Annotated in this window: 48 protein-coding genes and 1 pseudogene (1 of these 49 running past the window's edge); 10 read left to right on the forward strand and 39 right to left on the reverse strand. The window is 47.2% G+C overall.

Annotated elements, in window-relative coordinates; translation table 11 throughout:
• The 6 genes in view from AN618_RS01640 to AN618_RS01665 are tightly spaced (at most 46 nt apart) and all read right to left on the reverse strand, a layout consistent with a single transcriptional unit that may run on beyond the window.
• Window positions 1–1264, reverse strand: partial view of a DRTGG domain-containing protein gene (locus tag AN618_RS01640; RefSeq protein ID WP_066351253.1) — the 5' portion only. 35 nt of this gene lie to the left of the window's left edge; 1264 of the gene's 1299 nt are visible here — the first part of the coding sequence; its start codon is at window positions 1262–1264; its stop codon lies beyond the left edge, outside the window.
• A 46-nt stretch (window positions 1265–1310) separates the two neighbouring features.
• Window positions 1311–1577 (reverse strand): HPr family phosphocarrier protein, encoded by a 267-nt coding sequence (locus AN618_RS01645; RefSeq protein WP_066351259.1) that lies wholly within the window; start codon window positions 1575–1577, stop codon window positions 1311–1313.
• Window positions 1577–2539, reverse strand: coding sequence for a DNA-binding protein WhiA (gene whiA / locus AN618_RS01650; protein ID WP_245628339.1), 963 nt, complete (start codon window positions 2537–2539; stop codon window positions 1577–1579). Before whiA ends, AN618_RS01645 begins: the two co-directional genes overlap by 1 nt.
• Before the next feature lie 27 nt (window positions 2540–2566).
• On the reverse strand, window positions 2567–3505 hold the full coding sequence (locus AN618_RS01655; protein WP_066351265.1) for a gluconeogenesis factor YvcK family protein: 939 nt from the start codon (window positions 3503–3505) through the stop codon (window positions 2567–2569).
• Entirely contained in the window at window positions 3495–4367 is an 873-nt protein-coding gene (gene rapZ, locus AN618_RS01660; protein WP_066351380.1) for an RNase adapter RapZ, read from the reverse strand. Before rapZ ends, AN618_RS01655 begins: the two co-directional genes overlap by 11 nt.
• On the reverse strand, window positions 4364–5125 hold the full coding sequence (locus tag AN618_RS01665) for a PHP domain-containing protein (RefSeq protein WP_066351267.1): 762 nt from the start codon (window positions 5123–5125) through the stop codon (window positions 4364–4366). Before AN618_RS01665 ends, rapZ begins: the two co-directional genes overlap by 4 nt.
• An 84-nt stretch (window positions 5126–5209) precedes the next feature.
• Here AN618_RS01665 and AN618_RS01670 point away from each other — a divergent pair, with 84 nt between their 5' ends.
• The 3 genes from AN618_RS01670 to AN618_RS01680 are packed head-to-tail and all read left to right on the forward strand — an operon-like array spanning window position 5210 to window position 7441.
• Window positions 5210–5926, forward strand: a complete 717-nt coding sequence (locus tag AN618_RS01670; RefSeq protein WP_066351269.1) for an HAD family hydrolase — start codon at window positions 5210–5212, stop codon at window positions 5924–5926.
• Window positions 5923–6261 carry a YlbF/YmcA family competence regulator gene (locus tag AN618_RS01675; RefSeq protein WP_066351271.1) on the forward strand — a complete coding sequence of 113 codons (339 nt, stop codon included), beginning with the start codon at window positions 5923–5925 and terminating at the stop codon, window positions 6259–6261. The genes AN618_RS01670 and AN618_RS01675 overlap by 4 nt, the downstream gene beginning before the upstream one ends.
• Window positions 6262–6265: 4 nt before the next feature.
• On the forward strand, window positions 6266–7441 hold the full coding sequence (locus AN618_RS01680) for a class I SAM-dependent rRNA methyltransferase (RefSeq protein ID WP_066351273.1): 1176 nt from the start codon (window positions 6266–6268) through the stop codon (window positions 7439–7441).
• A gap of 30 nt (window positions 7442–7471) precedes the next feature.
• On the opposite strand, the gene mgtE (AN618_RS01685) is transcribed toward AN618_RS01680, so the two are convergent.
• From mgtE (AN618_RS01685) to hprK, 13 genes are all read right to left on the reverse strand, one after another.
• Window positions 7472–8815 carry a magnesium transporter gene (gene mgtE / locus AN618_RS01685; RefSeq protein WP_157081592.1) on the reverse strand — a complete coding sequence of 448 codons (1344 nt, stop codon included), beginning with the start codon at window positions 8813–8815 and terminating at the stop codon, window positions 7472–7474.
• Window positions 8816–8817: 2 nt separating this feature from the next.
• Complete coding sequence (gene mgtE, locus AN618_RS01690) at window positions 8818–10191, reverse strand: magnesium transporter (RefSeq protein WP_066351275.1); 1374 nt, start codon at window positions 10189–10191, stop codon at window positions 8818–8820.
• Between the two features lie 257 nt (window positions 10192–10448).
• Window positions 10449–10931: a hypothetical protein gene (locus AN618_RS01695; RefSeq protein ID WP_066351281.1), complete on the reverse strand. Its 483-nt coding sequence runs from the start codon at window positions 10929–10931 to the stop codon at window positions 10449–10451.
• A gap of 73 nt (window positions 10932–11004) precedes the next feature.
• Window positions 11005–11583 carry a hypothetical protein gene (locus AN618_RS01700; protein ID WP_066351283.1) on the reverse strand — a complete coding sequence of 193 codons (579 nt, stop codon included), beginning with the start codon at window positions 11581–11583 and terminating at the stop codon, window positions 11005–11007.
• A gap of 76 nt (window positions 11584–11659) precedes the next feature.
• A complete protein-coding gene (locus AN618_RS01705) occupies window positions 11660–12973 on the reverse strand; it encodes a histone deacetylase family protein (protein ID WP_066351286.1) in 1314 nt (437 codons plus the stop codon).
• An 11-nt stretch (window positions 12974–12984) separates the two neighbouring features.
• Complete coding sequence (locus tag AN618_RS01710; RefSeq protein WP_066351291.1) at window positions 12985–14646, reverse strand: hydantoinase/oxoprolinase family protein; 1662 nt, start codon at window positions 14644–14646, stop codon at window positions 12985–12987.
• Between the two features lie 12 nt (window positions 14647–14658).
• On the reverse strand, window positions 14659–15573 hold the full coding sequence (gene murB, locus AN618_RS01715; protein ID WP_066351294.1) for a UDP-N-acetylmuramate dehydrogenase: 915 nt from the start codon (window positions 15571–15573) through the stop codon (window positions 14659–14661).
• A gap of 122 nt (window positions 15574–15695) precedes the next feature.
• Window positions 15696–15899 carry a hypothetical protein gene (locus tag AN618_RS01720; protein WP_066351296.1) on the reverse strand — a complete coding sequence of 68 codons (204 nt, stop codon included), beginning with the start codon at window positions 15897–15899 and terminating at the stop codon, window positions 15696–15698.
• A 38-nt stretch (window positions 15900–15937) separates the two neighbouring features.
• A complete protein-coding gene (locus AN618_RS01725; RefSeq protein WP_066351299.1) occupies window positions 15938–17287 on the reverse strand; it encodes an ABC transporter substrate-binding protein in 1350 nt (449 codons plus the stop codon).
• A gap of 61 nt (window positions 17288–17348) precedes the next feature.
• Complete coding sequence (gene dat, locus AN618_RS01730) at window positions 17349–18197, reverse strand: D-amino-acid transaminase (RefSeq protein ID WP_245628340.1); 849 nt, start codon at window positions 18195–18197, stop codon at window positions 17349–17351.
• A 17-nt stretch (window positions 18198–18214) separates the two neighbouring features.
• Complete coding sequence (locus AN618_RS01735) at window positions 18215–18967, reverse strand: phosphatase (RefSeq protein WP_066351303.1); 753 nt, start codon at window positions 18965–18967, stop codon at window positions 18215–18217.
• 23 nt (window positions 18968–18990) lie between these two features.
• Window positions 18991–20046 (reverse strand): bifunctional phosphoglucose/phosphomannose isomerase, encoded by a 1056-nt coding sequence (locus AN618_RS01740; protein WP_066351305.1) that lies wholly within the window; start codon window positions 20044–20046, stop codon window positions 18991–18993.
• Between the two features lie 22 nt (window positions 20047–20068).
• A complete protein-coding gene (gene hprK, locus AN618_RS01745) occupies window positions 20069–20995 on the reverse strand; it encodes an HPr(Ser) kinase/phosphatase (RefSeq protein WP_066351308.1) in 927 nt (308 codons plus the stop codon).
• A gap of 97 nt (window positions 20996–21092) precedes the next feature.
• On the opposite strand from hprK, the gene AN618_RS01750 reads away from it, so the two are divergent.
• The 3 genes from AN618_RS01750 (at window position 21093) to AN618_RS01760 (ending at window position 22548) form a co-directional block, all read left to right on the forward strand.
• Window positions 21093–21290 carry a DUF1540 domain-containing protein gene (locus AN618_RS01750; RefSeq protein WP_066351310.1) on the forward strand — a complete coding sequence of 66 codons (198 nt, stop codon included), beginning with the start codon at window positions 21093–21095 and terminating at the stop codon, window positions 21288–21290.
• Between the two features lie 122 nt (window positions 21291–21412).
• Complete coding sequence (locus AN618_RS01755) at window positions 21413–22294, forward strand: ComEC/Rec2 family competence protein (RefSeq protein WP_083514985.1); 882 nt, start codon at window positions 21413–21415, stop codon at window positions 22292–22294.
• Window positions 22295–22332: 38 nt separating this feature from the next.
• On the forward strand, window positions 22333–22548 hold the full coding sequence (locus AN618_RS01760; protein ID WP_066351312.1) for a DUF3006 domain-containing protein: 216 nt from the start codon (window positions 22333–22335) through the stop codon (window positions 22546–22548).
• On the opposite strand, the gene AN618_RS01765 is transcribed toward AN618_RS01760, so the two are convergent.
• The 12 genes from AN618_RS01765 to AN618_RS01820 all read right to left on the reverse strand — a co-directional run bounded on the left by AN618_RS01765 (window position 22545) and on the right by AN618_RS01820 (window position 33744).
• Entirely contained in the window at window positions 22545–23660 is a 1116-nt protein-coding gene (locus AN618_RS01765; RefSeq protein WP_066351314.1) for an aminopeptidase, read from the reverse strand. The two genes, AN618_RS01760 and AN618_RS01765, sit on opposite strands and share 4 nt — an antisense overlap.
• Window positions 23661–23688: 28 nt before the next feature.
• A complete protein-coding gene (locus AN618_RS01770; RefSeq protein WP_187694858.1) occupies window positions 23689–24594 on the reverse strand; it encodes a radical SAM protein in 906 nt (301 codons plus the stop codon).
• 254 nt (window positions 24595–24848) lie between these two features.
• On the reverse strand, window positions 24849–25388 hold the full coding sequence (locus AN618_RS01775) for a 2-oxoacid:ferredoxin oxidoreductase subunit gamma family protein (protein ID WP_066351316.1): 540 nt from the start codon (window positions 25386–25388) through the stop codon (window positions 24849–24851).
• Window positions 25389–25392: 4 nt separating this feature from the next.
• The gene (locus AN618_RS01780; RefSeq protein WP_066351318.1) at window positions 25393–26136 is read right to left on the reverse strand and encodes a thiamine pyrophosphate-dependent enzyme; all 744 of its coding nucleotides are present in this window, start codon (window positions 26134–26136) and stop codon (window positions 25393–25395) included.
• Window positions 26136–27194: a 3-methyl-2-oxobutanoate dehydrogenase subunit VorB gene (locus tag AN618_RS01785; RefSeq protein ID WP_066351323.1), complete on the reverse strand. Its 1059-nt coding sequence runs from the start codon at window positions 27192–27194 to the stop codon at window positions 26136–26138. Before AN618_RS01785 ends, AN618_RS01780 begins: the two co-directional genes overlap by 1 nt.
• A gap of 2 nt (window positions 27195–27196) precedes the next feature.
• On the reverse strand, window positions 27197–27421 hold the full coding sequence (locus tag AN618_RS01790; RefSeq protein ID WP_245628341.1) for a 4Fe-4S dicluster domain-containing protein: 225 nt from the start codon (window positions 27419–27421) through the stop codon (window positions 27197–27199).
• Window positions 27422–27443: 22 nt separating this feature from the next.
• Window positions 27444–28517, reverse strand: coding sequence for a butyrate kinase (gene buk, locus AN618_RS01795; protein WP_157081594.1), 1074 nt, complete (start codon window positions 28515–28517; stop codon window positions 27444–27446).
• 24 nt (window positions 28518–28541) lie between these two features.
• Window positions 28542–29594: a Glu/Leu/Phe/Val family dehydrogenase gene (locus AN618_RS01800; RefSeq protein WP_066351327.1), complete on the reverse strand. Its 1053-nt coding sequence runs from the start codon at window positions 29592–29594 to the stop codon at window positions 28542–28544.
• Window positions 29595–29635: 41 nt separating this feature from the next.
• Entirely contained in the window at window positions 29636–30526 is an 891-nt protein-coding gene (locus AN618_RS01805) for a bifunctional enoyl-CoA hydratase/phosphate acetyltransferase (protein WP_066351329.1), read from the reverse strand.
• Between the two features lie 152 nt (window positions 30527–30678).
• Entirely contained in the window at window positions 30679–32388 is a 1710-nt protein-coding gene (locus tag AN618_RS01810) for a sigma-54 interaction domain-containing protein (protein WP_066351330.1), read from the reverse strand.
• Window positions 32389–32435: 47 nt separating this feature from the next.
• On the reverse strand, window positions 32436–33074 hold the full coding sequence (locus AN618_RS01815; RefSeq protein WP_066351331.1) for a thiamine diphosphokinase: 639 nt from the start codon (window positions 33072–33074) through the stop codon (window positions 32436–32438).
• 76 nt (window positions 33075–33150) lie between these two features.
• A complete protein-coding gene (locus tag AN618_RS01820) occupies window positions 33151–33744 on the reverse strand; it encodes a 4Fe-4S binding protein (RefSeq protein ID WP_157081595.1) in 594 nt (197 codons plus the stop codon).
• A gap of 273 nt (window positions 33745–34017) precedes the next feature.
• Here AN618_RS01820 and AN618_RS01825 point away from each other — a divergent pair, with 273 nt between their 5' ends.
• Both AN618_RS01825 and AN618_RS01830 read left to right on the forward strand, forming a co-directional pair.
• A complete protein-coding gene (locus AN618_RS01825; protein WP_066351334.1) occupies window positions 34018–34845 on the forward strand; it encodes an RMD1 family protein in 828 nt (275 codons plus the stop codon).
• Between the two features lie 20 nt (window positions 34846–34865).
• The gene (locus tag AN618_RS01830; RefSeq protein ID WP_066351337.1) at window positions 34866–36224 is read left to right on the forward strand and encodes a phosphomannomutase/phosphoglucomutase; all 1359 of its coding nucleotides are present in this window, start codon (window positions 34866–34868) and stop codon (window positions 36222–36224) included.
• Between the two features lie 30 nt (window positions 36225–36254).
• On the opposite strand, the gene AN618_RS01835 is transcribed toward AN618_RS01830, so the two are convergent.
• The 6 genes from AN618_RS01835 to AN618_RS01860 form a co-directional block, all read right to left on the reverse strand.
• On the reverse strand, window positions 36255–36665 hold the full coding sequence (locus tag AN618_RS01835; protein ID WP_157081596.1) for a hypothetical protein: 411 nt from the start codon (window positions 36663–36665) through the stop codon (window positions 36255–36257).
• Window positions 36666–36729: 64 nt separating this feature from the next.
• A complete protein-coding gene (locus tag AN618_RS01840; protein ID WP_066351343.1) occupies window positions 36730–38112 on the reverse strand; it encodes a glycine--tRNA ligase in 1383 nt (460 codons plus the stop codon).
• Window positions 38113–38460: 348 nt separating this feature from the next.
• Window positions 38461–38982: a ferredoxin domain-containing protein gene (locus tag AN618_RS01845; protein ID WP_066351344.1), complete on the reverse strand. Its 522-nt coding sequence runs from the start codon at window positions 38980–38982 to the stop codon at window positions 38461–38463.
• Between the two features lie 36 nt (window positions 38983–39018).
• Entirely contained in the window at window positions 39019–40281 is a 1263-nt protein-coding gene (locus AN618_RS01850; protein WP_066351346.1) for a ribonuclease H-like domain-containing protein, read from the reverse strand.
• Window positions 40278–42539, reverse strand: a complete 2262-nt coding sequence (locus tag AN618_RS01855) for a DEAD/DEAH box helicase (protein ID WP_066351390.1) — start codon at window positions 42537–42539, stop codon at window positions 40278–40280. Before AN618_RS01855 ends, AN618_RS01850 begins: the two co-directional genes overlap by 4 nt.
• 68 nt (window positions 42540–42607) lie before the next feature.
• Entirely contained in the window at window positions 42608–42817 is a 210-nt protein-coding gene (locus tag AN618_RS01860) for an FmdB family zinc ribbon protein (RefSeq protein WP_066351347.1), read from the reverse strand.
• A 102-nt stretch (window positions 42818–42919) separates the two neighbouring features.
• Here AN618_RS01860 and AN618_RS01865 point away from each other — a divergent pair, with 102 nt between their 5' ends.
• A complete protein-coding gene (locus AN618_RS01865; RefSeq protein WP_066351348.1) occupies window positions 42920–43111 on the forward strand; it encodes a hypothetical protein in 192 nt (63 codons plus the stop codon).
• 12 nt (window positions 43112–43123) lie between these two features.
• A complete protein-coding gene (locus tag AN618_RS01870; RefSeq protein ID WP_066351349.1) occupies window positions 43124–43312 on the forward strand; it encodes a hypothetical protein in 189 nt (62 codons plus the stop codon).
• Between the two features lie 54 nt (window positions 43313–43366).
• Here the strand turns inward: AN618_RS01870 and gcvH are convergent, their stop codons facing one another.
• Both gcvH and AN618_RS01880 read right to left on the reverse strand, forming a co-directional pair.
• The gene (gcvH, locus tag AN618_RS01875) at window positions 43367–43744 is read right to left on the reverse strand and encodes a glycine cleavage system protein GcvH (protein ID WP_066351351.1); all 378 of its coding nucleotides are present in this window, start codon (window positions 43742–43744) and stop codon (window positions 43367–43369) included.
• Between the two features lie 24 nt (window positions 43745–43768).
• Window positions 43769–43995, reverse strand: a pseudogene (locus AN618_RS01880) (dihydrolipoyl dehydrogenase); the annotation flags it as partial.

The raw sequence follows: 43995 nt of genomic DNA on the forward strand, positions 1-43995 counted from the left end.
TTGCAATCAAATCCCCGCCGCCGATGAGGCTGACTTCCACCTTCCCGGACCTTCTTCCTATCTCGATAATATCCGCGTTTATTTCTATCTCTTCATCCAGCTGTACCGAACCCGAAAAGTAAACCGTAAAGCTGTCGGGGATAACCTCGGGCCGCCTTTTGCTCCTGAATGCATTGATACCGGCATTTACCAAGGCGTTAATCAAAGAGCTGTGACTTGGTACTCCGTAAGGACTCAACATCACCGGCCCCGTCTTCCCCTGAAGTCGCACTCCCCTTTCAGTTTTAAACACATTGAAGTGGTCCATAATCAGGCTGTCAACCGTTTCTGCAATCTGTGGCTGAAGGCTTAAACTGCGAAAAGCCTTGATGGCATCCTGACGGCTTATAACTCCGAGAAGCTTTTTGTCCTCCACTACGGGAATGAGTTCGATTCCTTCCCAGACCATGAGATGGGCCGCATGAGCCACCGGTGTTTCGGGACCGACCGTTATGGGGTCTTTGGTCATAACTTCCCTTATCGACACTTCGTCCTTTAAATCCGCCACGTCGTTGGTCGTAACTATGCCTATTACCTCACCGTCGCCGTTAACTACCGGAAACCTGCTGTGACGGGTAGCCCTGACCAATTTCCTCCAATCGCCCACCGTCGCCCTTTCGTCCAGATAATAAGGGTTTTTAACCATTACGTCCCTTACCCTCACCACATCCTTCCTCAGCAGCCTGGTAAAGATGGCCCTGTTTATTATGGTGGCCACCGTAAAAGTATCGTAAGGCGATGTGATGAGAGGCATCCCCTTTTCGTCCGCCAGCCTCACCACATCGTCGTCGGCTTTAAATCCACCCGTAACGAGAACCGCAGCCCCCATAGTGAGCGAAAGAAGCTGGGCTTCCTTTCTATTCCCGACGATGAGCAAATCTCCAGGCTCGATGTATTGTCGCATTTCGTTCACTTCCATAGCCCCTATGAGAAATTTTTTGAGAGGCTTGTGAAGGCCTGCGGTTCCTCCCATCACGCTGCCATCCACTATGTTGACCACTTCTGCATACGTCAGCTTCTCTATATTTTCTCCATCAGTCTGCTCTATTCGTATAGTTCCTATCCTCGGTATGGTCGACACCAGGCCTTTCAGCTGGGCATCTTTTATGGCCCGGTATGCCGTGCCCTCGCTGACGTTCAGCTCCTGGGCAAGCTGCCTTACCGATATTTTCGAGCCTACTTTCAGATTTTTAATGTATTTTATTATCTTATCGTGTTTTGTCATAAATATCCCCCGCCGGAGTTTTTGACTCGGCCCCGGCCTTTATGAATTATTCTTCCCCGAATTTGCTTTCCACAAGTTCCACCAAAGCCTCTACCGCATCCTTTTCGTCTTCACCCTGAGCCGAAATCGTTATGGTTGTCCCCTGACTTACCGCCAGCGACATCACGCCCATGATGCTCTTGGCATTTACCTTTTTGCCTTCTTTTTCAATGAAAATCTCCGACTTGAATTTATTGGCAGTCTGGACAAACATGGCTGCCGGCCTTGCATGCAAACCTGTCTTGTTTTTTACAACTACCGTTTTTTCGTACATTATAATTCTTCCTCCCTTTTAGATTTGATTTTTTCTGCAAATTCCTCCAATTTTTTTAAGCGGTGGTTTACACCCGACTTGCCTAAAGGCGGCGTCATCAACTGCCCCAGCTCCTTAAGGCTTAAATCGGGGTGTTTTACCCTCAGCTCAGCTACTTGCTTGAGCCCGGGCGGCAGGTGTTCGTAAACCCCAATTTGTTTTAAAAAATTTATCATTTCAATCTGGCGGATGGCTGCGTCAACAGTTTTGTTCAGGTTAGCGGTTTCGCAGTTGACGAGTCGGTTTACGCTATTTCGCATCTCTTTTAAAACCCTGATATCCTCGAATTTCAAAAGGCTTTCGCTGGCGCCTATCAATCCCAGCAGGTCCCGGATATCGTCGCCGTTTTTGAGGTACACAACAAAAGTACCCTTTCTCGCCGCCACCCGGGCGCTTAATCCAAAACCGTTTATAAGTTTTGCCAGAGATTCGGCCTGTTCCCTGCTGGCGGCCACGAATTCCATGTGATACGGTCCCTTAGGGTCGCTAATTGACCCGCTGCCCAAAAAAGCGCCCCGCAGGTACGCCTTTCTGCAGCACCGCTTTCTTATGAGATCCGGTTTAATGTTATCTTTTATATAAAACCTTTCCTTTTTAAAGAGTATACCGATTTTTTCTAAAAAGTTCCCCATATCGGGTGCGCTGGCGGTCACTTCGTACAAATTGTGCTTTTTCATTTTTTCTTTTGTAACGACTATCTCCACTTCGGCCTCGAGGAACTTTTTTAAAAGCTGTATAAACCTCCTTGCGGTAGAAGCACTCTCGGTGATCACCTTTATGTTGATGGTACTACCTCCGCCGGTTATCTGGATACTGCCGCTCATCCTTATAATTGCGGCCAGTTCTGCCAGTTCGCAGTCCCTTTCCGCCGATATTCGCGAAAGTTCATCCTTCACTTCCGAAGAAAAGGACAACGCGGCCACCCGCCTCATGATTTTATGCTTTGTTCTCTATTTTATTATATCCATTATCACTTTGGCAAGCTTTATCGGGTCATGTCTTACCACGTCCGCAAAACCTAAAAGTTCTCCGTAAATCACCTTGCAGCCCAATTTCTTTATATTTTCTTCATCGCATGCCACGGGGCAAGCTCCGTCTGCCAAGTATTTCAAAAGTAAATGATCCGGAATTTTTTCCGCATTAACGATCACATACTCTATCAAATTTCCCCCTGCGTGTTCCATTATCGTTTTTACGTGGTCGAAAGCGGTATAGCCGTCGGTTTCGCCGGGTTGCGTCATCACGTTGACGACGAATATTTTCTTCGCCCTCGAATTTCTAACGGCATCAGCCAGATCTTTTATCAGAAGGTTTGGCAGTATACTTGTATAAAGGCTTCCGGGGCCTAAGATGACGGCATCCGCCCTCTCTATCGCCTCTAAGGCTTCCGGCAGCGGTTTTGCATCCTCCGGAACGATTCTTATTCTTTTGATTTTTCGCCCCATCCTCGGAATCTGCGATTCCCCCTTTATTACGGTGCCGTCTTCGAATTCGGCCGCCAGTATTACGTCGCTTAGAGTGGAAGGTAAAACCTGCCCGCTTACAGCCAGCACCTTGCTTGATTCCTTTATCGCCAGCTCAAAATCCCCAAGTATTTCCGTCATCGCCGCCAAAAACAAATTGCCGAAGCTGTGCCCTTTGAGCGAACCCGCATTGAATCGGTACTGAAAAAGTTTTTCCATAAGGGGTTCCGTATTCGCCAGGGCCAAAAGGCAGTTCCTTATGTCGCCAGGCGGCAGTATCTTTAGTTCGTCCCTCAAAATCCCCGAGCTTCCTCCATCGTCGGCAACGGTTACTATCGCCGTAATGTTTTTGGTGTATCGTTTCAATCCCCGGAGCAAATTGGGAAGGCCCGTTCCACCTCCTATGGCGACGATCTTATAGCTCATCCTTCTCACCCCCGCCACTGTTTTCGTCTCTGTGTTCTACTATTACTTTATGACCTTCTTTTCTCAAAAGACTCGCCAGTTCATTGACTATGGCCACTGACCTGTGCCTTCCACCGGTACATCCTACGGCGATCACGAGCTGAGATTTCCCTTCCCGGATATAGCACGGGATGAGAAACTTTAAAAGGTCGGTAAGTTTTTCCAGAAACTTTTGGCTCTCGGGACAGTTCATTACGAATTCCCTTACCCTGGGATCATTTCCGGAGAGCATCCTGAGTTCATCCACGTAGAATGGGTTAGGCAAAAACCTCACGTCAAAAACCAGGTCCGCATCCAGGGGTAAGCCCTGTTTAAACCCGAAAGAAACCAGGTTAATTAAAAGACCCGTTTCCTTTTCTGTCTCGATAAATCTCCTCACTATCTCTTCCTTGAGCTGGGCGGGAGTTTTATAGGAGGTGTCAATGATTACGTTGGAAGCGGCTTTCAGGGGCTCAAGCTTTTTCCTTTCCAGATTTATCCCATCAATTATCCTTCTTTCAGGCGCCAGTGGGTGACGGCGGCGGCTTTCCTTGTAGCGTTTTATCAAAACTTCATCAGAAGCATCGAGGAATAAAATCTCATACGAATAACCCATGTTTTTTAAGCTTTTCAAACTCTCGAAAAGATGGTCGAAAAAATCGCCCCCTCTTATGTCTATGACAAGAGCTATTTTATTTTTTCTCGTCTGGCGGCACAGTTCCGCAAATTTGGGTATTAGCGCAGGGGGCAGGTTATCAACGCAAAAATATCCGTGGTCCTCGAATATCCGAAGGGCCAGGGTTCTGCCCGCCCCCGAGAGCCCTGTTATAATTATAAATCTCATCTCTTCCTCCATAAACTCTCCTCCCAATTTGTACCCGCGTTTATGATATCTTCCTCGGTAAGTCCCCCCTTAACGGCAATCTCTATTCCTCTTTCCAGCTCCCCTACCTTTTCAGGAGTGTGGGCGTCGCTGCCAATGGCAAACTTAACGCCCAAGCTTTTTGCAATCCTTACATATTCCTCGGTCATATACCCGTGGCCGGCGTTTATCTCCATGGCGGTGCCGCAAGATGCTGCGGCCTCAGCTAAAGCAGCCGTGTCTATCGGCACGTGAAGGCCCGGATGGGTAACTATGTGCACCCTGTAATTTTTCAGCGCATTTATCAAAGCCCGGGTGTTCTGCTCCATCACCTTCGGCCTTAATTGAATTATCCTTTTGGCGGCTAAATTTTCAAAAAAAATATGGTAGAAGTCCTTTAAAGTCACACCCCACACCATCGGATGAAGTCCCACCATAACGTAATCCAACTCTTCCAGCAATTTTTCGGGCAGGTCAAGTTTTCCGTCAACGCTTATTATGTTGGCTTCGCAACCAAAAAGTATTTTGATGCCTCTGTACTTCCCCCGCAAGTTTTCTATTTCCTCTTTCATTCTTTTAAAATCGTCAAGAGTCGGGCCGATGCCGATATTGGCAGGGCCGTGTTCGGATATTCCCACGGCCTTCAGGCCTTTTTTTATCGCCGCTTCCACGTTATCCCTTATAGTTCCGCGTCCGTGGCTGTAGCGAGTGTGGGTATGGAAATCGGCCCATATTTTCATCGACTTTTCCTCCTTTGAAATAGTATAATATAATTTGTAGTTGTCTTCAATTTAAGTTTTTGCAAAGTTCGGGGAGATGATTTTATGAAGGCGATACTTTTTGATTTAGACGGCACCCTGCTTCCGCTGGACACCGACGAATTCATAGAAAATTATATGAAAATGCTCTCTTGGGAAATGAAAGCCCTGATACCCCCAGACCTTTTCGTAAAGAAGCTTTGGGATTCGACCTATGCCATGATTAACAACACGGACCCTGGAAAGACCAACAAGGAAGTCTTCTGGGAGAATTTTTTCGAAGGCATTGAATGTGAAAGAGAACCGGTGCTCTCCAAAATAGAGGATTTTTATAAGAATAAATTTCCCGAACTTAAGAAAGTGATGAAGCAAAATCCCGTATCCTACAGCATCCTAAAGGAAGCCGAAAGTCTGGGCTTCGAACTTGTTATAGCCACTAACCCCATCTTCCCCGAAATAGCCATTCGCGAAAGGCTTCGCTGGATAAATGCCGAAAACTTCAGCTATAAACTCATCACTACATACGAGAACATGCATTTTACAAAGCCTCGCTTGGAATACTATGAAGAGATTTTAAACATAATCGGCACAAATCCCGAAGAATGCCTGATGGTGGGAAACGACGTGGAAGAAGACCTGGTGGCATCCAAATTAGGCATAAAAACCTTTCTTGTCACCGATTACATAATAAATAGAAAGGGCATAGAACCGAAGCCGGATTATGCCGGCTCTTTGAAAGATCTGCTTCATTTCATAAAAAATACGGGAGGGAGGCCGCATTGAACGTATACGATGCAGCCCACGAACTTGCAAGGGCTCTTTCCCGCTCTCAGGAATATCTGGAACTTAAAGCAGCAACTGAAGAACTGAAAAAAGACTCTAAGGCGGAAGAAATGCTAAGGGACCTTAAGGCGAAGCAACTTGAAGTGGAAGCCTTAAAGCTTTCAGGCCGGCCCACTGAAGAAGCAGAAAGGCAACTTCAAAACCTTTACGACATAGTTTCGCACCATTCGCTGATAAAGAAATATCTCGAGGCAGAGCAGAGGTTTTTCATCCTAATGTCCGACATTCAGAAAATCATCGCAAAAGCTGTAGACCTGGATTTAGACGGGAGGTAAAAAATTGGCCAAAGTAATTTTGACCCCTCACCGAAAAAAGCGAATAGAAAAGGGACATCCCTGGGTTTTCAAAACCGAGATAGAAAAAATCGAGGGAAATTACAGCCCCGGCGACCTAGTAGAAGTATACGACTTTAAAGGTAAATTTCTGGGCAGGGGCTACATAAATCCCCTGTCGCAAATAACTGTGAGAATTTTGACGAGGAACAAAGATGAGGAGATCGACAGAAATTTTTTCAAAAAAAGGATAGAGGACGCCTTCGAATACCGGCAAAAATTGGGATTTAACGGGAGTTTCAGGCTGGTTTACGGGGAAGCTGATTTCCTGCCGGCCCTCATAGTCGACAAATTCGAAGACGTATTCGTAATTCAAACACTGGCTCTGGGTATGGAGCGGTTCAAAGATGTCATCGTGGATATCCTCCGGAAAATGTTCCAACCCCGTGGAATTTACGAGAGAAACGACGTTCCCGTCCGTGAATTGGAGGGGCTGCCTCTCACGAAAGGTTGTCTGTATGGAAACGTCCCGGAAAAAATCCTCATAGAAGAAAACGGCCTAAAACTTTACGTCGACGTCATAAACGGCCAGAAAACCGGCTACTTTTTCGACCAAAAGGAGAACCGCCTCGCCATAGGGCCATTCGTAAAAGGCGCCGAAGTTTTGGAATGTTTCTGCTACACAGGTTCTTTTGCCTTATCTGCCGCCCGTTTCGGTGCTAAAAAAGTTATCGCCTTTGATTCATCCAGGGAAGCCGTAGAACTTGCCAGGGAAAACGCCGCCTTGAACGGCTTTGAAGGCATCATAGAATTTCACGAAGGGAACGCTTTTGACGTTTTGAGGCACTTTTACAAGAGCGGAAAAAAGTTCGATGTGGTCATACTGGACCCCCCTGCTTTTGCCAAAAATAAACAAGCCTTAGAAGGCGCAATAAGGGGCTATAAGGAAATAAATTTGAGAGGTCTAAAAATTTTAAAACCCGGAGGGTTTCTTATCACCTCGTCATGTTCCCACCATGTGGATGAAGACCTGTTCTGGGAAATAATAGAGTCAGCTGCCTGGGACGCACACGTCACTTTAAGGGTTATAGAAAGAAGAACCCAGGCAAAAGACCACCCGATTCTTGCCGCCTCGGACGAAACGAGGTACCTGAAATTTTTCATTCTTCAGGTCATAAAGTGACCCCTGCCTTTTTAAGGCAGGGGTTTTATTCTATAATTTCAAAATGAGGTTGGCTGTACTGAAATATACAAGAAGGCCTATAACATCGAGGAGCGTCGTTACGAAAGGCCCCGAAGTCACTGCAGGGTCGCGTCCGAGTCTATTCCACATCAAAGGTATGAAAGTGCCCAAAAAAGCCGCGATGGTGAGATTCAGAGCCATGGACAACCCGATTACCAGCCCCAAAGCGGGAGCACCCTGCCACAAATATGCTATGGCAGCCACAATCGCACCGTTAACCAGTCCCAATATTGCCCCCACGCCACTTTCCCTCAGTACATTTTTCCATATTAAAAGAGGCTCGATTTGTCCTGTGGCAAGACCTCTTACCACTATTGCTGCCGATTGGGTGCCCACGTTACCACCCATATCCATCAAGAGCGGAATGAAAAACGACAATGCTACCACTGCCTGCAGTGTTTCTGAAAAATTTTTTATAACGTTTCCTGATACAATTTCCCCGAAAAGGGCGACCAATATCCATGGCAACCTCCTGCTGGCCCTAAAAAGTGGCGAACTTTTTTCCGGAGCTATTTCTTCCGATGCCCCCGCCATTTTGAGAATGTCCTCGGTAGCCTCTTCCTGGGCTGCATCCATAACATCATCGAAAGTTACAATGCCTAAAAGAATGTTATTTTCATCCACCACCGGCAGGGCCAGAAACCCGTACTTCGCCATAAGTCTTATTACTTCTTCCTGGTCCTGAGTTGCAAAGACCTTTTTTACATCGGTATACATTATTTCCGAAAGAGGCGTATCTGGTTCGGAAAGCACTAGGTCCCTAAGTGAGAGGACTCCCAGTAATTTGCCGCCGTCATCCACGACGTAGACGTAATATATCATTTCAGCATCCGGAGCGATTTCTGCCAATTTGTCCAAGGCTTCCTTTGCCTTCATATCTTTCGGAAAAGCTATGAACTCGGTGGTCATTCTACCGCCGGCAGTGTTTTCATCGTATAAAAGCAGGGACCTTATCTCGTTTTGTTCCTGCTGGTGCATAATATGCAAGAATTTCTGGCGAGCGCTTTCGGGCAGCATCCCCAGATAATCGGCCACATCATCGGTCGACATCTCTTTCAGCAAAAGAGCAGCTTCTTCCGGTGCTATGTGAGTTAGAATGAAAGTTACTTTTTCGGGCTCTAGTTCTTCCAGTACATCCCTGGCGGTTCCGAATTCCAATTTTTTGAAAAGCTCGAGACATTCCCGGGGCTCGAGGTCGGAAAAAAGCTCGGCTATGTCGACGGGGTGGCTATCCTTTAAAAATTCCGCTGCTTTTATAAAATTACCTTCTTTTAAAAGCTGTTTGATTTCGTTCGAATTCAAGCCGGAGCCCATCTTTAAAACCTCCCGAAACCCACTGTTTTTTGAATCCCCAGGAACGTCACCGTAAGGGCAAAATAAATCAGCAGTGCTGTCACGTCGATAATGGTGGTTATGAACGGCCCGGAAGCGACGGCGGGGTCAACTTTCATCTTATAGAAAATCAGGGGAATCAAAACACCGATGAATGCTGAAATCACTATTGCAATGCTCATCGAAGCACCAACAACCAAGCTAAGGTGAAAATCCTTCTGCCATAAAGCAGCAACAGCAGCAATTATGGCGCCGCAAGAAATACCAACGAACATCCCAGCGAAAGTTTCGCCGATTAAAAATCTCATCACGTTCTTTATGGAAATTTCCCCTGTGGCAAGCCCCCTTACGGATAATGCCAGGGACTGGGTGCCCACGTTGCCGGCTGTGGCCATGAGCACGGGAATGAAGAAGGCCACTGCCATCACGCTTTCCAGAACGGCTGAATATCCATCTATAACAACCCCGGAGACCAGGTCTCCAAAAAGGCAAACCACCAGCCACGGAAGCCTCTTTTTTACAGCCCCCAATATATTGGTGGTAAGGAGTATATCGTCTTCCGGCGTTATTCCCGCCAGTTTATGGATGTCTTCCGTGGTTTCCTCTTCTAGCACTTCTAAAGCATCGTCCACCGTAACTATTCCCAGAATGCGATTTTCCGCGTCCACCACCGGTATTGCCAAAAGCGAATATTTGGAAATGAGCTTGGCCACCTTTTCCTGATCTTCATCCACTCTAACGGAAACCACTTTTTTATGCATTATTTCAGCAATCCTTTTATTTCTCGGAGCGGCGATGAGTTCCCTTAGGGACAAAACTCCAAGAAGGTGTTTTTCTTTGTCCACAACGTAAAGGTAGTATATGGTTTCAGCTTCTCTTCCAAACTTCCTTACATCTTCGATGGCCTCTTCCACGGTTATGTTGTCGTAAAGGTAAACATAGTCGGTGGTCATTATGCCGCCGGCAGAATCTTGAGCTAGTTTTATGAGGGATTTTAGCTCCTGTTGATGCTCCTGTGGCAATTTTGCCATCAATTTCTCAACTTTTTCATCGGGCAGTTTCTGGAGCAGGTCTATTATTTCGTCCACCGACATATTTTCTAAAATTTTTACGAGATGCATTTCGGGAATCGATTCAATGTAAGGAATTCTCTCTTCGGGCTCGAGCTCTTCGAGCACTTCGGTGGCTTTTTCCAGGTCGAGCAGTTCAAAAAAAACCTTTTTATTTTCGCCTTTTACTTCTTCCAAAATCTCCGCTATGTCTGCTGGATGCAATCTAGACAGTATCCTTTTTATCTCGTCGGTTTTTCTAGACAGGATTAACTGTTTTAAAAGAGCGACCTCCCTTTCATTTTTCATCCACTTCCCTCCCCGAAAAACTCGGGGCTACATCCTGCCGCCGGAGAGCGGCAAGAGGGCCCCGGCAAATTTTAAATTGTTTCGCTTATTACTAGGATCGGCGTCCACCTTGCCGCTCCCCCCTTTTAATAAAAAATTCCCTTCATAATGCGAAGGGTAAAAGTTCACACCGACTCGCATCCGCACTTACATTATATTCTACCGATTTTATATGTCAAGAGCAAACCAAAAGAGAGGTTGAAAAACAACCTCTCTTTTTACTGGAGCTGCTGGCTGATTTGATGCTGCTGTTGCTGCAGCTGTTGCAATTGCTGTTGAAGCTGTCCTAACTGCTGCTGGCCCTGCTGCCCGAAGGTTTGATTTTGCTGACCGAAAAACTGCTGATTCAACTGCTGGAGCTGCCTATTGAACTGGTCTAAAAGCTGGTTCATCTGGTAAAAGACCTGGTTTGCGTGAATGCTCTGCTGAGCCTGATTCAGGGCGTTTATCGCCTGCTGTATGGCCTGGCTAACCTGATTGTCGGTCTGTTGCTGCTGGGTCTGTGCCTGGTTCTTTAATTGATTGAGCAATTGTTGAAACTGGTTGGCCGTTTGTTGTCCGCTCAACTGCTGTTGCTGCTGCTGTTGCTGCTGATATTGCTGAAGCTGGGATTGCCTTAGCCTCTCTGCCATCTCATTAGAAAATTCTACATCTTTTTTCCTTTCTTGAATCGTCGCTTCCAGGTCCTTTTTTTCAGTCATAATTATCCCCCTTTATTGTTTTTCTCTTTTTTAATATACCCGGGGGAATTTGATTTAAACAAAAAAAATATGGTTATTGCAGCATATTATCGAGCGAATTGCTGAACTGACTGAGGACCCGGTTTCTCAGTATGTTTTCCTGCGCAGCGTTTAACGTCGATAGAACCTGCTGAATGGTCTGTTGAATCGACATCACGGGATTTACATTCGCCTCCGGATATGCACCAGAAGGTTGGTACAGGCCGTTTTTTAGTTGATTTTCTATATTTTTTAAGTCAAGGATGAGTTTTTGGGCGGAGGAATTAAAGTTTTCCACCCGGCTTTCAAAGACGCCTGTAAATTGGTCCAAAGCGTTTTCTACTTCAGCAATTTTCTCCAGTATGTTTATTCTCTGCTGCCCCACCTGTTTTTGCAGCAACTTTGTGTTGGACCCGGCCAGCCACTTTGAAAGCAGGCTCTGGTTTTGTTCAAGGCCCGCTTCCAGGTCCTTCAGGCTGGTTTCGACGTAACTTTTTACCTGTTTCAAACTATCCTGGATATTTTTTAAATTTCTAACATCATTTGTCATATTCGATTTAATCTGGTTGCAAAGGGATTCCAGTTTCTGATTGCTTTCCGAAAAAGCTTCAGCCATTCCCTGGATTGAATTCAAAAAAATTCACCTCCTGCGCTCTATCAGTAAATATTTTTACCAGGCAGGAGGTCTTTTCTTCATCCATATTTTTCCATTATTTTTTTACTTTAAATTCGTCGTTTACCCTATCCTGAAGGTATATGCCGGTGTAGTCACCAGGGTCCGCAACTTCGTAAATTTTTCGAGCTTCCTCAACACACCTTGGGCATGCTCCGGGAGGTATTACAATTGCGAGGATAAAATACCCGAGGTCGCATTTCGACTTTATCATAGTGTACCCCGAACACGACCTGCACACCTTTATGGTCTCTTCCTGATTTTCCATTATTCCTATGGTATCGTAATATATCCTTTTGTTCCTCCGGACAAAGTCCTTTCCATCGAACATCTTTCTTGCAATTTCTTCCTTGCGAAGCCACCGCCCGTATATATCGTTACACAGGCGCTTTATGTAATCGGAAATCCACCCCGGCTGTCTCATTTTATCCGGGTCATAGTCGGGTTCCTTCACATGCGAATAGTCAAGGCCGGCCAAAGCCAAAATTATGCCCAGGTTTACGTAAGGCAGCGCCCCTTCTATGGAATATCCTCCCTCTAAAACCGCTATATCGGGGTCTAAAAGTTCGGTCAGTTTAGCATAACCTTGCGCTGTAAAATTCATATTGGTTATGGGGTCTGTATAATGGTTGTCCTGACCGGCCGAATTGACTACGAGGTCGGGTTTGTATTCCTTTATTATCGGCATGACCAGGTTTTCAATAACATAAAGAAAACCTTCTTCACCGGTCTGTGGGGGAAGGGGTACATTTACCGTATATCCATAAGCGCCCGGTCCTCCCATTTCGTCCGGGAAACCGCTGCCCGGATAAAGCGTTCTGCCGTCCTGGTGAAGGGAAATAAAAAGGGTGTTCCTGTCGTTCCAGTATATATCCTGGGTACCGTCGCCATGGTGGCAATCGGTGTCGACTATGGCCACTTTCTTCGGTCCAAAGGATTGCCTTATGTGCTCCAGCATTATCGCTTCGATGTTTATTATGCAAAACCCCCGGTCTCCGTACACCACCCTGTGGGCGTGATGTCCCGGCGGCCTGACCACGGCAAAAGCCTTATCTACCTTCCCTTCGAACAGCGCCCTTGCAGCCGCTATGGCCCCGCCCGCCGAAATCACGTGGGATTTGGTCACCACCGAATCCACATCTGGCACGCAAAAATGCACCCTCTTTATATCTTCCTCCTTTGCCAACACGGGATTAAAAAACTTGATGCCTTCGATATCCTCCACACCTTCCTCGCTGACCTGATCCAGGGTATAAAGCAACCTTTCTTCTCTTTCGGGATGGGTAGGGCTTATAGCCCAATCAAAAGCCGGGAAAAAAACCAATCCCAGCCTGTTTTTTGCCTTAAGCATCCTCATCCCCCTCAATCCATTTCAAAACTGCTAACGCCGGGTTTTATCTGAGCTTTGACCCTTATGTTCCTGCCGACGGTGTAAAAGCCCCTCACCATGTTAAAGCACGATTCCTCAACTATTTCCGCCTCCGCATCCTCGGAAAGCGACCCCAGCGCTGACGCCCTTTCCTTTATCAACTCCATCGCTTGCTTTCGGGCTTTCTCCAGATTGAAATCCCTGCCTATTTTTTCCCTTATTCCAAGTTCCGGCACCGTCAGGTAACCCTGTGCCGTATCGGCAATTAAGTTTATTTCGGCCGTTATCCTGCTCAAAGCGGCCCCGATGGCATTAGCCACTTCGAAGTTTTCGGGAACAACGCACGGAATTTTTAACTTTCGTTCCAGCATCAAAGACAGCGCCTTTGCGGGCCCGCCGATTATGACGGCTCTCTTAGGAGTTATCTTTTCCCCGTATAAAAGCTCCCGAATGGTATAAACCGGCCTGCTATTCAAATCCTTAAGGAGTTCATACACCCGTTCCTTTATCAAATCTCCCATCCTGTCAAGAATTAAATGCGCTGTTTCCTCTGGCGATATCCCCATGACCTCCCCTAACTCTTTCATGGCAATATAGGCCTTTTCCTTTTTTCCGAGGTTTAAAAGCTCTAGTAATATCATCGCATCGGTGGGTGTAGGCATCGGCCCTCCTAAAGCTTTAGGCGGTCCTTCCCTTCGGGGGCCTATAACCAGTTTATCCCCTTCGAACCTCACGGCACTATCGCCGCCGATAGCAACCGAGTGAGAGTAAATAGCCCTCACAAGGGTGGGATAAGCTCCGATCTTAATCCCCCTGGGTTCGAGCAGAGGAATTCCTCCTGCAAAAAAAGAAATATCGGTCGTAGTCCCACCTATATCCAGAATTACCGCATCTTCGTGGTTATCGGAAAGCACCCAGCATCCCATAACGCTGGCGGACGGCCCTGATAAAACGGTATACACCGGGAAAGACACTGCTTTTTTAAGGTTCATCGTTCCACCGTCAGCTTTGAGCACATTTACGGGGGCTCTTATCCCTCTTTCTTCAAAAGCTTTATCTATGGCCGAAGCGAAAAAACGAAAGCGTTCGTACACGGCCGCATTCAGATAAGTAGTGTAAACTCTTCTCGGAAAATTTAGTTTCCCGGAGAGGGCATGTCCCATCGTGACCGGACAGAAATCCCCTCCCAGCAATTCTTTCGCTTTTAGCTCGTGAACGGGGTTACGGACGGAAAACTTGGTCGCAATACCGACGCTTAAAATCCCCTTCTCTTTGAAGTGCACGGAAGCATCACGAACTATGTTCTCATTAAAAGGCTTCACTTCCTGACCGCGGTGGTCTATGTAACCGTCCAGAAAAACGTTTTCTTCGCCGCACGCCAAAAATGAAGCATCAAGCCCGGGGCCGCTTTCCAATATCATGCCTACGGGCGATGTCTTTCCCTCAAGCACTGCGTTGGTGCAAATGGTGGTGCTCAAATTAACCCTGTTTATCTTCCCGGGGTCGACATCCTCCGTCAGTTCATCAATTGCACTACAAATACCTTCAACTATGGAACCGGAAGAATAGGGCACTTTTGCCGTTCTGAGGACCTTTCCATTGCTTAAAAGCACAGCGTCAATATGAGTGCCGCCGACATCGAGGCCTATTATCACTTTTCTTCCCCCCTATCCCTCTCCGACCACTTTTATTTCGGGTTCAAGCAAAATGCCAAACTTTTCTTTTACCCTGTTTTGAATAATTTCTATTAAACTAAGCACGTCTTTGGCAGTGGCATTGCCGGTATTCACTATGAACCCGGCGTGAAGCTCTGAAACCATTGCATCTCCCACTTTAAAACCCTTCAACCCCGCCTTTTCAATCAAAAAACCCGCATAATTCCCCGGCGGTCTTTTGAAGGTGCTGCCTGCGCTGGGCATATTTAGAGGTTGTTTCATTTTTCTCCTTTTCGAAAATTCCTCCATCTTTCTCTTAATATCTTCGTATGCTCCGGCCTCTAGCTCAAGCTTCGCTTCCAGGACGATTTTTCCACCGGTTTGAAGCTTGCACCACCGATAAGAAAAATCCAGTTCTTCGTTTTTCATGGAAGATATTTCTCCCTTTAAATCCATCACCACCACTTCTCTTACCACTTTGGCCATTTCGCCATCGTACGCACCTGCATTCATTATTATCGCCCCGCCGAGGGTACCCGGAATACCGCTTGCGAACTCCAAGCCGGTAAGACCGTTTTCTAAAGCCGCTTTGGCGACCAAAGACAAAAGCGCACCAGCCCTGGCTTTTATTATATTGCCCTCTACTTTAACATCGTTGAAATTCTGGGCAATTTTAATTACAACTCCTCTTATCCCCTTGTCCCGCACCAGCAGGTTCGTGCCATTTCCCATCACGAAAAAGGGGATGCTGTTTTGGTTGCAATAATTTACCACCTTCCTTATTTCGTCGACGTCTTGAGGCAGCACCATCACGTCTGCAGGTCCGCCTATCCGGAAAGAAGTGTGATATTTCATTGGCTCGTCTATTTTCACCCTGTCAGAAGGTATTACCTTACAAAGGTCGTTGTAAATAGAAATTTTGTCCACGGCTATCTCCCTTTCGCTAGAACTTTATTAGAATCATTATTACATCTCAAAAATCACACTCCTAACATAAATTATACATTAATTCTACAAACTATTTCTCAGAGTCGAAGAAAATTTTATCCCTAAGTTTTCGAAGAATAAGCTTCCAATATGTTTTCATCATATAAAATTACAAGGGTGTGCGGTACAAGGTCTGCAAAAAAAATAAAACCGCCGTTTAAAGCAAATCCGCTCATGTCCACACGGATAACCGTTATAATGGTATAACTACCGCATCGTACCGGGTAAATCCCCATATAAAAGCTTTCGGTCATTGCTTTCGACATGCAGATCCCCCCGGATTTCCGGCTAAATTTTTATTCCGCTATTTAGAATTTCCATCAACAGGAAAATCTTGCGCGAAAGCTTCCCGAACTTTCTTTATTTCCGCTTCCGCGTCTATTAAAGCCTGCTCGGGGGTTTTCTTGCCGAGGATGGCTTGGCGTATCTGGGTCGTGATTATCTCTTCAACCATGGCAAAATTCGGGATTTTTGGGAGTATCTCTGAATCATCGAGTATCTCTTTCATCCGCCTCATAAAAGTATCCTTTGTCATTTTGTCTTGAAGGTCCTTTATGGCGGGAAACACACCGTATCCAGATAATGCTTCCTGTTCCTTTTCAGAAGTTATAAACTTCAAAAATTCGGCGCACAAGGCCTTCTTTTTGGGGTCTTCTTGCTTAAAGATGGAGTATCCGGCTACGGTGGCAATCGGTTTTGCCTTTCCGCTTCCGGAAGGATAGTGGGCTATTTCAAAATTAAAGCCGTTTCCTTTTTTTAGATTCTCTTTTAGAATGTTAATGGCCCAGGGACCTGCGGGATACACAGCTATTTTCCTCTTTTCAGCAAAATCGCCCCACACCTTTTTTTCATCGCTCGTGCCAAAATCTTCGGGAACCACCTTGTACTTGGCCGAAAGGTCCACAAGTTTGCCGAGGGCGGATATGCCTTCGGGACTGTTGAGCGCAAAATTGCCATCCTCGTCGAAAATTTTGGCTCCATCCATGGTGAGGAAATTCCAGAGCTGGTAACTTCCCGCAGCAAGCAAGGCGCTGAACCCGAAACACTCGGGCTTTCCGTCCCGATTTTTATCAACAGTCAATTTTTGGAGGGATTCCACGAACTCTTGATAACTCCACCTTCCATCCGGTGGGATCTTTACATTTCTTTCCCGAAACATATCGGCGTTCAAAAACAACGCGTTCGTCGTTATGAACCACGGAAAGCCGTACAGTTTGCCTCCGTAGCTCAAAGAATCCAAAGTTCTCCGGTCGTACTTTTCGAGCTCTTCTTGTGTGAAGAATTCATCCACCGGCTCTAGATAACCTTTGAGGATGAAGTCGATATCTCCGGCCACCGGTGCTATATCTGGGTTGGTGCCGGTTGCAGCGGCTGCTTTAAGCTCAATCGGGCCGTACTCCCACTTCATTTTTCTAAGATGCACGAATACCCCCGGGTGGGATTTTTCGAATTCGGCGATCTTCTTTTCTATCCATCCGAAGCTGTTCCCTTTTTCATCTTTCCAGCGCGGAAAATCCCAGAGGGTTATCACTACCGGGACTTCTTTTTCTTCATTTCTTCTCGCATCATGTCTTCCTTCGCACCCTGTAAGGGACAAGGAAATCAGTATGGTCACAAGAAAGCAAAAAAAACGGGTAAAAGGTATCAAGCGCATGACTTTGCCCTCCCAATACCTTTTACCCTATCTATATTACCGTGCGAGGAAAATTATACGCCTACTGGTTAACGGTCTTTGTCAATTTTCGGAATTCCTCGATTATACTTCTTGTCAAATCCCCGGGAACACCGTCTCCTATTATCTTCCCGTCCACTTTTACTATCGGCATGACCTCGGTCATCGTGCCGGTCAGGAATACTTCGTCCGCATCGAAGAGCTGGTCTAAAGAGAAGGTCTCTTCCTCGAGCTCCAAACCCAATTTTTCGGCGATTTCGAGCACAACCCCCCTTGTAATCCCGTGCAAGATGAGATTGTTGGCCGGATGGGTAAGGAGCTTTTTGTTTTTTACTATGAACACATTGCTGCTCGAAGCTTCGGTGACTATATCGCCCCTGTGAAATATGGCTTCGTAGGCGCCCGCCTTCTTTGCCTTTTCCTTGGCGATGCAGTTCGGGATGAGCTGCACGGTTTTTACATTGCAGCGCATCCACCGCTCGTCTGGGACTGTGATGGCGCTCACGCCGTTTTCATAGTACTCTTCCGGCTGGGGTTTGGCCTCGCGCGCAATAACCACCCAGGTGCATGTGCTTTTCTCCGGGAAATTGTGCTGGCGCGGCGCCGCACCGCGGGTGACCTGGATGTAAACCGAAGCATCCTTAAATTCTCCATCCGCCACCGCCTTTTTGCAAACTTCTTTCAAATCTTCGATGTCAAAATCGAAATTCAAGTATATCTCCTGGGCGCCTTTCTTCAGTCTTTCTAAGTGCCTATCCAGATAAAAGAACCTGCCTTCGTAAACCCTTACGACTTCATAAAGGCCATCACCGAATTGAAATCCCCTGTCCTCCACCGATACCTTTGCATCACTGTAGTCCACTCTCTTTCCGTTCAAATAAACAACGGTCATCACAAAAACCCCCCAAATTAAATTTTTGCTCCAGGCTCCCGCCTTACCGCCGGTATTTCCCTTCCCTTCGACTTTAAATAAGAGATTACCTTTTCGACCGAGGTATTGAGTATATTTTCCTCGGGAAGGCCGGCTTCCTCTATCACGCTCAGGGCCTTTTCAAAATTGCCCACGTCGAAACATATATGGGCGTCGCTGCCAACTACAATCTTCGCGCCGAGTTTTGCCGCCTTTTTTGCTATCAGCAGGCAGTTTTCCTCGCTGCCGCGCCGGCTTACGGTAAAAGAACTGTTGTTGATTTCAAGATGCACGCCGAACTCTATAGCAGCTTCAACAACTTTATCTATATCAATCGGGAATTCCGGATTCCCTGGATGCACAAGCACATCCACATGAGGATTTTTCATGGCGTTGATGGCCGCCCGGGTGTTTTCTTCCACTGTGCCACCGGGGTAACAGTAAGTGTGAAAGCCCGCAAGTACTATGTCCAGATTCCTCAAATAATTTTCCGGCAGGTCTAAAGTCCCGTCGTAATCCAGAATATTGGCCTCTACCCCGCGAAGGATGAAGACACCCTCAATTTCTCTTGGCAAAACCTTCAGGTTGCCGAAATGATAAGGATGGGGGCCGCCCGGCATCGAAGGCCCGTGGTCGGTTATGGCTATCATTTTGAGACCTTTAGTCGCGGCGGCCTTAGCATTTTCGATGACGGTGCTATAGGCGTGGCCGCTTGCCACCGTATGACAGTGAGTATCCACTTCCAGTTTCAAAAAAATCACTCGCCTTCATACTTTTAGTCTTTCATGCGGCTTTTCAGGGTGTTTATAAAATCTATTTCGGTCGGGTCTTTTTCATTTAATACGGCAAGATAGGCGCTCACGTAATCACCGAAGATCACGTGGTACATAATTCTCTCCAATCTGGTTTCTCCAAGCGGCCATACCTCATTTACGCCCGAGACCATTTCCTTTATCAGAGCCGAAGTAATTTCGATTCTCTTTTTGACGCGTTCGTTTTCTTCAGGCGACCTTAAAATCACAATTTCCATCATTTCAAGGAGTTTAGGATCACCTTCGAAGCCCATTATCTCGTTGTGATTGAGCTCGGGGAAAACATTGAAGAATGCCGGATGCTTGCCGTTTTCATTCATTTGTCCCTTCCAGCGCACCGCCAGGGCGTCGGTTACCCCCTGGGAGCCGTATATGACGGGAATTTTGCCGTAAAGCCTCCTTGCAAGGGTCTTAGCCGGGTTTTTACCTTCCGGAACTTCGGGCGCCAAATCCTGCCTTACTTTTTTCATAAGTCCAATGGCACCCGAAATCTGCTTTGCACAATTATGAACGATTCCCACTTCTTCCAAAAGTACCAAAAGCGGCATGAAAGAATATCCTATGGCCGCGCGCGGCGGCATCCCGGCCGGTATAGTAATCACCGGCACTTCATCCGCCATAGCTTTATTTTTAAGCTCTCCTCCTGTTGTTATGGCCACAATCTGGGCTTTCTTCTCCTTTGCTTCATCATAAGCCGCAAGGGTCTCCTCGGTATTCCCTGAATAACTGGATGCTATTACCAAGGTCCTCTCGTCCACAAATGAAGGCAGGTGGTAATCCCTGTTCACGAAAATAGGCAGATAGCATGAATCCTGGGCCATCATTCTGGTGAGGTCGCCGCCTATGGCCGACCCTCCCATTCCGCATATAACGACGTTGACGATATTGTGAAACTTCAGGCCCTTTACCGCACTGTCTGCGATCTTTACTGCCTCCTCGCATTGTTCCGGCAGTCTGTAAATGAGGTCGAACATCCTTTCTTTGTCTAGCTGCTTTATTTTTTCTAGCTCATCTAACATTGATCATACCTCCTTTGTATGGTTATTTACTCCCTTCTTCCTGGATTTTGTCCATAACCCTGCGGGCAAAAATGAACGCGGCATTATAGCCCATCGCCTTCAACCTGCGGTCCATTGCCGCCACTTCTATAATGGCGGCGAGATTTCTCCCCGGTCTTATCGGAATGGTCTTTTTCGGAATCGAAGATTCCAAAATCGTTATCATTTCCTCCTCCAGGCCAAGCCGGTCTTTTTCTGTATATTTTTCCCACTCTACCATTTCTATCACCAAATCTATTCTCATGTCATCTCTTACGGCTCCTGCGCCAAATACGGTCTTCACATCTATGATGCCAAGGCCCCTCACTTCCAGGTAATGGCGAACCACTTCGGGAGCCGAACCTATCAATACATTTTTGGCGACCTGCTTTATTTCCACCACATCGTCGGCCACCAGACGGTGACCTCTTTTTATGAGTTCTACCGCAGTCTCGCTCTTTCCTATCCCGCTTTCACCGACCAGCAAGATTCCCACACCGTAAACATCCATAAGAACCCCATGAACGGTAGTCCTGGGAGCCATTTCGCTTTCAAGAAAGTCCGTCAATCTGCTCATGAGCCTGGTAGTGGCTTCCGGGCTCCTTAGCACCCACCTGCCGTGCTTTTTCGCAAGGTTCAAAAATTCCTCGGAAGGTTCCAGGTTCCTGGTTATTATAACGCATGGAATTTGGTACGAGAAAAGTTTTTCCAGGCGCTCGTATCTCACTTCAGGAGGCAAGCTTTTTAAAAAAGTGATTTCCGTCATGCCGAGTATCTGGATTCTTTCATAGGCAAAATAATCGAAAAACCCAGCGAGCTCAAGGCCCGGCCGGTTGAGGTCGATGACGGAAATTTCCGGCAAACTTTTTGATTTTACGAGAACCTCCAGGTTAAATTTATCGATGACCCGTTGCAAATTTAACCTATTCAAAATTTACACCCCGTAAAATTAATTCTACAAAAAAGAGTTAATTCCTCCCATGTGGAAATACTAGTTAGTAGAAAACTTTTACCGCGGAGGTGTGACCATGCCCAATCTAAAGTGCAACGTCACCACCTGCAAATACAACAGGAACTTAGAGTGCTGCGCCGAAAACGTTATGGTCAATGCCATAAGGCCCAACTGCACTTCTAAAGAAGGCACCTATTGTGACGCCTATAAGAGAAAAGATGCCACTGATGGCGGAACCTGCGCCGGCGGCGACAATAGGTTTTGCTGGGATTAACCGGTCCGGGCTAGGGGCATAAACCCCCTGGCTTTTTTAGACCTTGCTATAAACCATTAAAATCTGTTAAAATATCATCATCCCGGTATATCTCAACATCTCGCAATGAAAGGAAAAGGCCCATGAAAAACATCAAATTTGCTTTCATCTTATATCTTTTGCTTACAATACTCACCGCTATACTTCTTGCCGGTTGCTCGGTAGAAGTTCAACTAGAACAGGAAAACAAAGATGTCCCTCCCGGAACACTCAAGGTTAGCTTTTTAGACGTCGGCCAGGCCGACAGCATTTTTCTCGTCTTTCCCGGAGGTAGTACCATGCTGGTGGATGCCGGAAACAACGACGATTCAGAAACGATAATCAATTACATAAAGGGTCTAGGAATAAAGAGAATCGACGCCGTTGTCGTCACCCACCCTCATGAAGACCATATAGGTTCCATGGACGAAGTGATACGCTTTTTTGAGATAGGGAAAATCTACATGCCCAGGGTTACCACCACCACCAGGACTTTCGAAAATTTTCTAAATGCTGTATCCGAAAAAAACCTAAGGATTACCCCATTAAAAGGCGGTATGAATATACCCCTGGAGGAAGATGTCGATATTCGGGTGCTTGCCCCCAACAGCGCCCGCTACGATGAATTGAACAACTACAGTGCCGTGCTTAAAATAACTTATAAAAATACTTCCTTTCTTTTAACCGGCGATGCCGAAAAGCTCTCGGAGGAGGAAATGCTTAAGAAAGGCTACGACTTGAAGGCCGACGTGCTCAAAGTGGGGCACCACGGCAGCAGTTCAAGTACCTCCATAGGATTTTTGAAGGCGGTATCGCCGAAGTATGCCGTAATAAGTTACGGAAGAAATAACGACTACGGCCATCCCCACCGGGAAACCCTGCAAAATCTAAATAAGTTCGGGGTAAAAATATACGCGACGGCTGAAGATGGCCATGTAGTAATGGAAAGCGACGGCACAAAGATAAAAGTCACGACTTCAAAGTAAAGAAATATAAGTAATAGGTAGCAGCGGGAGGGGAAATAATGGGTAAAAAAGGCATAATAGACCGTTTCGAGGGGGACTTTGCCGTCATCGAAACAGTTGACGGAAGGATGATAAATATAAAAAAGCATCTCCTTCCCGAAAATGCCCGGGAAGGAGATGTGATAGACTTAGAGCATCTCTCGATAGACGAAACTTCGACCCGACTGCGGAAGGAAAAAATCGAAAGACTCGCTGAAAGGCTTTTTGAAGATTAAGCCAGATTTTCGGGATTTAGCCCCTGGAGCTCTTCAGGCACAAAGCGCCCGTCCTTCCTTACCAGCACATCGTCGAACCATATCTCTCCGCCGCCGTACTCGGGCCTCTGGATGTACACCAGGTCCCAGTGAATGGCCGAGTCGTTGCCGTTGTCGCACTCCTTGTAAGCCCTTCCGGGAGTGAGGTGTATACTTCCCGATATTTTCTCATCGAAAAGCGTATCCTTCATGGGTTTTAATATGTAGGGGTTGACCCCGATGGCAAACTCGCCGATGTACCTCGCACCTTCATCGGTGTCCAAAATTTTGTTGAGCCTTTCTGTATCATTGGCGGTGGCCTTAACTATTTTGCCGTCCTTGAACTCAAACCTTATATTTTCGAAGGTATATCCCTGGTAGAGCGCCGGTGTATTATATGTTATGTAGCCGTTAACCGAATTTCTGACGGGTGCCGTGTAAATTTCGCCGTCGGGAATATTTTTTTTGCCGTCGCACTTTACCGCGTTGATGCCTTCTATGGAAAATTCTAATTCGGTGCCCGGGCCTGTTATCCTTACCTTTTTGGTCTTATTCATGAGGTCCACCAAAGGATCCATGGCCTTCGACATCTTTTCGTAATCAAGACAGCAGACCTTAAAGTAAAAATCCTCGAAGGCCTCCGTGCTGGTGTCGGCCAGCTGGGCCATCGAAGCGTTGGGGTATCTTAAAACGCACCATTTGGTGCGGGGGACCCTTATGTCGCCGTGAACGGGTTTGGTGTAAAACTGCATGTAAATCGATTTTTTCTCGTCGGGCACATCGGAAAGCTCCGCCGCATTGTCCCCGCCTCGGATTCCTATATAGGCGTCCATGTCCTTCATCCGCTCCGCATCATAGCGGGCCATCATGCTTGCAATTTCCTCGTTTAAGTTCATCATTATCTCCCGCTGGATCTCCTGCATTCCTAGGGAAACGAAGGGCTTTGCCCCGGTTCTGTAGGCCTCCCGCACCAGTTCCTTTATAAGCGGCGCTTCTCCAGGCCCCCCTTCGATCAGTATCTTTTCACCTTCCTTAAGCTCCACCGAATAGTGAATAAGGATTTTGGCCAGTTTCTCAAGCCTAGGGTCTTTCACAATAATCCCTCCCATTTTTAAACAAAAATTATACTCCTTCTAAATCGAAATCCGGCACGTACTTTGGGGAATCGGCCCCCTCTTCCTGAGCAAAACCATTTTCAAGCCCCAATTCAAAAAAATACTCTATTACCTCCTCATATTCCTCCTTGGACAGCGGGCGATTTATTTCCGGAAATTCACCGGTCCTGAAACACGGCATGTACTGGCCCATGAGGCTTACGTATACGCCGGAAGGCAAATTAGATTTTATAAAACCGAGGACTTTTTTAGAATCTTCCTTTAATCCGGGCAATACCAGGTGCCTTATAATTAGCCCCCTTTTTATGATGCCCTTTTCGTCGAAAACCGGTTCTCCCACCTGGCGGTACATCTCCAAAATGGCCTTTGTGGCGCACCTGAAATAGTCAGGTGCGTTTGAATATTTCCTGGCCGGGGTTTCGTCGCAATACTTGAGGTCCGGAAGGTATACGTCCACCAGGCCTTCCAGCATTTGGAGCATTTCAGGGTTTTCATAGGCGTTGGAATTCCATACCACGGGAACGGTAAGCCCTTTATCTTTTGCCTTTTCCAGCGCCGATGCAAGCTGGGGCGTATAAATCGTCGGCGTTACCAGGTTTATGTTGTGCACCCCCTTTGCCTGGAGGTTTAAAAAAATTTCCACAAGATCCTTTTCTTCGACAGCCTTGCCGAACCATTCCTGACTTATCCTGTAATTCTGGCAAAAGACGCACTTCAAGTTGCAACCTGAAAAAAACACGGTCCCTGAACCTTTATGGCCGCTTATACACGGTTCTTCCCAGCGATGGGCAAAGGCTTTTGCCACCACTATTTTATCAAGAGCACCGCAAAACCCCTTCTCACCTTTTAACCGGTTGACACCGCACCGCCTCGGGCAAATCCGGCAATTTTCGAGCAATTCTTTTGACTCCAACCCCCTCACCCCCGGTGGATTTAACCCCCTATATCCTTTTTAGGTATTTTGTCTATTTTATTCGCTTCATAATATCAGTTTGTTATTTTAACACTTTTTCTTTAAACATAAAACACCACTCCAAATCCGGATACCTGCAATAAGCAACAATACTTATTGAAAAATTCGTGATAAAAAACACCTATATAAAAAACACCCGGTGATACCGGGTATCCCGGTAAAACCGGGCTTCAAGGCATTATATCCTCTGTATATTACTTTTGTACTTCCGCGATTCCCCTTTTCAGGGCCTTCTCGTTTATCTCCATCATGTTTTTCCGGTGGGCGGGGAGGAAATAGTCTATGGACTTTATCACGGTTTCCGGTTTTACTATTCCCGTTTCGCCGATGAGCACTCCCAAGGCCACCATGTTGGCGACTCTCATGTTTCCAAGCTCATCGGCTATGCCGGTGGCATCGACTTCGATCACCTTTATATTGTCCCTTGCGGGCCTTTCGTCGATTAAGGCTTTATTTAAAATCACTATCCCCCCGGATTTAACCATCGGTGTGAACTTTTCCATGGAGGGCTTGTTCATCGCCACAAGCACATCGGGCGAAGATATGATTGGCGACGGAATCCTTTTGTCCGAAATCACCACCATGCAGTTTGCCGTTCCGCCCCTCATTTCCGGACCGTACGAAGGAATCCAGGAAACTTCTCGCCCCTCCAGCATCGCGCTGTGGGCCAAAATCTCGCCCATCAACATTATCCCCTGACCGCCGAAACCTGCCATAATGATTTCCATCTTCATTTTTCTATCCCTCCTTCGGCTCTTTAAAAACGCCCGGCGGAAATACCTTTACCATTTCGTTCTTTACCCAATCTACCGCATCTTTGGGCTTCATTCCCCAGTTGGTCGGGCAGGGGGATAAAATTTCCACTAAAGAAAATCCTTTTCCTGAAAGCTGCATTTCGAAGGCCTTTTTTATATAGCTTTTCGCCTTATTTATATTCTTGACATCCGTGAGTTCGGCCCTGGCCAAAAACGAAGGCCCGTCCAGGGTCGCCAGCATTTCGCACACCCTAATCGGGTATCCTGCCATTTGCGGATCTCGCCCGTAAGGGCTGGTTTCGGTTTTCTGCCCTACCAGCGTGGTGGGCGCCATCTGCCCGCCGGTCATTCCGTATATGGCATTATTCACGAAAATCACCGTTATATTCTCACCCCTTGCAGCTGCGTGGACGATTTCCGCGGTTCCTATGGCTGCCAGGTCCCCGTCGCCCTGATAGGTAAACACCACTCGGTCGGGTAGGGCCCTTTTAATTCCTGTAGCTACGGCTGGAGCCCTTCCGTGAGCCGCCTGCTGCATATCGCAATCAAAGTAGTTATAAGCCAAAACGGCACACCCTACGGGAGCGACGCCTATGGTTTTGTCCTGGATGCCAAGTTCATCCATTACCTCGGCCACCAGCCGGTGTATAACACCGTGACCGCATCCGGGACAATAATGGGTTTTGGTCGGCTGTAAGGATTTCGGCCTTTCAAAAACCACTTTCATCAGGAAAGCCCCCTCATTTTCTTTATTTCTTCGAATATCTCTTCGGCGGTCGGCACCATACCACCCGTTCTTCCGTAGAAGTACACCGGAGCGCGCCCTTCTACCGAGAGTTTCACATCTTCCACCATCTGCCCCAAGGACAGTTCCACAGTCAGGAATGCTTTGGCCTTTGGTAAAACTTCTTCGAAGGCCTTTTTGGGATACGGCCACAGCGTTATGGGCCTTATAAGCCCCACTTTTATGCCATCTTCCCGAGCCATTTCCACAGCCGCATGGGCTATTCGGGCGCAGATACCGTAAGCCACCACGAAGTACTCGGCGTCATCGCCGTTTAATATTTCGTATCTTTGTTCTTTTGCTTCAATTTCCTGGTATTTTTTAAAAAGCTTTAAGTTGTGCTCTTCGAGCTTTACGGGGTCGAGGTAAAGGGAATTTATAACGTTGGTCTTTTGCCTTCCCATCTTGCCCGTGGTGGCCCAATCCTTTGGCGGAAGCTGTCTTGCAGGTCTTTCTTTAAACACCACCGGCTCCATCATCTGTCCTAAGATTCCATCGCCGAGGATGAGCACCGGGTTTCTATACATATCCGCCAGGTCAAAGGCATCGTACACCAAATCCACCAGTTCCTGCACGGATGAAGGTGCGAGGACTATCGTCCTGTAATCGCCGTGGCCCCCGCCGCGGGTTGCCTGGAAATAGTCCGACTGAGCGGGCTGAATGTCTCCGAGGCCCGGCCCTCCCCTCATGATATTCACTATCACACATGGCAGCTCGGCGCCGCAAAGATACGATATTCCCTCCTGCTTGAGGCTTATGCCGGGGCTGGAGGAAGATGTCATGACCCTAACCCCCGCTCCCGCGGCTCCGTACACCATGTTTATGGCCGCCACTTCGCTTTCGGCTTGCAGGAAAACCCCGCCCCTTTTCGGCATTTCCCTTGCGAGGTATGCAGGAAGTTCGCTCTGTGGCGTTATGGGATATCCGAAAAAGCACTTGCATCCCGCCCTAATGGCCGCTTCAGCCAGGGCTTCATTACCTTTCATAAGAACCTTTTCCAATTTTACTTTCCCCCTTTTTCCTCGCGGTAAATCGTAAATACTACATCAGGGCACATGGTGGCGCAAAAGCCGCAAGCTATACACCCTTCTTTCGCGGCAACGGGATGATAACCTAGAACGTTTACCGAATCATTGTCAAAAAAGAGCACCTTTTTGGGACAAACTTCGATGCAAAGGCCGCAGCCCTTGCACCTGTCTTTATCTATGATAATCTTGCTCAATTTCATGCCTCCCATCTTCTAAAAAGTTTTAAACGTACTCTTTCGGCCTTTCTTCGCCGGCAAGCACCCTTAAGGCTCCTTCCGCAAGGGCTTTGAGCTCGTCCTCACCAGGGAAAACGTATACCGGCGCTATGAAGGATACCCTTTCTTTTATCCATTCCACCAGCATTTCGTCGTGGGCAAGCCCCCCGGTAAGGATGACTGCGTCGACTTTTCCGCAGAGTACCGCAGCACAGGCGCCTATTTCCCTGGCCACCTGATACGCCATGGCTTCGTACACCAGCTTTGCCTCCTCGTTGCCTTCCTGTATCATCTTTTTTATTTCTCTCGCGTCGTTGGTCCCAAAATAGGCCACAAGTCCGCCCTTGCCCGCCAGCATTTTCTTTATCTCATTTATGGTCAAATTCTTCGTGAGAACCAATTTTGCAAAATCCATCAACGGCAAACGGCCCGCCCTCTCGGGTGAAAAAGGTCCTTCGCCGTCCAGGCCGTTGTTTACTTCTACTACTCGACCTCTTTTATGAGCCCCTACCGTAATGCCCCCGCCCAGGTGGGCCACGATTAAATTCAGCTCATCGTACCTTTTCCCCATATTCCTCGCAAGGCGCCTTGCCACGGCTTTCTGGTTTAAAGCGTGGAACACACTGCGACGTCTTATCTCGGGAATACCCGTAACTTTTGCAACAGGTTCCAATTCATCCACCACCACCGGGTCCACTATGAAGGCAGGTATTCCCAGTTCCCGGCCTATTTCGTGGGCCAAAATTCCTCCTAAATTGGAAGCATGCTCTCCGTACACACCATTTTTCAGGTCTTCTAGCATCCTTTGATTTACGGCGTACGTTCCTCCTTCTAAAGGCTTTAAAAGTCCTCCGCGCCCTACTACGGCTTTGAGGTTACTCAGATTATAACCCCTGGATTTTATTACATCAAGGATTAACTTTTTCCTGAAAGGATATTGAGCTACTATGCTATCGAACTTCGAAAGCTCTTCGGATGAATGGGCGATTTTTTCTTCGAAAACGAGATTTTCGCTTTCAAATACGGCAATTTTGGTAGAGGTCGAACCGGGATTTATAGCCAGGATTCCCAAGGCCACCAGCGCTTTCCTCCATTCTTTGAAGATTTAGCTGATTTGATTAAATTTTTTCATGAATATCCTTTCGGCTATCATGTCAGCCGCCCTGGCAGTGGTAACCTTTTCTTTTTCTGCAAACTCGAAAACTTCCTTTAACCTCTTGGGGATTATCTTAAGCTTTTCGTTGACCAGTTCGCGGCTGTAAATTTCCCCTGACACTTCGATTGAAACGTTGATTACCCCTCCGCCGTTTATCACGTAATCGGGAGCATAAAGGATTCCTCTTTTTGCTAGCCTTTCCGCAAAACTCTCGTCCTTCAGCTGGTTATTGGCAGCACCGGCCACTATTTTGCACCTTAGTCTGTCCACGGTATTTTCGTTTATGACCGCGCCGAGTGCGCACGGAGCAAATATATCGCATGCTACATCGAATATTTTGTCGGGGTCTACCGCCTCAACACCGTATTTTTCTTTTGCTTCGTCTATCCTGTCGGAGTATATGTCTGTGACCACCAGCTTTGCCCCGGCTTCCGTCAAAAGCCTCACGAGTTCCATACCCACATGACCAAGGCCCTGTATAGCCACAACCTTTCCTTTCAGGTCATCGTTGCCGTACACCCACTCGCAGCAAGCTTTGATGCCCAGGAAAACGCCAAAGGCTGTGATGGGCGATGGGTCTCCGCTCTTTCCATCAAGACCCGCGACGTAAGAGGTTTCCTGCGCCACGTATCTCATATCCTCCGGACAGGTTCCGACGTCTTCGGCGGTGATATACTTGCCACCCAGGCTGTTGACGAATTTGCCGAATGCTCTGAAAAGTTTCTCAGACTTGTCCTTCCGCGGGTCGCCTATTATTACCGATTTCCCACCGCCAAGGGGCAGGTTCATCATGGCATTTTTATAGGTCATACCCCTTGAGAGCCGCAGGACATCCCTTATGGCGTCCTCCTCCGAGTCGTAGCTCCACATGCGGCATCCGCCCAGAGCAGGTCCTAAATTCGTATTGTGAACCGCAATTATGGCCTTGAGGCCCGACTCCGGATCGTTGCAGAAAACTACCTCCTCATGGCCCATTTCGCCAATCACTTTAAATATTTCCATTATTATCCCTCCATTTAAATTTTATGAAAATTTATTTTGCTCTAACCAATAAGCGCGCTCAGCGCAATCGAGTAGGTCTTGCTCTCATCGGAATCGGCTCGGGAAGTCAGCACCACCGGAACTTCAGCTCCTACCACAACGCCCGCTACTTTGGCTTTGGCAAAATAAACCAGGGACTTATACAGGATATTTCCGCTCACAAGTTCGGGTACCAGCAAAATGTCTGCATCACCGCCTACCGGAGAATCGATGCCCTTGTGAGCGCAGGCTTCTTTCGACACCGCATTGTCCAGGGCTAGCGGACCATCCACTATGGCATCCAGCCGGTCCCTCTGGGCCATCTTGGACAAGATAGCCGCATCCATCGTCGAAGGAATGGACGGATTTACTATTTCCACCGCCGACAAAACAGCAACTTTTGGACGCTCCATACCCAGGCTTCGAGCCACTTTCAAGCTGTTTTTCATTATCTGGTATTTCTGCGGCAAATCCGGGGCGATGTTCATTGCGGCATCGGTAACAAGGATTAGCTTTTCCATATGGGGTACCTGAAAAACCGCAACGTGGCTCAACAGGCGGCCGCCCGTGAGGGATTTATCACCGGAAACGATGCCCTTTAGAAAATCCCTCGTCTGTATGAGTCCTTTCATTAATGCCTGGACCTCGCCTTTTTTGGCCATTTCAACCGCGAGCGTTACAGCCTTGACAGTATCCTTTTCGTCAATAATCTCTAAATTTCGTCTTTCCATCTCGAGCTTATCCAATATCGGCTCTATTTTCTCCTTGTCTCCTACGAGGACACCATTTATCAATCCCAAATCGCTCGCCGCCTTGACGGCTTTTAATACATCTTCATCTTCGGCTTTTACTACAGCCATCGTCTTGGTATTTGCCCGGCGGGCAATGTCTAGCATTTCCTTAAGCGACTTCACTCGACCACCTCCGCAAATATTAAATAGGCAAAATTCGTGCCAATTTCAAAAAAAAAGAAAGGCGGCATTTTCCGCCTTTTTTCGAATCACCGGGACTGCAAATTTTTGCACTTCATGCAAGGTATTACATGAAATATTTTGCATTACCCGATTTAGAGATTATATTTTTTAAGTTTGTAAAACAGGTTTCTAACCGAAATCCCGAGTATCCTGGCGGCCTCATTCCTGTTTCCACCTGTTTTTTCGAGGGCTTCCTTGATGGCTTCCCTTTCCGCATCTTCAAGGATATCCTTTAGCGGCTTTGAAATTCCGCCGCCGGCGATCGTAGAGGAATCACCGCGTTTTTGATGGAAGTAAAATCGTGGAAGGTGCTTTTTTTCGATGACGCTTTCTCCGAATTCCATGTTGATTATGGCCCTGCTTATCACATTCTCCAGCTCTCTTATGTTTCCGGGCCAATCATATTCCATCAGTACATTGAGCGCTTCCTTATCTATAGCTTCAACAGCCCTGCCATATTCCTGGTTGTACTTTCTTATAAAGTGTTCAGCCAAAATGGGGATATCAGTTTTGCGCTCCCTTAGAGGAGGAATATATATGGGCACCACGTTAAGCCTGTAATATAGGTCCTTTCTGAAGCGTCCCTCTTCCACAGCCTTCTCCAGGTTGATGTTGGTTGCGGCGATAACCCTGACGTCCACCGGGATAGGTTTGCTCTCTCCAACCCTTATGATTTCCTTTTCATTCAGCACTCTGAGCAACATGGCCTGGTGGTTTAGGCCTATTTCCCCTATTTCGTCAAGGAATATGGTCCCGCCGTTGGCTTCCTCGAAAAGCCCTTTCCTGCCACCCTTTCTGGCACCGGTAAAAGCTCCATCCGCGTAGCCGAAAAGTTCGCTCCCCAAGAGACTGTCGGTCAGAGCCGAGCAGTTCACCCGTATGAACTGGTTGTGCCGCCGTTCGCTACTGTTGTGAATGGCGTGGGCGAAAAGTTCCTTTCCCGTTCCGCTTTCACCCCGCAAAAGCACCGTAGCATTGGTTTTTGCGGCATTCCTTGCCGCCTCTATGGCTTCCTTTATCGCCCTGCTTTCCCCTAATATGTCGTCGAAAGTGTACTTGGCTTCAAGATGCCTCATCCGCCGCTTTACGTACTCCAGCTCTTCAGTAAGCTTTTTTATCTCGGAAACATCGTGGATTACTGCCACGCTGCCCTTTAAACGGCCTTCAACAATTATGGGAGCGGCATGAACTATTACTTCCCTCTTGTTGGGCCCCACCTTCATAGGAACGCCTTTTATCGGTTTTCCGGTCTTCAAGACCTGGTAGTGCACACTCTCGCCTTCGGCTATGTCGACGGTGGCGGGCTTTCCTATGACGTCTTCCTTCGTAAGGCCCACTATCCTGGTGTAAGCTTTATTTACAAGGATTCCCTTACCTTGGGCGTCCACTACGGAGATGGCATCCTGAGTCGAATTTATAATGGCCTCCAGCAGGCCGTGAAGCTCCCGCAAATTCGTTACCTCTTCGGCCAGGTGTTTGACCTCCGTTATATCGCGGAAGACGGCCACCGCCCCGATTATCCTGCCGGAGTCGTCGAAAACCGGCATGCGGTTGGTAACAATGGTGGTATCCTCCAGCTCCTGCAACTGGTTGAGTTCTGGAACCCCTGTTCGAAGCACAACTGGAAGCCTGGTGTTGGGCACCACTTCTCCTACTTTTTTCCCAAGAGCTTTTTCCCCTTCTATCTTTAGAATTTTTTGCGCAGAACGATTGAGTATAATTATCCGCTCGTCGGGGTCGATTGCTATTATGCCGTCGTGGATTGAATCAACTATGGCTCCGAAAAGGTCCTTTGAAAACATAATATTCCACCTTTTTCTCAAAATTATGTATTCTCCGCCTGCAATTTTCAGCTTTCAATCCATTTTACAGCAATTAACATACCTTCTCTTATTTCCACCACGGCTTCGTCATCAAGGAAAACGTTGCTTATTCCCCTTGAGGTTCCCATAAGGAGGGTTTCATCCCGCAGAGGGTAATACAATCCACTCGTCTTTATCCCGGTCACTTTCGGCGTAACTGGTAAAAGTGATAGAATTTGTCCTTTTTGGCCCTTTATTTTTCTTTTGCCATCGACCAAAAACATCTCCCAATTTTTCCCCGCAAGCGTGAGCTCGAGTCCCCTTTTTTTAAAACTTACCATGAGAAGCACATTAGCCAGGCTGTGATCAGGCCTGTCTCCCAATCCCCCAAGCAGTACAGCTTCATCTGCACCTTCTTGCAATGCAACTTCCAAGGCCAGTTCCGTGTCGGTGAAATCTTTTTCTTTAGGAAAAGAAAGCTTCTTTATCTTGTAATACTCTATTTTCTTTTTGTCTTCTTCTGATGTAGAATCCATGTCTCCGACAATTAAATGCGGGATAATTCCCATTCTAAAGGCATGGCGTATGCCGCTGTCAGCACAAATAATCAAACTCGCACCACTCAAATATTTTTCCATTCTGCTATAATCTCCTACATGCCCTCCCGCAAAAACGACAGCCTTCATTACTGTCCTCCGAAAAAAAGTGTTCTTTTATCATTATAGCACATTTTCTCAAATTCTTCCTTCCATTTTAACGCAATTAGGCCGCATTTTTGCGGCCTGTTCCAAAGTGCAATGCCTTGACCGGGCATGATTGAATGCATACACCGCATTTCAGACAGTCGGGGGCAAGCACCTTTCCATCCTCCTTGAAAGAGTGCACCAGAATTTCCATCGGGCAGCTCCTCGTGCATATACGGCATGATTTGCACCTTCCGGAATCCAAGGTAACGGGTTCTTTTACGCCTCTTTGCGCCACCACAGCAAGGGTACCCATTGGACAAATCTTGCACCAGCTGCGAGGCGAAAAGAAATATCCGAGTATAGTCCCGATAAATGTGGTCAAAACTACCATGGTATAGAAAACCGCACCTATTCCGGTTAATGTCTTTTCTGCCCGAAAGAGATTGTAAGCCATAAAGGCCATGAGCGAAACGAAAACGGCCCAGCGAAACCAGGCTCTTTTAAGCAAAACCGGAATTCGCCGGTTTTTTTTGCCGACCCTAGCCAATACCTGGTCGTAAAAGCTGCCCCTCGGGCAGTACCTCCCACACCATATCCTGCCTTTGAAAAAACCCATCGCCACGGGTGATACCATACACGCCCCTGCCATCACCCCAAATGCAGGATTCATCAGACCGAGAATCAGAAAAATTATAAATAAGAGCCAGATCCATCTGTTAAAATTATTAATTTTCACCGCTACCCCTCCCTCTTTTGAATGGTTGTTTAGAATCCAATGAATATAGTTTTTTGTATCCCGGCCTTTAAGACAGACAGTTTTTATTTTAATAATATTATATTTCGCTGTCAATTATTATTTGCGAAATATTGTCCCCCAAATGCCACCAATATTGTGATTGTCAGGACGCAATGGTATAATTTATAATGTAGGAGGTTCGGTAAATTGAAAAAAATTAAACTTCTGGCCGCCTCTTTGTGCAACGAGATAAATATCAATCGCTTGTCCAATCATTTCGGCATAAATAAAAAGTACCAGTGGGATGAGCCTCTGGTCCTTTCAGAAGAGCAATTAAAGGGCATTTTGCGAATGCCCGATGGAAAATCGGCATACATTTTTTCCTTCGGCTCGATAGTGTTTTTAGATTTCGAACACCACGAAGTCATGGACCTTCTGGACTATTTAAAGAAAATAGAAAAAAACCTGTCCTCCATATCGTCCCTGGACTACACCGATGACTACACCGTAACAGTAAATCCTGGACAGGAGTTTCTGGTGAACAACGAAGGGACGGTACTGCCGGAAATCGGCGAGATGTACTTAGAGATAATCGCAACGGTTCTTGCGAAATCCGTAGCACTTTCTAGAATAGAGGACCAAATAGACGATTTGATGGACGCGGTTGAAGATATAATAAATTACCTCGAAACGGGCAAATTAAACATATCGGACGAAAAGCTCGCAAAAATGTCCGGCAAAATCCTGGGCTTCAAATACAGCACGCTTTCGCACATAATGCTTCTTGATAAACCTGAAATAACCTGGATAAACGAAGAAAGCGAAAACCTTTATATCAACCTGGAAGAGCAGTTTGAACTGGGTGACCGGTACGAGAAAATACGCCATAAGACCGAAACCCTGCTTGATATAACCGAAGTGTTCACGAGCCTTGTCCATGCAAAAAGAGGGACAAGACTTGAATGGATGATAATATTTCTCATAGCTTTCGAGATAGTTCTATCAATAGTAATGAGTTTTCTCGGACTATACTAAAGCTTTCAGGAGGTGGGCTTATGAAAAACTTAAATCCCCATATTTTCCGGCAGTACGACATAAGAGGAGTCGTGGGCGAGGAGATCGATGAAGAGGTAGCTAAAACTTTAGGGCTTGCCTTCGGCACCTTTGCCCTGAAAAACGGCGAAAATAAAGTGGTGGTGGGATGCGACAACAGGTCTTCGTCTCCTTCTTTGAAAAAGGCCCTCATAGAAGGACTGCTTTCCACGGGGTGCAACGTGGTAGACCTGGGGACAGTGATAACTCCGGTATTTTACTTCTCCAGGATACATTACAACATAAACCCTGGAGTTATGATAACTGCCAGCCACAATCCTCCCGAGTACAACGGATTTAAAGTGGCGTTCGGCCATGCAACGCTTTATGGCGACGATATCCAGAATATAAGGGCAATGATGGAAAAAGGCGAATTCGAAAGGGGGGAAGGTTCCCTTTCGCACATTGACCCCACCGAAGATTACATATCGACAATCTGCGAAAAAATAAAACTTGTAAAACCCCTCCGTGTTGGAATAGATTGCGGCAACGGCACCGCTTCGCTTTTCGCAGAAAAGCTATTTAAACGGCTTGGCGTTGAGACATACCCGCTTTACTGTGAATCCGACCCATCCTTTCCCAATCACTTCCCCGACCCCGTAAAGCCCGAAAATCTAAAGGACTTAAGAGAACTGGTATTGAAGGAAAAACTGGATCTTGGAATAGGTTTTGATGGCGACGGCGACCGCATAGGAGTTGTGGATGATGCCGGAAACGTCATATACGGCGATATGCTGATGGTACTTTTCTGGCGTGAAATACTCCCGAAGTACCCCGGTACCACAGCCATCGTGGAAGTAAAGTGTTCCCAGGCTCTGGTTGAAGAAATTGAAAAACTCGGTGGAAAACCGATGTTTTATAAAACCGGGCATTCCCTCATTAAGGCCAAGATGAAAGAAATAGGCGCCGTTTTTACCGGCGAGATGTCAGGTCACATGTTTTTCGCCGACGAATACTACGGTTTCGACGATGCCCTTTACGCCGCCGCCAGGCTATTGAGGATTCTCTCAAGGAGCGACAAAAAGCTTTCGGAACTTCTGTCTGATGTGCCAAAATATTACTCCACTCCGGAAATCCGCGTCCCATGCCCCGATGATGAAAAGTTTTCGAAAGTAAAGGCGGTACAGGAATACTTCAGGGGAAGATACCCGATGATTGACGTGGACGGCGCCCGGGTACTCTTTCCGAACGGATGGGGTCTCGTCAGGGCCTCAAATACAGGGCCGGAACTTATAGTGCGGTGCGAGGCCAGGACTCCGGATGACCTGGAGAAAATAAAAGAAGAAATGCAAAGAGCGCTGCATCCTCTCAAGGCATTCTAAAAAGCCGCTTCGTTTTAAAAGCGGCTTTTTTTAATACCGAAAGTTCATATAGCTCCACGTCAGGGGGTCGGGCACCGGCAATTCCAGGTATCCCTTAAACCGCAGCAGCGGAATTATCGACTTGAAATTTACCCTCCTGTGATGGAAGTGCTCGGGAAGGAAAAAGGAATTGAGGCTGCACAATTCTCCCCGTCCCACGATTCCGAAGTAACACATGTCGCACGTGGGAACGGTTTTTTTCCTGTTTAGCAGCATGAAAAACTCCATTTTATTGCCCTCTTTGTAATGGCCTGGGCAGGCCATCGTAAGATTCAGGGAAAAAAGCGTTATTCTGTCCTTACGCTCCTTTACGAAACAGTTGTCCACCATCTTCAATATTCTTTCCGCGACAGGGCTCTTTGTAAAGTCTAGTATTTTTCCGTCATACCGGAAATAATACATAAAAAGCCCACCCCTCCAAAAAATAGGGTGGGCTCTTTTTTTAAAAAATATGCAGGCTTTCAAGTTAAAAGCCCAGTTTCTCTTTTAGATATTCTTTGACGCGGTCTATTCCTATCCTGTCCTGAATCATCGTGTCCCTGTCCCTCACGGTCACTTTGTGATCTTCGAGGCTTTCGAAATCAACGGTTATGGCGTACGGCGTCCCTATCTCGTCCTGACGGCGGTAACGCTTGCCTATGCTGCCCGTATTGTCGTATTCCACGACGTAGTCCTTTTTAAGGTCCTGGTAAATCTTCCTTGCCAGTTCCTCCAGCGGTCCTTTTTTAAAGAGAGGAAACACGGCACATTTAACAGGAGCCAGAACGGGATGCAGGCCCAGCACCACCCTTTTTTCACCTTCTACTTCCTCTTCCCTGTAAGCATCGCACAGTATTGCCAGCATGGCTCTATCTACGCCGAGTGAAGGTTCTATTACATAGGGCACTATGTGCCTGTTTTCTTCCTGGTCGAAATACGTAAGCCCTTTCCCTGAATATTCTATGTGCCTTGAAAGGTCGTAATCGGTCCTGTTGGCGATTCCCCACAGTTCTCCCCATCCGAAGGGGAAATTGTATTCTAGGTCCGTGGTCGCTTTAGAATAGTGGGAGAGTTCATCCGGCGAATGGTCTCGGAGGCGCAGGTTTTCCTTTTTAACGCCTAGTTCCAAAAAGAAATCCATCGCAAACTGCCTCCAGTATTCGAACCACTTCCCGTCTTCGCCGGGCTTTACGAAATACTCTAGTTCCATCTGTTCGAACTCACGGGTCCTGAAGATAAAGTTCCCCGGTGTTATCTCATTCCTGAAAGCCTTACCTATCTGCGCGATTCCAAAGGGAAGTTTTACCCGGCTGGTATCGAGCACATTCTTGAAATTCACGAATATACCCTGAGCGGTTTCGGGTCTTAAGTACACAACCGAACTGGAATCTTCCGTTACTCCTTGGTGGGTCTTGAACATCAAATTGAACTTCCGGGCGTCAGTCCAGTTGACCTTACCGCACACCGGGCATTTTATGTTGTTTGAATGGATTATCTCGCTAAGTTCCTGAACGCTCTTGCCTTCAACATGCATGCCCAAGGATTCTTCTATTAGGTGGTCAGCCCGGAACCTTGCCTTGCACTCCTTGCAGTCCACTAGTGCGTCGTTAAACCCCGCCACATGTCCCGAGGCTTCCCAGACGCGGGGATGCATCAAAATGGCGCTGTCAAGGCCCACCACGTCGTCCCTGTCATAGACGACCTTTTTCCACCATATCCTCTTTATGTTTTGCTTCAGCTCCACCCCTAGCGGGCCGTAATCCCACGTATTTGCAAGCCCACCGTAAATTTCGGACCCCTGGAACACAAAACCTCTCCTCTTACACAGGGATACTACCTTGTTCATCTTATTTTCGCCGCTTTCTGTCATGATACCTCTCCTTTCCACGTAATATATTGAAAAATTAAAAACCCCTAGACGAGAGTCTAGGGGTCCTTTTTGCGGACGGTCCCACCCTAGTTGCAGGCCTTCGCCTGCCACTTTAGAAAATTTTATGTAGTTTTATACTCAGTTTTATACTCAACTTTTCCCTCCGTCGCCACGTGCCTTCTATGCCGTGGAGCTCGCACCATCCTCCACTCGCTGCTGGCAGGGAGAAAGCACTTACCGGAGGTTGACCTTTAAATTTCTAAAATTACTTTGAAGTGTAGATATATTATAGCACAAGCCTTCCTACTATACAAGTTTACAAAATCCCGCCAAAATAACATATTACAACTACTTTCTGTCAAAATAGATATTTTTCCCGCTGGCGGAAAGCGGTATCCCTATTACAACTTCTCCTTCGATGAGGCCTAATGTCCTAGCCGCAACGCCTATGCGGTACATTATGCGGTTGTCCACATTCAATATGCTTGCCGTTTTTACAGCCGAGCCGACGGCAATTCCAAGGTCTATCAGTTTCCAGGCACAAAGGGGGCCTTTAAATTCCGGGCCTTCTTTCGGTTCTGGAAGTTCTGAGCACGCAGGATATCCGCAGGCTCCGCAGTTTAATCCCATGGGTTTTGCATCGCTTATGGATATCAGCATTACCGCATCGGATTCCTCTACGTTTTTTCCGTCCCTGTCAAAATTTATTTTCCCCGCTTTTTCACCGTAAGCGTACATTTCCGATGCAATTTTTTTCAATTCTTCTCCTTCCACAATTCTTATCTTAATGTTGTCCTTTCCACCGGCTTTGGGCGCCGTCCTGGCCGATATGGCCATTAGCTGGGCGGCCATCAGCACCGCGTCTTTCATAAAACCCACCTCCGAAAAATTTTTATACTCTATACACTATATAATCTTAACCTGCTCCTCCCTGTTTTTTGACATTTTAAACGAAATACGGTCAAGGCGCCTTCTTATTTCATCTATTTCGCCGGGGTCAAAACTCCTCCCCAAGAGTCTCTTTTTATCTCGAGCAACCTCCAAGGCTTCCCGGGCCGCCGATGCCGCCTTTTCGTAATCCTTCATCCTGTGTTCATAGAGCTTAGAAAGCTCTATCAACGCGAACTGACGATTTATACCCTCTTTTGCCATTTGAATCCAGAGTTTTTCAGCTTCACGCCATCGGCCCATCTTTTTATAAAGAAGCGAAAGCTGCCTGTAAGCCTTATCTTTTACCGGTTGGGTGCTTAAGGCCAGGGTGTAACATCTAATGCTTTCCTCCAGCATACCCATGTCTTCGTACAACCTGCCGAGGCAGTAAAAATCCTGCCCGGAGCAGGCACCCGAGTTAAAAGGGTCTTTCAGAACCTGCCCTATTTTTGAAAGGAGGCTTACCATCGAGAGAATATCAAGCTGGTTGTGGTAAAAGATGGGCTTTAAAGGAAATGGGTTTTTGTCCCTCAAGTACTTAAAATATATTGAAGGAATCTCAAAGCCGGGCACATCGCCGCTTCTTTCCATGCGGAAAAGATTTTGCTCTAACGAAGACAAACGCAGGCTCTCCAGTCTTTGCCCGAATATTCGCCTCGCACCGTGGAAAAGGTCAAAATGGTTCATAAACTCTAAGGGATTTTCCATTCTGTTAATTAGAAAGCGGGTGGAAAGCAGCGGTATGTCGTAAGCCTTTCCGTTAAAACTCACAAGGCTTTCAAAATTGCTTAAAAGCTTTTTCAAACTGTAAAGCACACCAGGTTCCCCGTCGAAGTCGTCCATAAAGTATTGCACCAATTTAAAAGAACTGCCTTCAAAATACCCGACCCCAACCAAAAAAGCGTAGGTGCCGGACCCTCCCGCAAGGCCTGTGGTCTCGGTATCGACAAAAACAGCCTTTCTTACGTCGAGTTCAAAATCATCCCTTTTTTTGGCGGCAAGTTTTAGAGCTTCTCCGGAAATTTCCAAAACCGAAGAAAGCCTTACTCCAGCGTGGCAAAAATCACCTTCGAAAACTTTTTCCACCGCCACATGGGGTCCGTAAGGAGTCGCCACAATTTTCCCGCCCAGCAGCCGCGACACGCGATTTAATTCGTCGGTTCTTTCCGACTCACGGGATGATTTGTTGCCCTGGCTCCCTTCCTTTATAAATCGCTGGAGCTTTTCAGAAAGGTTCAATCGTCCAACACTCCCTGTATAAGCTTTAACGCAAAAGCCTTGCTCCCCGCGCCCACCTCTTCCAGAGGGCCCACGCAGGAAGGACAGCCATCATCGCAGTCGCATTCAAGGATTACCTGCCGGGCGGCCTTTAAAAGCGAATCGTCCATTTGGTAAAGCCTTTCGGCAAACCCCACGCCCCCCGGATATGCATCGTAGATGTATATCGTCGGCTTTTGAGTAAAGGGAGACTTTACGTGGATAACGCCGCGTATATCCTTCGGGTCGCACATGAGGTAAAGAGGAGCGATATTCACGAGCACGTTACAAAGCCCCGCAAGTCCTGCTCTCAAACCTTCCGGCGTCAGGTCCGGCAAATTCTCCGGCACGGTAAACCAGAAAGCCGTGGTGTGCATCTCCTCGGGCGGCAGGTGTATGGGACCCGAACCCACATTCTCGTGGGTGAAAAATTTGATCTTCTTAAACATCGTAGCCATGGACCTTACGAGGACTTCTCCGTAGTATTTCTCGCTTTCTTTTGTCCTGAGCCTTTCTTTTATAACATCCAAAACCTTTATTTCCACCGCCAGGTTGGCATCGGTGTAATAATCCACATCCACTTTCCTTACATAAGCCTTCTTTTCCTCGTAGTCCAGTTTCTCCACCTGGTACTGCTGGCCTCCGTGGATGTAAATCGCTTCCTCGTGGATGAGCATGGGAGCGCTCGCTCTGTCCACCTCTCCTATGACCCTGGGCTCCCCGGTGATATCGACTATAACGAAGTTTTCGGTGGTGGCGCTCCTCAAGCTAACCTCTTCTGCCGGAAAAGCCTCAGCCATCCAGTGCCACCTTCCTCCCACATGGCGCAGGATTTTCTCACTTTCCAAAAAGGACAGTATCTCCTGTGTGGTTTCAACTCCGAATTTTTCGCCATCCTCAAAGGGCAGTTCAAAGGCCGCGCATTTTATGTGGCTCACCAGTATGTACAGGTTATCCGGGTTAATAAGGCCGCTTTCGGGCGGTGAATCGAAAAAATAGTCCGGGTGGTTTATTATATACTGGTCCAGGGGGCTGCTGGAGGCCACCAAGATTGACGCCGACACCGACGAACGCCTGCCGGCCCTGCCGGCCTGCTGCCAGGTGCTGGCTATGGACCCCGGATAACCGGTAATTACGCTGACATCCAGACCTCCTATGTCTATCCCGAGTTCCAGAGCGTTGGTGCTCACGACACCGAGAATTCTGCCATCTCTCAAACCCTTTTCTATCTCCCGCCTTTCCCTAGGCAGGTAACCACCCCTGTAGCCCCTTACGGCTTCAGACCCGTAAAAGGTGTTCTTCATCCCCTCTTTGAGGTACGTCAGCATAACTTCAACTGCCAGCCGGCTCCTTGAAAACACGATCGTCTTGATGCCGTTTTTCAAAAACTCCAATGCCAAGTCCTTTGCCTCGAGAAGGCTGCTTTTCCTTATGCCGAGCTGCCGGTTGACCACGGGGGGATTGTAAAAAATGATATTTTTCTCTCCGGAAGGTGCCCCGTTTTTATCGATGAGAACCATCGACTTGCCCGTCAGTTTTTCTGCTAGCTCCCTGGGGTTCGCTATTGTAGCCGAGCAGCATATGAAAACGGGATTCGAACCGTAAAACCTGCATATTCTGTGCAGGCGGCGGATTACGTTGGCGGTGTGGCTTCCGAACACTCCGCGATATGTGTGCAATTCGTCTATGACAACGTACTTTAAATTGGAAAACAATTTAATCCACTTGGTATGGTGGGGAAGTATGCCGGTGTGCAGCATGTCGGGGTTGGTCACAACTATATGACCGTCTTTTCGAATAGCCACTCTGGCAGAAGGCGGGGTATCGCCGTCGTATGTAAAGGTCTTTATATCTTCCCCCATTGCCTCTATGGTCTCCATGAGCTCTGCCACCTGATCCTGGGAAAGAGCTTTAGTGGGGAAAAGATATATGGCCCTGCTGTTTTTATCCTGCAGTATGGTGTGAAGCACCGGCAGGTTGTAGCACAAAGTTTTCCCTGATGCGGTGGGAGTCACCACCACCACGCTGTTACCCTTTGAGACCTCTTCTAAAGCCCTAGCCTGATGGGAATACAGGCTATGAATTCCCTTTTTGTTCAGGGCATAAATCAACCTCTTATCGAGGAAATCGGGAAAGGGTTCGTACTCCGGCGGCCTGGGAGGTATTACTTCCCACCTGGTTACGCACTTTTGGAAACGATCGGAATTTTTTAATTTTGCAAGAAGCTGCTCTAGATTCATTTTGCAACCCTCTCCCAAAGGGAAATTGGCTTTACAGAAAAGCCCGTACAGGGCTTTTACCTTGCGGCTCACCCAAACCTAGAACTTCCGGAGCTGCCGCAGGAGCCGGATGAGCTCATACTTCCGCTGCCTTTGGCCGTACCAAAAGCAGACATCTGCCGGCGGGTATCGCTGCTTTTGCAGCTGGGACACTCAATCGGATTGTCCCTCTCTTCAAATTTTCTCAAAACTTCAAATTTATGGCCGCAGCTATTGCAACGGTATTCGTAAATGGGCACGCTACATCCTCCTCCCTTTTGTTTTTATATCATATCATATAAATATTTTACAATAAACCGCTAAAAATAAAATTAGAAAATCAAATTCGGGAGTGAAAAAAAATGGTAAGCAAGATGCAACTTCACGCCGTGGGAGAAGCGTGCCCCGGTTATACCTATGCGGGCAGTGAAGATTTTGAATCTCTGGAGGAGGGAAAAGAACCGGTAAGCTGCGAAAACTGTATCCACTGGGTCCGTGGAAGGTGCACCATCGACATGTTTGACAAGGTGCTTTCCAGCCTGGACCAGACGTAAAGGGGGGTTTTTATGTCGCTGAAAAAGAGACTTTTTTCTCAAAGGAAAACCTTCGCCCTTTCCGAAACGGGTTCCAACATATTTAAGCCCGGCGGAAGGCCCGCTCCCCGCGAGGTAAAATCCCAAAAAGCCCAGCTTGAAAGCAACCAGCCGGGCACGCGAAAAGACGTAAAATTAAAGATGGAAAAAAAGCAAAATTGAAATTCAAAAACCGCTTCTTAGGCGGTGTAAATCTAAGAAGCGGTTTTTTTATTTTTATTCAAGTAACTTCTTATAATTCTCGCTATCCAGCAATTCTTCGAGCTCTGACGGATTGCTCAATTTCACCTTGATCATCCAGCCCCTTTCATAAGGGGACTCATTAACCAGCTCGGGGCTGTCCGCTAGTTCTTCGTTTACCTCTACCACTTCTCCGCTAACCGGCGCATAAAGGTCCGAAGCTGTCTTGCCAGACTCTACGGTTCCAAAAATGCTGTCCTTTTCAATATTATCGCCTACTTCGGGGAGGTCCACAAATAGCACTTCACCTAACTTTTCCTGAGCATAGTCAGTAATGCCTATGACCACAACCTCCCCCTCTACCTTTGCCCACGTATGTTCCCTGTGATACTTTATATCGGAAGGCAGATTCATCGCAATACCCCCTTAAATCCTTTATTAGCTATCCACCTTATGTATCGATTGGCCGTGCACATCGTGCAGGGCTTCCATGACCGCCTCGCTGAAAGTCGGGTGCGAGTGGATAATTTTGCTCAATTCTTTTACAGGAATTCCAGAGCTTATGGCTGGTATTATCTCGTGCACCAGGTCCGTGGCGTTCGGACCCATAATTGCTGCCCCCAGGATTTTATCCGTGTCCTCGTCGGCGATTATCTTGGCAAAGC

Origin of the sequence: Fervidicola ferrireducens (genome assembly GCF_001562425.1) — a bacterium.
In the GTDB taxonomy this organism is placed as follows: Bacteria; Bacillota; Thermosediminibacteria; order Thermosediminibacterales; family Thermosediminibacteraceae; genus Fervidicola; species Fervidicola ferrireducens.

Excerpts from the sequence above, each read along its gene's own strand:
- rapZ (WP_066351380.1), bottom strand. The coding sequence starts at position 4,367 with ATGAGATTTATAATTATAACAGGGCTCTCGGGGGCGGGCAGAACCCTG.
- AN618_RS01780 (WP_066351318.1), bottom strand. The coding sequence starts at position 26,136 with ATGAAAGTGGTTTTTGAAAGGCCGAAATCCTTACAGCCGACCAAAACC.
- AN618_RS01670 (WP_066351269.1), top strand. The coding sequence starts at position 5,210 with ATGAAGGCGATACTTTTTGATTTAGACGGCACCCTGCTTCCGCTGGAC.
- AN618_RS01655 (WP_066351265.1), bottom strand. The coding sequence starts at position 3,505 with ATGAGCTATAAGATCGTCGCCATAGGAGGTGGAACGGGCCTTCCCAAT.
- AN618_RS01775 (WP_066351316.1), bottom strand. The coding sequence starts at position 25,388 with ATGAAGATGGAAATCATTATGGCAGGTTTCGGCGGTCAGGGGATAATG.
- gcvH (WP_066351351.1), bottom strand. The coding sequence starts at position 43,744 with ATGAATCTGCCTTCCGATATAAAGTATCACAGGGAACATACGTGGGCA.
- AN618_RS01645 (WP_066351259.1), bottom strand. The coding sequence starts at position 1,577 with ATGTACGAAAAAACGGTAGTTGTAAAAAACAAGACAGGTTTGCATGCA.
- AN618_RS01720 (WP_066351296.1), bottom strand. The coding sequence starts at position 15,899 with ATGTCGAAAGCAATGACCGAAAGCTTTTATATGGGGATTTACCCGGTA.
- AN618_RS01740 (WP_066351305.1), bottom strand. The coding sequence starts at position 20,046 with ATGTTAGATGAGCTAGAAAAAATAAAGCAGCTAGACAAAGAAAGGATG.
- AN618_RS01705 (WP_066351286.1), bottom strand. The coding sequence starts at position 12,973 with ATGCTTAAGGCAAAAAACAGGCTGGGATTGGTTTTTTTCCCGGCTTTT.
- mgtE (WP_066351275.1), bottom strand. The coding sequence starts at position 10,191 with ATGAAAAATGAAAGGGAGGTCGCTCTTTTAAAACAGTTAATCCTGTCT.
- AN618_RS01830 (WP_066351337.1), top strand. The coding sequence starts at position 34,866 with ATGAAAAACTTAAATCCCCATATTTTCCGGCAGTACGACATAAGAGGA.
- AN618_RS01840 (WP_066351343.1), bottom strand. The coding sequence starts at position 38,112 with ATGACAGAAAGCGGCGAAAATAAGATGAACAAGGTAGTATCCCTGTGT.
- mgtE (WP_157081592.1), bottom strand. The coding sequence starts at position 8,815 with ATGGGCTCCGGCTTGAATTCGAACGAAATCAAACAGCTTTTAAAAGAA.
- AN618_RS01835 (WP_157081596.1), bottom strand. The coding sequence starts at position 36,665 with ATGTATTATTTCCGGTATGACGGAAAAATACTAGACTTTACAAAGAGC.
- AN618_RS01800 (WP_066351327.1), bottom strand. The coding sequence starts at position 29,594 with ATGGAAATATTTAAAGTGATTGGCGAAATGGGCCATGAGGAGGTAGTT.
- AN618_RS01870 (WP_066351349.1), top strand. The coding sequence starts at position 43,124 with ATGTCGCTGAAAAAGAGACTTTTTTCTCAAAGGAAAACCTTCGCCCTT.
- AN618_RS01695 (WP_066351281.1), bottom strand. The coding sequence starts at position 10,931 with ATGACTGAAAAAAAGGACCTGGAAGCGACGATTCAAGAAAGGAAAAAA.
- AN618_RS01865 (WP_066351348.1), top strand. The coding sequence starts at position 42,920 with ATGGTAAGCAAGATGCAACTTCACGCCGTGGGAGAAGCGTGCCCCGGT.
- AN618_RS01750 (WP_066351310.1), top strand. The coding sequence starts at position 21,093 with ATGCCCAATCTAAAGTGCAACGTCACCACCTGCAAATACAACAGGAAC.
- AN618_RS01760 (WP_066351312.1), top strand. The coding sequence starts at position 22,333 with ATGGGTAAAAAAGGCATAATAGACCGTTTCGAGGGGGACTTTGCCGTC.
- dat (WP_245628340.1), bottom strand. The coding sequence starts at position 18,197 with ATGACCGTTGTTTATTTGAACGGAAAGAGAGTGGACTACAGTGATGCA.
- AN618_RS01755 (WP_083514985.1), top strand. The coding sequence starts at position 21,413 with ATGAAAAACATCAAATTTGCTTTCATCTTATATCTTTTGCTTACAATA.
- AN618_RS01855 (WP_066351390.1), bottom strand. The coding sequence starts at position 42,539 with ATGAATCTAGAGCAGCTTCTTGCAAAATTAAAAAATTCCGATCGTTTC.
- AN618_RS01790 (WP_245628341.1), bottom strand. The coding sequence starts at position 27,421 with ATGAAATTGAGCAAGATTATCATAGATAAAGACAGGTGCAAGGGCTGC.
- AN618_RS01810 (WP_066351330.1), bottom strand. The coding sequence starts at position 32,388 with ATGTTTTCAAAGGACCTTTTCGGAGCCATAGTTGATTCAATCCACGAC.
- AN618_RS01820 (WP_157081595.1), bottom strand. The coding sequence starts at position 33,744 with ATGAATCCTGCATTTGGGGTGATGGCAGGGGCGTGTATGGTATCACCC.
- AN618_RS01845 (WP_066351344.1), bottom strand. The coding sequence starts at position 38,982 with ATGAAAGACGCGGTGCTGATGGCCGCCCAGCTAATGGCCATATCGGCC.
- AN618_RS01815 (WP_066351331.1), bottom strand. The coding sequence starts at position 33,074 with ATGAAGGCTGTCGTTTTTGCGGGAGGGCATGTAGGAGATTATAGCAGA.
- AN618_RS01665 (WP_066351267.1), bottom strand. The coding sequence starts at position 5,125 with ATGAAAATATGGGCCGATTTCCATACCCACACTCGCTACAGCCACGGA.
- AN618_RS01725 (WP_066351299.1), bottom strand. The coding sequence starts at position 17,287 with ATGCGCTTGATACCTTTTACCCGTTTTTTTTGCTTTCTTGTGACCATA.